This window comes from Nocardioides sp., assembly GCF_004803405.1.
In the GTDB taxonomy this organism is placed as follows: domain Bacteria; phylum Actinomycetota; class Actinomycetes; order Propionibacteriales; family Nocardioidaceae; genus Nocardioides; species Nocardioides vastitatis.
In genome coordinates this window covers 1-53,122 of sequence record NZ_SSXI01000050.1, presented here as the reverse complement: position 1 = coordinate 53,122, position 53,122 = coordinate 1, and the positions used below count along the sequence as shown (strand labels likewise).

Sequence of the window (53,122 nt, the reverse complement as noted above, 5' to 3'; positions counted from 1 at the left end):
CCACAGGCGGGCCAGCCGGGCGACCGCCTGGTTGGCCAGCGGGTCGGACGACCCGGCCGCGGCGAGCACCAGCGCGTCGAGCTCGCGGACCCGTGCGGCGCGCAGCGCCTCCCGCAGCCGGTCGTCGAGCACCTCGAGGAACCGGGCCTCCAGTCCGAGGACATCGGTCGCCCGGATCCGCAGGCCGGGGTGCCGCGTGGTCGCCTCGGCGATCACCTCGGGCACGTCCACGCGGGCGTGGAACGCCTCCACCAGCAACAGCGGCACCACGACGATCTCTTCGTAGCCGGCCTTGACCAGCCGGTCGACGACGGTGTGGAAGTTCGGCTTCGCGAGGTCGAGGAACGCTCGCTCGATGCGCAGGTCGGGGCGCATCGCCTTGGTCTCCTCGACCAGGGCCGTGACAGTCGCGGCGGAGCGAGGGTCACGGCTGCCGTGGGCGAGCGCGATCAGAGCCGGAGCGGCCATCAGGACTTTCTCCTCTCGTCGGTCAGACGGGTCATCAGTGGATCCCGCATTCGGTCTTCCCGGTGCCTGCCCAGCGTCCGCTGCGCGGGTCCTCGCCGGGAGCGACGCGACGGGTGCATGGCGCGCAGCCGATCGACGGGTAGCCGTCGTAGACCAGCGGGTTGACCAGTACGCCGTTCTCGGCGATGTAGCGATCGACCTGCTCGTCACTCCACCGCGCCATGGGGGAGACCTTCACCTTCTGCTTCTTGGCATCCCAGCCGATCACCGGCGCGATGACCCGGTTGTGGGTCTCGGCGCGACGCAGGCCGGTGGCCCAGGCGTCGTACCCGCTGAGCGACTCGGCGAGGGGCTTCACCTTGCGCAGGGCGCAGCACAGGTCGGGGTCCCTCTTGTAGAGGTCCTTGCCGTGCTCGGCGTCCTGCTCGGCCACGCTCTGGATGGGCGTGATCGTGATCAGGTTGACGTCGAGGGTCGCCGCGACGGCGTCGCGGGTCCCGATCGTCTCGACGAAGTGGTAGCCGGTGTCGAGGAAGACGACGTCGATCCCGGGCACCACCTTGGCGGCGAGGTGGGCGAGGACCGCGTCACCCATCGAGGAGGTCACGCAGAAGCGGTCGCCGAACGTCGCGGCGGCCCACTCGATGATGACCTCGGCCGGTGCCAGCTCGAGCTCGGCGCCCCAGTGGGACACGATCTCGCGCAGCTCCTCCGGCGAGCGGCCGTCGGTGTGGGTGCCGCGGAAGCTCCGCGCGGACGCGGTGGCGGGGGCGGTCATGCAGCACCTCCTTGCGGGATCATCCCCAGCAGCTGGACGGTGAACGCGCGCCGGCAGGCGCGGCACTCCCAACCGGTGGGCTCGTGCGGCCACAGGTCGGTCTCGCTGCAGAACGGGCAGTGGTAGGGGACAGCGCGCCCCGAGCCCGGCTCCTCGTCGGACATCAGACGCTCTCCAGCCCCTGCGGCTCGAGCGTCTTCTCGCCGCGAAGCAGCTCCTCGTCGGCCCGGTGGACCCACTCGCCGAACGCCTCGCCGTCGTTGCGGTCGACCAGGTAGTTGCTCACCACGCTGGTGATGTAGTCGTCGAGCCCGGCGCTGGTGACCTTGTGGGCGCGCAGCTTGCGGCCGAAGTTGGCGCGCAGGCCGGTGGCGCCACCGAGGTGCACCTGGAAGCCCTCGACCTGGTTGCCCTCGGCGTCGGTCACCAGCTGGCCCTTGAGGCCGAAGTCGGCGACCTGCGTGCGGGCGCACGCGTTGGGGCAGCCGTTCACGTTGACCGTGATCGGGGTGTCGAGATCGGGGAACCGCCTCTCCAGCTCGGCGATCAGTCTGCGGGCGCGCTCCTTGGTGTCGACGATCGCCAGCTTGCAGAACTCGATGCCGGTGCAGGCCATGGTGTTCTGGCGCCAGTTGGAGGGGCGGGCGGTGAGCCCGATCTCGTCCAGGCCGGCGAGGAGTCCGTCCAGCTTGTCGCCGTCCACGCCGATCAGCACGAGCTTCTGGTACGCCGTGAGGCGGGCGCCGGTGACGTCGTACTCGTCCATCAGGTCGGCCAGCTGGACCAGCAGCGTCCCGGACACGCGACCGACGGTGGGGGCCACGCCGACGTAGTACCGGCCGTCCTTCTGCGGGTGGACGCCGACGTGGTCGCGGTGGGCGATCGGCGTCTCCGGCGAGGGGTTGGAGACGAGCTCCGTGCCGAGGTACTCCTTCTCGAGGACCTCGCGGAACTTCTCGACGCCCCAGTCGGCGACCAGGAACTTCAGCCGGGCCCGCGAGCGCAGCCGGCGGTAGCCGTAGTCACGGAAGATGCCGGCGACGCCGGCCCACACGTCGGGGACCGCGTCGAGCGGGACCCACACGCCGAGCTTCTGTGCGAACATCGGGTTGGTCGACAAGCCGCCGCCGACCCACACGTCGAAGCCGGGGCCGTGCTCGGGGTGCACGGTGCCGACGAACGAGACGTCGTTGGTCTCGGGGGAGACGTCGTGGCTCGGGTGACCGGTGAGCGCGGTCTTGAACTTCCGCGGCAGGTTGGAGAAGTCCTTGTCACCGATGTAGCGGCGCTCGATCTCCTGCAGGGCGGTCGTGCCGTCGATGATCTCGTCCGCGGCGATCCCGGCGACGGGCGAGCCCAGGAACGGGCGGGGCGAGTCGCCGCAGGCCTCGGTCGAGTGGAGGCCGACGGCCTCGAGGCGCTCCCAGATCGCCGGCACGCTCTCGATGTCGATCCAGTGGTATTGGATGTTCTGCCGGTCGGTGACGTCGGCGGTGTCGCGGGCGAAGTCGACGCCGATCGAGCCCAGGGCGCGCACGGCGTCGGCCGACAGCAGCTTGCCGTCGGAGCGGACCCGCATCATGAAGTAGCGGTCGTCCAGCTCCTCCTCCTCCAGGGAGCCGGTCTTGCCGCCGTCGATGCCGGGCTTGCGCTGCGTGTAGAGGCCCATCCAGCGGAACCGGCCACGCAGGTCCGCCGGGTCGATCGAGTCGAAGCCCCGCTTGGAGTAGGTGTAGAGAATGCGGTCCCGCACGTTCAGCGGGTCGTCGTCCTTCTTGGACTGCTCGTTCTTGTTGAGCGGCTCGGTGTAGCCGAATGCCCACTGGCCCTCCGCACGACGAGGCCGGGGAACCTCGGTGAACTGGGGCGGCTGGGGCTTGAAGCGCAGATCGGGCATGCGGGGATGAGGTCCTTCGCTGAAGGGCGCGCGTGGTGCGCAGCTCGAGGGAGACGGTCGGCGTGGATCAGCGGGGCCAACACATCATGCTGCGCGTGCGCCCGAAGTCCACGTGGCGTCGAACCACGAGGTGCGCATGGGTGGCAGCAGTGACCATGTCAATGAGTCTCATCCCTCGGACGTCGGGCGACCAAATCCCGATCTCATGATCTGGACGCAAGTCTCATGATACGGGACAGGGTTGAGCGAGCCAGGCGGTCCGAGGCGTGCCCTGCGACGCACGTCACACGGGGGTCGGCACTAGTCTGGGCCCATGAGCGACAACACCGCGCAGGTTCCCAACAGTGAGCTGGTCAGCAGCGCCTACCGCCAGGCGCTGGAGGTGATCTCGACCGTCGAGCCTCGGATCGCCGAGGCCACCCGACAGGAGCTGGCCGACCAGCGCGCGTCGCTCAAGCTGATCGCCAGCGAGAACTACGCCTCGCCCGCTGTGCTCCTCACCATGGGCACCTGGTTCAGCGACAAGTACGCCGAGGGCACGGTCGGTCACCGCTTCTACGCGGGCTGCCAGAACGTCGACACCGTCGAGGCCCTCGCCGCCGAGCATGCCCGGGAGCTGTTCGGCGCGCCGTACGCCTATGCGCAGCCGCACTCCGGCATCGACGCGAACCTCGTGGCCTTCTGGTCGATCCTGGCCCACCGGGTGGAGACCCCGGCGCTCGAGCAGCTCGGCGCGAAGAACGTCAGCGAGCTCTCGGAGGCGGACTGGGAGAAGCTCCGCGGCGATCTCGGCAACCAGCGCCTGCTCGGCATGAGCCTGGACGCCGGCGGTCACCTGACCCACGGCTTCCGCCCCAACATCAGCGGCAAGATGTTCCACCAGCAGCAGTACGGCACCGACCCGGAGACCGGCCTGCTCGACTACGACGCCCTGCGCGCGAAGGCCAAGGAGTTCAAGCCGCTCATCATCGTGGCCGGCTACTCCGCCTACCCGCGCCGGGTGAACTTCGCGAAGATGCGCGAGATCGCCGACGAGGTCGGCGCCACGTTGATGGTCGACATGGCGCACTTCGCCGGCCTGGTCGCAGGCAAGGTGTTCACCGGCGACGAGAACCCGGTGCCCTTCGCGCACGTGACCACCACGACCACCCACAAGTCGCTGCGCGGCCCGCGTGGCGGCCTGGTGCTCGCCCAGGAGGAGTACGCCTCCTCGGTCGACCGCGGCTGCCCGATGGTCCTCGGCGGTCCGCTCTCGCACGTGATGGCCGCCAAGGCGGTCGCCCTCGCCGAGGCGCGCACTCCCGAGTTCAAGACCTACGCCCACGCCGTCGCCGACAACGCCAAGTCGCTCGCCGAAGGCCTGATGCGCCGTGGCGCCAAGCTGGTCACGGACGGCACGGACAACCACTTGGTGCTGATCGACGTCACGTCGTTCGGCCTCACCGGCCGCCAGGCCGAGTCGGCGCTGCTCGACGCGGGCGTGGTCACCAACCGCAACTCGGTCCCGTCCGACCCGAACGGCGCCTGGTACACCTCCGGCATCCGGATCGGCACGCCGGCGCTCACCACGCGGGGGTTCGGTGCCGACGAGTTCGACGCGGTGGCGGAGCTGATGGTCCACGTCCTGCAGAACACCCAGCCGGGCACGACCAAGGCGGGCGGCCCGTCCAAGGCGACCTACCAGCTCGCCGACGGCGTCGCCGACAAGGTCAAGGACGCCTCGGCGGAGCTGCTCGACAAGCACCCCCTGTACCCGGGTCTGAACCTGGCCTGAGACCCGGCCCGACAGTCACTTCCAGCGGTACTCCACCTCGGGCCGGCCGCTGCCGCCGTAGCGCGGGGTCCGGTCGACCGAGCCGGCGTCCGCGAGGTGCTCCAGGTAACGCCGCGCGGTGACCCGGGAGGAGCCGACCGTCGCGGCGACCTCGGAGGCCGACAGTCCGCGGTCGGTGCTCCGCAGCGCCGCGACGACCTGGTCGAGCGTCTCGCGGGACATCCCCTTGGGCAGGGGTGCGCTGCTTCCCCGGGAGCGGAGCGTGCCGAGCATGCGGTCCACCTCGGTCTGCGCGACGTCCCCGGTCGTCGCGGCGAGCTCGGCGCGGTACGCGGCGTACTGGTCGAGCTTGTCGCGGAACATCGAGAACGTGAACGGCTTCAGCAGGTAGAGCACGACGCCCTGGGCGACGGCCGCCCGGACCACGTCGACGTCGCGGGCGGAGGTGACCGCGATGACGTCGCACAGCACGCCGGCCGAGCGCAGCTTCTGGAGCAGGCCGAGCCCGTGCCCGTCGGGCAGGTGCAGGTCGAGCAGCAGCAGGTCGACCGCCGGGTCCGACTTGAGGTGCCGGGCGGCCTCGCCGGCGGAGCGGACGACCCCCGCCAGCGCGAACCCCGGCACCCGGTCGACGTACTCGGCGTGCGCGCGGGCGGCGTGCTCCTCGTCCTCGACGACGAGAACCCGCACGGTCACGAGCGGCCTCCGATCTCCACGGACAGCTCGGCGCCGCCCAGGTCCGAGGGTGCCACGACGAGCGACCCTCCGTGCCGGCGCGCGATCTGTGCGACCAGTGCGAGTCCCAGCCCGCGTCCGGAGTCGGCCTTGGTCGACCAGCCGCGCTCCAGTACGCGGTCGACCTCCTCGGGCGGGATGCCGGGCCCGCTGTCGCCGACGCTGATCGCCAGGTACCCCGAGCTGCCGGCCACCCGCACCCGGATCCGTCGCTCGGCACGCTCGCTGACCGCGTCCAGCGCGTTGTCGACCAGGTTGCCGACGACCGTGAGCAGCTCCCGCGGCTCCAGCGGCAGGCCGTCGGAGTGCAGTACGCCCTCGATCTCGAGGCTGATCCCGCGCTCGGCCGCCTCGGCGGTCTTCCCCAGCAGCAGCGCGGCCAGCACCGGCTCCTGCACCGAGGTGGTGAGCCGGTCGGTCAGCAGCTGCGCGACCTGCAGCTCCTCGGTGGCGAAGTCCACCGCCTCCTCCGCCCTGCCCATCTCGATGAGGGAGACCACGGCGTGCAGCCGGTTCGCGGCCTCGTGGTTCTGGGCACGCAGCGAGTCGGTCAGGCCGCGGACGAGGTCGAGCTCGCCGGTGACCGACTGCAGCTCGGTGCGGTCGCGCAGCGTGACCACGGCACCCACCGTCTCGCCCTGCCACATGGCCGGGGAGGAGGACACCACGAGGACGTGGTCGCCGGCCACGTAGAGGTCGTCGGCGCCGGCCACCTCGTCGGCCGCCGCGTGGGTGAGGGCCGGCGGCAGGCCGAGCTCGTGCACGGACTTGCCGACCACGTCGTCGGGAAGTCCCAGCAGGCGCCGCGCCTCGTCGTTCGCCAGCTGCACGCGGTCGTCCCGGTCGAGCAGGAGCAGGCCCTCCCGTACGGCATGGAGCACCGCCTCGTAGTACTCGTACATCCGGGTGATCTCTCGCTCCCCGAGGCCGTGGGTCTGCCGCCGCAGGCGGCGGCTGACCAGCCACGCTCCCACCACGCCCACGCCCAGGATCCCCAGCGCCGACAGGGTGATGGGCAGCAGGCTGCCGCGCATGTGGTCCCCGATCCGCTCCAGCGTGATGCCCACCGCGACCAGCGCCACCACCTCTCCGGCGTCGAGGACGGGGACCACCGCCCGGAGCGAGGGGCCGAGGGTGCCGGTGTACTGCTGCGTGAACACCCGGCCCTCGGGCGCGCCGCCCACATCGCCGATGAACTTCTCACCGATCCGGTCGGGGTCGGGGTGGGTGTAGCGGATCCGGTCGAGGCTCATCACCACCACGAAGTCGACGCCGGTGTCGGTGCGCACCCGCTCGGCGAAGGGTTGCAGCGTCGCCGTGGGGTCGGTACGACGAAGCGCGGCCGCGACGGTGGGGGAGTCGGCCACGGAGCGGGCCACGGCGACCGCCTGGTCACGGGCCGCGTCGCGGCTGTCCCGGCGGGCGTCGTACGCGGCGAGGCCGAGGGCGGACCCGACGAGGAGCAGCACGAGCAGCAGCTGCAGCAGGAGGATCTGCCGGGCCACCGGGCTGTCGCGTGCAGTGCGCCGCATGGCGTCATCCTGCCGCACCGAGCGATCCGCGAACTCTGTGAACAGAACAGTGACGCCGGTCACAACGGCCCCGAGCCTTGAGGCAACCGGGAGAGGCCCGGACCGTTCTTGGTGGAGGAATCCATGAGTCACACCCAGCAACCGGCGCGGCGCCGGGACCGCACCCACTACCTCTACATCGGCGTCGTCGTCGCGGTGGGTCTCGGCATCCTCGTCGGGATCGTCGCCCCGGCGCTCGCCGTCGAGCTGAAGCCGCTGGGCCAGGGGTTCGTCGGGCTGATCAAGATGATGATCCAGCCGGTGATCTTCTGCACGATCGTGCTCGGTGTCGGATCCGTGCGGAACGCGGCCCGGGTCGGGAAGGTCGGTGGCCTCGCGCTCGGCTACTTCCTCACGATGTCCACGGTGGCGCTCGCCATCGGCCTGGTGGTCGGCAACCTGCTCAACCCCGGAGGCGGGTTCACCATCGACGCCAGCACGGCCAGCGCCGGCGCCGAGCAGGCCGCGGGTGGCCACGGCAGCACCTCGGAGTTCCTCCTCGGGATCATCCCGACCTCGCTGCTGTCGGCCGTCACCAGCGGTGAGGTCCTGCAGACCCTGCTCGTCGCGCTGCTCGTGGGCTTCGCGCTGCAGGCGATGGGGAGTCAGGGTGAGCCGGTGCTCCGCGGTGTCGGGCACATCCAGCGCCTGGTGTTCCGGGTCCTCGCGATGGTGATGTGGCTGGCGCCGGTCGGCGCCTTCGGCGCCATCGCAGCCGTCGTCGGCGAGACCGGCGTGGACGCGCTGAAGAGCCTGGCCGTCCTGATGATCGGGTTCTACATCACCTGCTTCCTCTTCGTCTTCGTCATCCTCGGGGTCCTGCTCAAGGTGGCCACCGGGATCAACCTGCTGTCCCTGTTCCGCTACCTCGGCCGGGAGTTCCTGCTGATCCTGTCGACCTCGTCCTCGGAGTCCGCGCTGCCGAGGCTGATCGCGAAGATGGAGCACGCCGGTGTGGACAAGCCGACCGTGGGCGTCGTCGTGCCGACCGGCTACTCCTTCAACCTCGACGGCACCGCGATCTACCTGACGATGGCGTCCCTGTTCATCGCCAGCGCGATGGGCAACCCGCTGTCGATCAGCGAGCAGATCTCCCTGCTCCTGTTCATGATGATCGCCTCGAAGGGCGCCGCCGGCGTCACCGGCGCCGGCATGGCGACCCTCGCCGGCGGCCTGAGCTCGCACCGGCCGGACCTGGTCGACGGCGTCGGCCTCATCGTCGGCATCGACCGGTTCATGTCCGAGGCCCGGGCGCTGACGAACTTCGCCGGCAACGCGGTGGCGACGGTCCTGATCGGCCGTTGGACCGGGGGCGTGGACCGGGCGCAGATGCAGCGCGTCCTCGCCGGGGAGGACCCGTTCGACGAGACCACCATGCTCGACGACGACGACCTCGCCGCGGGCGAGGAGGCGACCGGCCAGCAGGACCTGGAGGTGCTCGCCGAGGCGCGGCGCGAGCCCCAGCCGGTCTGACCGGAGCTCCCGGACCGATCACAGGCCCGGACGCAGTCGCAACCCGACTGCGTCCGGGCCTGTGGCATCGCCGAGGCGCCTGTCCGGCCGGGGCCCTGGTCCCCGATAGCGTGGCCCGCATGGCGGACGACCGGGGGAACCAGCCCAGGGCACCGCTCATCCGTCCCCTCGTCGACCGGCTGCCTGCCTGGCTGCGACGGTTCGGGCACCTCGTCTGGCGGCTGATCGTCACCACGGTCAGCTCGTGCCTGAGGTACCGGGTGACCGGGCTGGCGGCCGAGGGGGCGTTCTTCGCGGTCGTCTCGGTGCCTCCGCTGATCTTCGCGATGGCCGGTGGCGTCGGCTACGTCACCGACCACTTCACCGCCGCACAGGTCGCGGAGGTCAGGCAGGCCGTTGTGGAGCTCTTCTCGACCTTCCTCACCGAGACCGCGGTGAACACGGTGATCGTGCCGACGATGGACGACGTCCTCGCGGGCGGCCGCTTCGACGTGATCTCGCTGGGCTTCGTGCTCGCCCTGTGGTCGGGCTCGCGGGCGCTCAACGTCTTCGTCGACACCATCACGATCATGCACGGGCTCGGCGGGCACCGCGGGATCGTGAAGACCCGGGCACTGTCGTTCGTGCTCTACATCCTCGCCGTGGTCACCGGGGCGATCACGCTGCCGCTGCTCGTGCTGGGACCGAGGGTGGTGCGTGCGTGGCTGCCCTCGGAGGCCGAGTTCCTGATGGGGTTCTACTGGCCGCTGGTGATCGTGGTCTGCATCTGCTTCCTCGCCACGCTCTACCACGTCTCGGTGCCGGTGCGGACGAACTGGAGCTTCAACCTGCCCGGAGCCACGTTCTCGCTGATCAGCTGGGTCGGCGGCTCCTACCTGCTCCGCTGGGTGCTGACGGTCACCGCCCAGGACTCGCACTCGATCTACGGCCCGCTGGCCGCGCCGATCGCGATCCTGATCTGGCTCTACATCGCCGCTCTGGCGGTCCTGATCGGCGCCGGCGTCAACGCGGCGTTCGACCAGGTCTTCCCCCAGGAGTCGACCCAGAGGGCGCGCCGGGAGCTCATGGCCCGCCTGCTGCGCCGTACTCCCGACCCCGTCGACTAGATTCGCCGGCGTGGAGGATGTACCGGCGGTTCTGGCGAGCAGCCCCTCGACGGGTCGCGTCGCCCTGCCCGAGCACGTCCGCTCACCGTGGTGGGAGCTGGGGCGGCGGGTGCTGGCTGCGCTCGCGATCCTGGCCGGCACGGTGCTCCTGGTCTACCTCGACCGCGACGGCTACCGGGACTCGGCCGACGCGACCGCGACGAACCCGCTGGGCGCGGTCTCCCTGCGGGATGCCGTCTATTACACGACGGTCACGCTGAGCACGACCGGCTACGGTGACATCTCGCCGGTCAGCGACCAGGCTCGGATGGTCAACGCCTTCGTCATCACGCCGCTGCGCATCGCGTTCCTGGTGCTGCTCATCGGCACCACCCTCGAGGTGCTCGCCCAACGGGGCCGCGAGATGTTCCGGATCGCACGCTGGAGGAAGAACATGGGACACCACGTCGTCGTGATCGGGTACGGCACCAAGGGCCGCAGCGCGGTCGACACGCTCGTCAACAACGGGCTGCAGCGGGACCAGATCGTCGTCGTCGACCCGAGCCCGGTCGCCCTCGCCGACGCCCACGCCGACGACCTCGCCGTGATCACCGGCGACGCCACCCGCAGGGGAGTGCTGCACCGGGCGGGCGTCGCCGAGGCCGACCAGGTCATCATCACCACCGGTCGCGACGACTCCAACGTGCTCGCGGCGCTCACCGTGCGCCAGCTCAACCCTGACGCGTGGATCGTGGCGGCCGTGAGCGAGCACGAGAACCGGCCGCTGATGCTGCAGTCCGGCGCCGACTCGGTGATCACGTCCTCCGACGCGGTCGGTCGGCTGCTGGGTCTCTCCACCGTGTCGCCGACGCTCGGCACGGTGATGGAGGACCTGCTGACCTACGGCGACGGGCTCGAGGTGGCCGAGCGCGAGCTCCTCGTGAACGAGGTCGGGATGCCGCCGCAGTCGCTGCCCGACCAGGTGATCGCGGTGGTCCGGGACGAGAAGGTCTACCGGTACTTCGACCCGGTCGTGACGCTGCTCGCCCGCGGCGACCGGCTGGTCGTCGTACGACCTGCCAAGGAGCTGCCGTGGGCACCCCGTCCGGGCACCCACAACGAGGACTTCGCCGCCGACCAGGAGTAGTCGCGGACCCCGAGTCCCTGGGACCGTCTCCGGGACCTCATGGCCCCCGCTGACCATCCGCCTGCCGCTCGATCGTCCTGATCTCGGCTCTCCGGGTACGACGCACGCCCCACCTACGCGACATCCGGCCGCGGACCCGGCAGTGTGGCCCCATGGCGAAGGACTACGGACCGTGGGTCCGACACGACTGGTGTCCGAGCTGTGCCAAGCAGACCGAGCAGACCCGCTGGCACCGGCGCCCGTTCGGCGTCACCGCTGACGAGACCGAGCACGGCATCCGCTGCAACGAGTGCGCGAACGAGGTGGGTCTGCCCGCCACCTGAGCGGGCTCCGCTGCGGGTTGCATTCCCCGGAACGGGTACCGGACATGGCGTACCTGTTCTCTAGGAGGAGGCCCCCATGCACCACAAGAGCGGAAAGCACGATCTCCAGCGCGAGCTGCACAACCTGGTGGACGTCGTCGCGCCTCGGGTCGAGTCGGCGGTCAACACCGTCGCGGAGAAGACCCCGCCGCTCGTCGACAAGGGCCGCACCGTCGCTGGCACCGTCGCCGACCGCGGACGCATCGTGGCGATCGAGAAGGGCGCCCTGCTCGCCGAGCACCTGCCGGACAACGTCGTCGACCGACTGCCCGACACCGTCGTCGACCGCCTGCCCGTACGGCGACGCAGCCGCGGCAAGAAGCTGCTGCTCATGGGCCTGATCGGTGGTCTGGTCGCCGCGGGCGTCGCGGCAGCGCGTCGCTCGGGGATGCTGGGCGGCAAGTCCACCGCGGGTCCCCGCGAGTCGTACACGCCTCCGCGGACGACGGGCAGCGACACCGGTACGACGAGCACCGGCCCGACGTCCACCGAGACCCCCAGCAAGACGGACCCGTCGGACCCGCTCGCCGAGCCGGGGATCAACGGTCGCATGAACTGACCGACCACCTGGCGCAGACTCGAACACATATTCTAATCTGAGGCCATGGCGGGGGTGCGGCATGTCTGGGTTCGACCGGCGTTCGTGCCGGTCGAGCTGCCCGGCCTGGTGCTGCACTGGCGTCCGACCGACGACGGCTGGCAAGGACTGGTGACCTACATCGACCGCGACGGTCGCACCGTCACCGAGTGGCTGCCGGCCGCGAACCTCCGTCCGATCAAGTCAGCACCGCAGACCGGCTCGGCCTACGGCTGAGCCGGTCTGCGCACATCGCGGGTCCCTCGACGGATCGCTGCTACCGTGGAGGCACAGCCGCTTCCAGCAGCACCTCAGGTGCACGGTCGACCGGCGGCTGGGAAGGGCCGGTCATGGCCCGCGACAACTCTCTTCGTCTCAGCATGGGCGACGCCGTCCCCGGCGACCGACTCGACGGCGGGTGGTGGCCCCGCAGCCGCGATCTCGGTGCCGAGCTCGCCCACCTCATCGACAGGTTCCCGGTGGAGCACGGCCGGGTCGTGCGGGTGGTCTGCTCCCCGCCGGACTGGGACCAGCCGATGCCGCGGCGGGTCGCCGTCGGCACCGGCTTCGTCAAGGTCGGCTCGTTCCCCAGCGACGACACGCACATGATCCTGCTGCGTACCTCGGACCGGCGGCTGCTGCACGTGCTGGTCGTCCCGCCGCACTTCACCGACGCCCAGGGTGCCGAGGCGATGCTGGCCGCCGCCACTCGCCGCAACACCCACACGGCCGTGAGCCTCCTCGACACCGTCACCGGTGAGCTCGACGTCGACCCGTCGTCAGAGTGGACCGACGACGGCGGGTCCTGCTGGGACCCCGATCCAGTCGATGCTCCGGAGCGCCGCACCGCCTGACCCGCATCCGCTCGAGGGGCGACCCCGACCGCCCCACAGAGTGGGAGCCAACTGCCGGCCGGGGCCTTGCCAGCACGGCCTGAGACCGCGCTGACTTCCCCTGCAATACCCATCCGGGCCCACCGGAACCCCACCAGTCACAGGCGTCCGGCGCAGTCACGCCCGGTTGCTGAACGCCTCGACCTTGTCGGCCGGCCCCGACACCACCACCTGGTCGCCCTCACGGATGATCGTGTCGGGCGTCGTGTACTCGAAGGTCCCTCCGTCGTGCTTCACGGCGACGACCGTGATGCCGAACTCCTGGCGGACGCCGTAGCCCTGGAGGGACCGCCCGTGCAGCGCTCGCGGCGCCGGCGCCTTCGCGAACGCGTATCCCTGGTCGAACTCGATGTAGTCGAGGATCTCCTCACCACGCACCAGGTGGGCGACCCGCTTGCCCATGTCGTGCTCGGGGCGTACGACGTGGTGCACGCCGATCTTCTCGAGGATCCGCGCGTGGGAGGCGCTGATCGCCTTGGCCCAGACGTTCTGCACGCCGAGCTCGAGTGCGATCGACGCAGCGAGGATGCTGGCCTCGAGGTCGCCCATCCCGATCACGGCCCGGGAGAACTCGCCCACCGAGAGCTGCCGCATCGCCTCCTCGCTCGTGGAGTCGGCCTCGACCACGTGGGTGAGGCGGCCGGCGAGCGCGGCGACCACCTTGGGGTCGGCGTCGACGCCGAGGACCTCCTCGCCGTGGGCGACGAGCTCGAGCGCGAGGGAGCGCCCGAACCGACCGAGGCCGATCACCACCACGCCGTTGGTCAGGTGCTTACCCAATGAGGGGCCGTCCTTCCGGGAGTCGGTACAGCTTGCCGCGCTCGCGCAGCGCGAGCGCGGAGACGAGAGTGATCGGGCCGAGGCGACCCAGGAACATCAGTCCGATCAGGATCAGCTGACCCGTCCCGGAGAGATCCGCGGTGATGCCGGCGGAGAGGCCGACAGTGGCGAACGCCGAGACCGCCTCGAAGAGGACCAGGTCGAGCGGGTGGTCGGTCAGGTGGACCAGAGCGAGGGTGGCAGCCATGACGGCGCCGACCGACAGCAGCGCCACCGTGAGTGCCTGGCGGATCGCACGGTCGTCGATCCGGCGGCCGTGGGCCTCCACGTCCCGCTCTCCCCGCACCTCGGCCACGATCACCCAGAAGAGCAGCACGAACGTGGTGATCTTGATGCCGCCGGCCGTGCCCGCCGAGCCGCCGCCGATGAACATCAGCACGCAGGTGCCGAGGAGCGTGCCGTCACGCGCTTGGGCGTAGTCGATCGCGTTGAACCCCGCGGTGCGCGGCATGACGGATTGGAAGAAGCCCGCGAGGAGCTTGCCCGGGGTGTCCAGGTCGCCGATGGTGCCCGGATTGGACCACTCGTTGGCGGTCACGAAGATCGTGCCGAGCACCAGCAGTCCGGCGGTGGCGGAGAGCGTCATCGTGGTGTGCAGGCTCCACGACCGCCACCTGGTCCGCCGGCGCGCGAGCTCCAGCCAGACCGGGAACCCCAACCCGCCGGCGATCACCGCGAACGCGATCGGCAGGCAGATCCACGGATCGTCCACGAACCCGATCAGGCTGTCGCTGAAGAGCGCGAAGCCGGCGTTGTTGAAGGCCGAGACCGAGTGGAAGACGCCGAGGTACGTCGCCCGGCCCCAGCCTTCGTCGTACCCAAGGGCGAAGCGGAGGGTGAGCATCGCGGCGACGAGGAGCTCCATCGTGACGGTGATCAGGAAGACGCCCCTGATCACGCCGCGGACCTCCCCGATGCCGGTCGCCTTGGTCTCGGCGGCCGTGGTGAGCCGCGATCGCAGCCCGAGGCGTCGCCACACCAGCAGGGCCAGCAGCGAGGCGAGCGTCATGATCCCGAACCCGCCCACCTGGATCAGGCCGAGGATCACCACCTCGCCGAACGTCGACCAGTAGACGGGCGTGTCCACCGTGACCAGACCGGTGACACAGACGGCGCTGGTCGCGTGGAAGAGGGCGGTGAGCAGGTCGGTGCCGCCGGGTCCGCTGCGGGCGGCCGGCAGCATCAGCAGAACCGTGCCGACGAGGATGGCGGCCGCGAACCCCAGCACCACCAGCTGCGCCGGGTGTCGCAGCCAGGCACGCTGCGCCTTGCCCTCGGCGAGCTCCAGCGACGTCGACACGACCGGGCAGCCTACGGGTACTGGTGAGGGGTGTGCGAAGAGGATCGGCGCGACGGCCGCGGGTGGGGACAAGACCGGCGCCCGCAGCTGAGCGCGTAGGGTCGGTCCGAGATGTCAACGCATCCTGATGACCCTCACGACGGACCGCCCCTGCTGGCCGGCCGGTACCAGCTCGGGACGACGCTGGGCCGGGGCGGGATGGCGGACGTCTACCGTGCCACGGATCGGCTGCTGAGTCGCACCGTCGCGGTCAAGGTGCTGAGGGAGACCGCCGGCGACGAGTCGGACCGGGCTCGGTTCGTCACCGAGGCACGCACGCTGGCTGGCCTGTCCCACAGCGGCCTGGTGATGATCCTCGACGCCGGTTTCGGCCAGGACACCGGGACGTCGACGGCCCCCGCGGGAGCCGCGCAGGGCACGAGCACCGACCACCCGTTCCTCGTGATGGAGCTGGTCGACGGCCGGACCCTCGCCCAGGCCATCGCTGCCGGGCCGCTTTCCCTGGAGGAGGTCGCGTCCATCGGCAGCAAGGTGGCCGACGCGCTGGCCCACGTGCACGCTCACGGCGTCGTCCATCGCGACGTGAAGCCGGGCAACGTGCTGCTGGGACGAGGGGGTCAGGTCAAGCTGGCCGACTTCGGCATCGCCCGGCTGCTCGGCGACAGTGCCCGGCACACCCGAACCGGCCACACCATCGGCACCGCCGCCTACCTGGCGCCGGAGCAGGTCAGCGGCCAGGACGTCAGCGGGTCGGCCGACGTGTACTCCCTGGGGCTGGTCCTGCTCGAGGCCGTCACCGGGAGGATCGAGTACCCCGGCCCGCCGATGGAGGCAGCCGTCGCCCGGCTCAACCGTCCACCGAGGCCACCCGAGGACCTCCCGGCGCCGTGGCGGCAGCTGCTGGCCGACATGACCGCCATGGACCCCGTGCAGCGACCGGACGCCCCGCAGGTCGCCGAGCGGCTCCGGGACCAGCGCACCGAGCCGATTCCCGTACCCGACGCGCCACCACACGCCACCCGGGTCCTCACCGACCTGACCCCACCCGCAGCTGCCGCTCCCGAGCCGGCGCCACGCACGTCCTTGATCGATAGGGCCGGAGACTCCGTCGCCCGACAGCCGGCGGTGCTCGCGGACCGACTCCGTGCGCTGCCGCCCTCGCAGCGCGGCGCGCTCGCCGCGATCGCCGCGCTGGTCCTCGTCCTGCTCCTGGTGGCTCTCGTCGGCGTCAACAGCGGCGACGACACCGCCGACGAGGGTCGCGGCTCGACGGAGATCCCCAAGGACACGCCGAGCGAGCTGCGAGCCCCGCTGGAGGAGCTGCACCGGGCCGTCCACGGGGGAGCGGAATGACCTGGACACCCCGCCGTCGTACGAGGCACGGCGCCGTCGTCGTGGCACTGCTGCTGGGCGGTCTGATCACCGGCTGCGGGCAGGATCCGCCGCCCGGTGAGGCAGTCCCGGCGCTCGCCGAAGGACTGGAACAGGTCGACGCAGCCGTCGTGGCGGAGGACTACGCCAAGGCGGCGGACGAGGTCGAGTCGCTGCTGGCCGAGACCCGGCAGGCCGAGGAGGCGGGGGACATCTCCAACGAGCAGGCCGACCGCATCCGTGCGGCGGCCGCGGAGCTTCTGGCCCGGCTGCCCACCGAGGCGCCCGCCGAGGAGCCTCCCTCCGAGCCCACGCCGACCGAGGACGGGCGCGACGGCGGCGATCAGGACGAGAAGGACGACGGTGGCGACAGCAAGGGCGACAAGGACGACCAGGAGCAGAAGGGCGACAAGGGCAAGGGTGGCAAGGGCAACGACTGAGCTCGCTCGATGAGCCCCTCCAAAGGCCCCTCGCCCCGGACCCCGCGCAGCGCCGGACCCGTCAGCCGGTCCACCGGTAGCCGCGCTCGGGGCGTCCGCTGCCGCCGTACCGCAGTCTGACCTCGGCCGCGCCGACGGACACCAGGTGCTCGAGGTACCGTCGGACGCTGACCCGCGCCAGACCGGTGACCTCGGCGGCCTCCGCCGCGCTGATGGTGGCGTCGCCGCCCAGCGTCGCCTCGCGCAGGGCGTTCGCGACCAGCTGCAGCGTCGGTGCGGTCAGCCCCTTCGGCAGCTGGGGGTCCGCCGCCCGGCCGGCGACCCCGAAGATCGCGTCCACCTCGCGCTGCCCCACCTCGCCGTCCCCGCCGTCGTCGATCTGCCGCAGCGACTGCCGCAGCCGGTCGTACTCGCGAAGCCGGTCGTGGAGCACCTGGGCGGAGAACGGCTTCACGATGTACTGCACGGCCCCGCCGCGCAGCGACTCCTTGACCGTCTCGACGTCGCGGGCCGCGGTGACCATCAGGACGTCGACGGGAACGGCGTTGCTGCGGAGCCGTCGCAGCACCTCGAGCCCGCTGATGTCGGGCAGGTGGATGTCGAGCAGGACCAGGTCGGGCGCCAGCTCCTCCACCTGGCGCAGGGCCTCGTCGCCGGTCCGAGCCTCGGCGACGACGACGAACCCCTCGAGCTGCTCGACGAACCTGCGATGGATCTTGACCACCATGAAGTCGTCGTCGACGACGAGGACCCGCACGGGCCTCTCATTGGCGGTCATCGGTCCTCCTCCTCGGCGGCGAGGTCACCCGGCAGTATGGCGGTGAAGACGGTGTGGCCGTCCCGGCGGTCCACCGACACCCGCCCGCCTCGCCGCTCGCAGACGACCTTGGTCAGCGTCAGGCCCCAGCCCCGAGCGCCGGGCTCGGCGGTGGCCTTGGTGGAGAATCCCTGCTCGAAGACCCGGTCGGCGAGCTCGGCCGGGATGCCGGGCCCGTCGTCGCTGAGCGACACCACCACCGCTCCGTCCTCGACCGCGGCCCGCACGACCACCCGGCCCTCACCTGCGGCGACGGCCTCCATCGAGTTGTCGAGGAGGTTGCCGGTGACGGTCAGCAGGTCGGCCGAGAGTGACTCGCTGACGCGTGGCAGGCGGGACTCGTCGTGCAGGTCGAGGTGCACGCCGAGCTCGCCGGCGCGGCTGTCCTTCGCCACGAGCAGTGCGGCCAGCGCGGGGTCCTTGATCCGGGAGGTCACCTTCTCCACCCAGCCGGCCCGGGCGTCGGACTGCGCCGTGGCGAACTGGGCGGCCTCTTCGTACTCGCCGAGCTCGATCAGTCCGGCCACCGTGTGCATCCGGTTGGCGAACTCGTGGGCCTGCGCGCGGAGGCCGTCCGTGGTGCTTCTCCAGACGTCGAGCTGGCGGTTGAGGTCGACCAGCTCGGTGCGGTCCCGCAGGGTGGTGACCCAGCCGATCAGCTGGTCCCGCACCCGCACCGGCATCTGGTTGAGCACCAGCACCCGGTCGGCGGCAAGGATCACCAGGTCGTCGGCCCGGACCCTGCCGGAGAGCACTTCCGTGACTCGAGCGGGCACCGGGAGGTCGTCGACCCGGGCGCCGACCGGCGGCTCGGGAAGGGCGAGCACCCGGGTCGCCTCGTCGTTCACCAGCGTGATCCGGCCGCTCTGGTCCACCCCCACCACGCCCTCGCGCAGGCCGTGGAGCATGGCCTCGCGGTGCTCGACCAGCCCGGCGATCTCCTGCGGCTCCAGGCCGAGCGTCTGTCGCTTGATCCGTCGCGACAGCAGCAGGGAACCGCCGAAGCCGACCAGCGACGCCAGCAGGACGTAGACGGTGAGCGTCGGTGCGGTCTCACCGAGGCGCTCCCAGGCCGTGGGGTACTCGCGGCCGGCGACCACGTAGCCCACGAGTGTGCCGACCGGTTCGCCCGCCGCGGAGTTGTCGAACACCGGCACCCGCGCCTCGACGGCCCGAGTTCCGTTGTCCTCGCTGATGCCCACCCACTGGCGCCCGGCACCGGGGCGCTCGACGGTGGTGACGCCGCGGTCGCTGGTCAGGGATGAGTACACGACTCCGCCGCCTGCGTCGGTGACGATCACGTAGGAGGCGCCGTACGTCGACACGGCCGCCTCGGCAACCCCGGGCGTGCCTTCGCTGGTTCCTTCGGTCAGTCCGGTCTGGACGACCCGGTTCGCGGCGATCGTCTCGGCGACCTCGAGGACGCGGCGACTCTCCTGCCGGCGGAACGCCACATCGGTCTGCGCCAGCGTCACCACCACGACGCCGGCCACGACGACGAGGACGATGAAGACCTGCAGGACGAGCAGTTGGCCCGCAAGCGAGGGGCGGCGGCGACGCACGACCCCAGTGTCACTCATGTCCGCCACCAGGGACACGCCGCGGGCGGCGGTATCGTCGGTGGGTGCGCAGCCCGCCGTGTCTCAGCCGTCGCGCCGTTCTGGGGCTGGCGGGCCTGGCGGCGCTGTCGGGCTGCTCGCCGGTGACGCCCGACGTCCCCGGGAGCCTGCGGATCATGGTCCCCAACGCACCCGGCGGAGGGTACGACACCACCGCCCGCGTCGTGGCCGAGGTACTCCAGGAGGAGGAGCTCGCCGAGGCGGTCGAGGTCTTCAACCTGGAGGGGGCGAGCGGCGCGGTCGGCCTGGCCCGGACAGCGGGGGAGTCCGGGAACCCGGACCTGCTGATGATGATGGGCCTCGGAGTCGTCGGCGCGCTGTACGCCACCGGCGCAGCCGTGGACTTCGAGCAGGTCACCCCGATCGCGCGGCTCCTCAGCGAGCCGGAGATCATCGCGGTGCCCTCCGACTCCCGGTTCGATACGTTCGGCGACCTGGTGGGTGCCTGGCGGGCTGACCCGAAGGTGGTCAAGGTCGGCGGCGGGTCGCAGATCGGCGGCCCCGACCACCTGGCCGCCCACATGCTCGCCGAGAGCGTCGGCATCGATCCGCGCCGGATCGAGTACGTCCGGTTCGACGGCGGCGGTCCGCTGCTCGCCGGTCTCTTCACCGGGGAGGTGGACTTCGCCGTCTCCGGCCTCGGCGAGTACGCCGACCACATCCGGATGGGCGAGGTCCGCGTGCTCGCAGTGACCGCGGAGGAGCAGCTTGATGACCTGGACGCGCCCACCCTGAGGGAGCTCGGCGTGGACATGGACTTCCGCAACTGGAGGGGGTTCGTCGCGCCGCCCGAGCTGGCCGGCGAGGAGCAGCGGTCCCTGGTCGACCTCATCAGCCGCATGCACGAGACTCCCGCGTGGCAGGCGGCGCAACGCGCCAACGGCTGGACCGACGACTTCCTCGTCGGTGACGAGTTCGGCCGCTTCCTCGACGAGGAGAGCGCCCGGGTCGCGGCCCTGCTCGACGACCTGGGACTCTCCCGCGAGAAGGGCTCCTAGCCGCCCTTGACCGCCAGCACCGCGCACGACGCCTCGAGCAGCACCCGCTGGGCGGTGGAGCCCATCAGCAGCTTGCCGACCGGCGTACGACGACGCAGGCCGATCACCACCAGCTCGGCCGCGGTCCGGTCGGCCGTCTCGAGGATCTCGACGGCCGGTTCCCCCTTGCCGATCTGCTGCACGACCCGGTGCGGCACCCCCGATCCGGCGAGCACCGCCTCCAGGTATGCGAGCTGACGGGTGTCGGCCATGTTGTTGTCGACGTACGCGTCGCCGCGACTCGCATTGACGACGTGCAGGAAGCCGCCGCGCCGCCGCGCCTCCTCGATCGCCGCCGCCAGGGCCGCCTCGCCGAGCGGGGTGGGCGTGTAGCCCACCACGATCGAGACCGTCGCCGGTGTGGCTGTGTTCATCTCCACGGGTGCTTCCCCTTGTCTGTGGGTGATGGTCCGGACGCCGTCGGGCCGCGGTCAGTCCTCGTCGGCGAAGGCGAGCTTCCCCGCCGTCTCCACCGGCTTGCCGCGCAGCCGGGCCACGATCTTCGGCACGTACGGCAGCACCAGCGCGAGGACGGCGATGGCGAGGATCGTGGCGGAGAGCGGCCGGTCGACGAACACGGTCAGGTCGCCGTTGGAGATGTTGAGCGACCGGCGGAACTGGTTCTCCAGCTCCGGCCCGAGGATGGCACCCAGGATCGCCGGGGCGATGGGGAAGTCGAGCTGCCGCATCAGGAATCCCACGACCCCGACGCCGTAGGCGATCAGGATGTCGCTGACCGAGCCGGAGACGGAGTAGATGCCGAGGCCGGCGAAGACCAGGATGCCCGCGTACAGCACGGGCCGCGGGATCTGCAGCACCTTCACCCACAACCGGATCAGCGGCAGGTTGATGGCGAGCAGCGCGAGGTTGCCCACGAACAGCGAGGCGATCAGTGCCCAGACCAGGTCCGGGGACGTCTCGAGCAGCTGAGGCCCGGGCTTGATGTTGAAGATCTGGAACGCCACCAGCATGACCGCCGCGGTGGCCGACGTCGGCAGGCCCAGCGTCAGCAGCGGGACCAGCACGCCCGAGAAGGACGCATTGTTCGCCGCCTCCGGGCCGGCGACTCCCTCGATGGCGCCCTTGCCGAACTCCTCGCGGCCCTTGGAGCGGTGCTTCTCGTAGGAGTAGGACAGGAAGGTCGGAAGCTCGGCGCCACCGGACGGCAGCACGCCGAACGGGAAGCCGACTCCGGCGCCGCGCAGCCAGGGAGCCCACGAGCGGCGCCACTGGTCGCGGTTCATGGACATGAACTGGCCCCGCCCGTGGCCCGGACCCAACGGGGTGACATGGCCGGGGCGAGTACGCCCCCGGACCAGGACGTAGAGGGTCTCGCCGATCGCGAACAGGCCGATGATGAGCAGCACCTCGTCGATGCCGTTGAAGAGCGAGATGCTGCCGAAGGTGAACCGCGACTGACCGGAGACAGCGTCCAGGCCGACGAAGCCGATCATGATGCCCAGCAGGAGCGAGAGCAGGCCGCGGACCAGGGAGTTCCCGACCAGCGCGGTCACGGTCACCAGGGCCAGGACCATCAGGGCGAAGTAGTCCGTGGCCCGGAACGTGACCGCGATGGCGGCCATCGGCTCCGCGACGAAGGCGAGCAGGGTGGTGCTGATGACCGCTGCCACGAACGACCCGATGGCCGCGGTCGCGAGCGCGGCTCGGGCGTGGCCGCGTCTGGCCATCTCATGGCCCTCGAGGGCGGTCGCCACCGATGCGGACTCGCCCGGTGTGTTGAGCAGGATGGCGGTGGTCGAACCGCCGTACATGGCGCCGTAGTAGATGCCGGCGAACATGATGATCGCCGGGATCGGGTCCTCGAAGTTGTAGGTGACCGGCAGCAGCAGCGCGATCGTGACCGCGGGGCCGATGCCGGGCAGGACGCCGACCAGCGTTCCGAGGGTGACGCCGATGAGGGCGAAGAGCAGGTTCTCGGGCGACAGGACCGTCGCGAACCCGCCCAGCAGCGAGTCGAAGGAGTTCACAGCGGCAGCACCCCCGGGGGCAGGTAGACGCCGAGGAGGCGTGTGAAGACGAAGTAGACGCCGACCGACAGGCCGACCGCCACGGTGACGTCGCGCGCGAGCACTCCGGAGCCGAGCACCCGGGCTGCGGACACGAAGAAGACCGCGGTCGAGATGATGTAGCCGACCGGGTCGATCGCGTAGGCGTAGGCGACCAGCAGGACCAGCAGCGCGACGACCCGGCCGGAGTGCGCGAACCGCTGGACCGGGAGGCCGTCGCGGGAACGTGCCATCCGGAGCAGCTGCTGGACGAGGTACACCGTCGACAGACCGAGCCAGACCACGGTGGCGAGCATGGGCATGAACCGCGGGCCCTCGGGCTCGAAGCCCTCACCCTTGATGGCCAGGGTCTGGGTCAGCATCAGGATGCCGAAGCCGATCATCACCACCCCGGCGATCAGGGGCCCGACCGGTGAGCTGCTGGCGTCGTCGACGTCGAGCTCCCCGGGCTCGGCGCCGTGCCCGGCGCGGCCCCCGTCAGGGACCGCGCCGAGCTCGCGTGAGTCGGAGCCAGTCACAGCCCGAGCTCCTCATAGATCTGCTTGGTCTTCTCGGCCTCGTCCTTGATGAACTTCTCGGCCTCGTCGCCGGTCTTGAAGAAGTCCGTCCAGTTGTTGTCCGCCAGGGCCTGCTTCCACGCGTCGGTGCCGTGCAGCTCGTCGATCACCTCGACCACCTGGTCACGCTGCTCGTCGGAGAGCCCGGGCGCGGCCACGATGCCCCGCCAGTTGGCGAAGTCCACGTCGTAGCCCGCGTCCTGGAGCGTCGGCGCCTGCTCGCCGTTGACCTCGACCGGGTCGGCGGTGCTGACGGCCAGCAGCCGCATCTTGCCGCCCTTGATCTGCTCGGTGAACTCGCTGATGCCGGAGACGCCGACCTCGACGTCGCCGGACAGGATGCCGGCGATCGCCTCGCCGCCGCCCGAGTAGCCGATGTACTCCATCTCGCTCGCGTCGCCACCGGCCTCCTGCACCAGCTCGGCGGCCACGAGCTGGTCGGACCCACCGGCGCTACCGCCACCGAAGGTGACCGAGGAGGGGTCCTTGACGTAGGCGTCGATGACATCGTTGATGGTCTTGAACGGCGACTTCGCCGGCACCACGAACGCCTCGGCCTCCGAGGTGAGGACGGCGATCGGGGTCGTGTTGTCGAGCGACACCTCGGAGTCGGCGAGCTCGAGGGCACCGAGCATGACCAGGCCGGTCATCATCAGTGCGTGCGGGTTGCCGCTGTCCTCCTGGAGCTGGGCCAGGCCGGTGGCGCCGCCGCCACCCTCGACGTTGAACACCTCGACCGACTCGTCGACGAGGTCCTCGTTCTGGACCACTTCCTGCATGGTCCGCGCGGTGGAGTCCCAGCCGCCGCCGGCACCCGCCGGGACCATGATCTCGATGGTGTCGGACGGGAAGGCCTGTCCGGCCGCTCCGCCTCCGGTCGTCTGGTTGCAACCGGCTACCGCGGCCGCGAGAACCAGTCCGCCGGCCGCTGCCGTCGTGCGTCGAAGAGCTGAATGGCGCGATGCCCGCATCGACTTCCTCCTTCTGTGAGACGTCCGCCCCGGCGCGGTACGTGCTGTGGTGACCGGCGTCACGCTAGGAGTGATGGGCGTTACAGGGATCGTTGCGATCACGAAGACTCTTTTGGTCTTTGTGGTCACGCTCAGGCAGGCCTCTCGGTGGTACGACGGGACGAGGCCCCCGCCGTCCGGCGGGGGCCTCGGTCGCTGCTGCGCTACGCGGCGCTCAGCCCGTGAACTCCCAGTTCGACGGGCCGCCGGTCTGGGTCAGCCCCTTCTCGGTGGAGCAGGCACCCTGGTCCAGGGTGGTCACCGTGACCACCTGCCGGAGCTGGGCGCCGGCGTACCGGCCGCCGAGGATCGGGCCGTCCGCGATCGACTGCAGCTGGCCGTTGACGTTGGTCGAGAAGTGCATCGTCCACTCCCACTGCGAGGTCTCGCCGGTGTTCCACTTCAGCGTCTGGGTGCCCGTGCCACCCGTGAAGAGCGACGCGCAGGAGGTTGTGAACTTCCCCGAGAACGGAGCGACGAACGAGAGTGACTCCCCGGACACCGTGTCGACGCAGCTGGTCGCGTTGTCCTGGCCGTTGATCTGGACCGTGCGCTCCTGATAGGTCACGCCGGGGTTGTACTTGATGACGTTCGTTCCGGTGCACCGGACGGAGGCCGTCTCGGCGACCGCCGGAGGCGCTGCCCACGTCATGGCGCCGACCAGGGCCAGCGCGGCCCCGAGGGCCGACACGTGCGTTCGTGCGGTGCGATGGCGACCTGACCGCCGGGCTGCGTCCGCGCCGGGCGCGGCGGTGCGGTCATCGACCGGGTTGCGACGGTAGGGGTTGCGGCCACGTGGGTTCATCAGACCTCCGAGTTGGTTTCGAGCCGGGCTGGCGCGGCGACGCTAGTGACGCCTGACGGACGGCGGAAAGCACCCACTGGGATGAAGCGCGGACCAAAACCGCGGCCCGCGACCGGACTCCGGACCAACGCCGGACCAACCCGCGACCATGTGCCGCGATTTGTGGTCCATCCGGCCGGAACGAGTGCCAGGTTGTGCGAAGCCAGGCGCTCGGGAGCCCCGGGCTCTGCCTCGTATCGACCGAGGAGAACCATCGTGACCACATCGCATCACCCAGGATCACAGTTCGCAGGCGGTGTCATGACCGGGGGCGTCATCGGCGCCTCCCCGTTGGCGCTGTTCCGTGCCGAGCTGCTTTCCGACCGCATCCCAGGTCCACCCACGGAGCCGATCGACTGTTCGCGTAACGAGTTCCTGCATCCGCATCCGATCCTCGGTCGGTCCGGGTGGCCGTCGCTCGACCCGGCCAGCATCTGTCGCTACCAGCCGAACCCGCGGCTCGTCGCACAGCTCGCGACACGGTTCGACTGCGATCCCGCGATGCTGCGCGTGCACAACGGCGCCGAGGCGGCCCTGAAGACGATCTTCGCGGCGCTGGCGCGGATCGAGAACGCGACACTGCTGCTGCCTCAGCCGGGCTGGGAGTATCACGACACCCTGGCGGAGCGTTACGGCCTGCGGACGGAGTTCTACCGCTATCTCGACGAGGGCGATGCGCGCGTCCTCGACGTCGCTGACCTCGAACGGCGCATCGACCGCCTCGAGTGCCCCGCGGTGCTGATCGTGTCACCGTCCAACCCGCTGGGGGCCCGGGTCGGCGACGACCAACTGCAGGCACTGGCACGGCAGGTCTCCGGCAAGGGCTACTGCATCGTCGACCAGGCCTACTTCGGGTTCGCGGGTCCGGCGACCAACGACTGGTCCGTCGGCGAGGCGCTGGACGGCCTGCCCGGGACCATCCTCGTCCGCACGCTGTCGAAGTACTACGGCATCCCCGGGGTGCGGGTCGGGTTCACCGCCGCCCATCCGAGCGTCCACGGGCAGTTCGGCATCGATCCGGACTACCTGGGCTTCAACATCTTCGCGGACGAGTTCGCCGTCAGCTGCCTGGAGGCACACGACGAGTTCGAGCGCATCGCAGCGACGGTCGTGGGGCAGCGCGATGCACTCGCCGCCGGCCTCTCGAGGATCCCCGGCTTCCAGCCGTTCCGGTCCGATGCGAACTTCCTGCTGGTGCGCACCCCCGGCCCCGGGTACGCGCCATGGCTGGACCAGCACGGCGTCCGCGTGCGCACCTTCACCTCGGAGCTGGCCGACTGCGTCCGGATCACGGTGCCACCCGAGCCGCATGTGCGCTGGATACTCGAGGCGAGCGAATCGTTCGACCCAGGCCCCTCCGGGCATCCCGTCCCGACCAGGGTGGAGCAGGACCGGCCGTGCATGCACAGCTGACCGTCGAACGCCTGCGCGACCTGGCCGAGCACGGCGAGATCGACACGGTGGTGGTCGCCTTCACCGATGTGCAGGGACGCCTGCAGGGCAAGCGGCTCCACGTCGGCCACTTCCTGGACGTGGTGGCCGACCGCGGTGCCGAAGCCTGTGCGTACCTGCTCGCGACCGACGTCGACATGAGGCCCGTCGATGGCTACGCGATGAACTCCTGGGCCACCGGGTTCGGCGACTTCGTCCTGCGCCCCGACCCGGTCACGCTCCGCTTCGTGCCGTGGCAGCGGGCCACCGCGCTCGTGCTCTGCGACGTCGAGTGGCCGGACGGCAGGCCGGTCGTGGCGTCACCACGTCAGATCCTCCGGCGCCAGGTCGACCGGTTGGCCGAACGCGGCCTGGTCCCGTATGCGGCGACCGAGCTGGAGTTCGTCGCGTTCGACGAGACGTACGAGGAGGCGCGACGCAGGAGGTACCAGGGCCTGAGCGCCACCAGCGACTACAGCACCGACTACTCGCTGCTCGGCACTGCCCGGGTGGAGCCGTACCTGCGGCGGCTCCGCAACGAGATGGCGGGCGCCGGGCTGGTCGTCGAGTCCGCCAAGGGGGAGTGCAACCTCGGGCAGCACGAGGTGGTGTTCCGCTACGACGAGGCGCTGACCACGGCCGACCAGCACGCCATCTACAAGACCGGGGCCAAGGAGATCGCCGTCCAGGAGGGGCTGAGCGTCACCTTCATGGCCAAGGTGAACGAGCGGGAGGGGAACTCCTGTCACGTCCACCTGAGTCTCCGGTCACCCGACGGGACGGCGGTCATGGCCGACTCCGGCGGCGAAGGCACCGGGCTGTCCCCGCTCATGGAGCACTTCCTGGCCGGCCAGCTCGCCTGCGCGAGCGAGCTGACCCTGCTCTATGCGCCCAACGTCAACTCCTACAAGCGTTTCGTCGACGGGAGCTTCGCGCCCACGAGGCTGGCGTGGGGGCGCGACAACCGGACCTGCGCGATGCGCGTCGTCGGTCACGGGACGTCGCTGCGCGTGGAGAACCGGCTCCCCGGAGCCGACGTCAACCCCTACCTGGCGATCGCGGCGATGATCGCGGCCGGACTGCACGGCATCGAGCGCGAGCTGCCGCTCGAGCCGCAGGTCTCCGGCGACGCCTACGGGTCGAACCGGCCACGGGTCCCCTCGACCCTCCGCGCGGCAGCAGAGCTGTTCGACCGGTCCGCGCTCGCGCGGGACGCCTTCGGCGACGACGTCGTCGAGCACTACCTCAACGCCGCGCGCATCGAGCTCGACGGATTCGACGCGGCCGTCACCGACTGGGAGCTGATCCGTGGTTTCGAACGCCTCTGAGCCGATGCAGGTCGACCTGGCAGCACGGCTGGCCGGTCGGGTCGCCGTCGTCACGGGCGGTGGCAGCGGGATCGGGCTGGGCGTCGTACGCAGGCTGGCGGCGGAGGGTGCGCGGGTCGTGGTCGCGGAGGTCGATGCTGCGGCCGGCGAAGCCGCCGCGGCCGTCGTCGACGGCCTCTTCGTCCCCACGGACGTCACCGACGAGGGTCAGGTCGAGGACCTCTTCGCCACCGCGGCGGACACCTTCGGCGCGGTCGACATCGCGATCAACAACGTCGGGATCTCGCCACCGGCCGACGGCTCGATCCTCACCACCAGCCTGGAGACGTGGCGGCGCGTGCAGGACGTGAACCTCACCTCGGTCTACCTCTGCTGCAAGCACGTCATCCCCCAGATGCGGCGGCAGGGCCGGGGATCCATCGTCAACATGGCCTCGCTGGTGGCGGTGATGGGGTCGGCGACGTCGCAGATCACCTACACCGCCTCCAAGGGCGGCGTGGTGGCGATGAGCCGAGAGCTGGCCGTGCAGTTCGCCCGCGACGGCATCCGGGTCAACGCCCTGTGTCCCGGCCCGGTCGACACCCCGCTGCTCCGCGAGCTGTTCGCCGGGGATGCCGCCGCCACCGCCCGTCGGACGGTCCACATCCCGATGGGCCGCTTCGCGCGCGCCGAGGAGATCGCGGCCGCTGCCGCGTTCCTCGCCAGTGACGACGCATCGTTCGTCACCGGGTCGTCCTTCCTCGTGGACGGCGGGATCTCGGCGGCCTACGTGACCCCTGAATGATTGCGACCGGACAACCCTGGTTGCCATGACCGATCCTGGAAGGACCCAGCATGTCGTCTAGCACCTCGAACCTCGCCGCGACGGAGTCCGGGTTCTCCGGCCGACTCGGTGTGCTGTCGAGCCCGCCCGAGCCGTTGTTCACCTACGGGACCCTGATGTTCCCCGAGGTGCTCCAGGCCCTGCTGGGCCGCGTGCCGGTGAGCGTCGAGGCGAGCGTGGAAGGCTGGCGGGCCGTGGCCATCCCCGACGTGAGCTACCCGGCTCTCGTGCCGGGTCCCGGGGTCGCCCGGGGGCGGGTGCTGCTGGACCTCCGGCGCGAGGACTGGCCGATCCTCGACGCCTACGAGAACACCATCTACGACCTCCGCCCGCTCGACGTCACGCCGACGGAGCACCGCGCCGTCGCCTACGTGTGCCCCACGAGCGACGGATTGACCGACGTGGACTGGGACCGGGAGCGCTTCGCGGCGGAGGAGCTCGCCGACTTCGCTCCACGCTGTGCCCGCTGGCGCGAGCTTGCGTTCCCCTAGCCCGGTCCGGTCGACCGGGACCGGCCGGGACCGGTCGGAGGGATAGCGGTCATCGCGGTCGTGCCCAGAAGTCGAGCGGGTCGCGACCGGGGCGGAAGCCGTGAGCCTCGGCCATGGCTGCCGCTTCACGGAGGTTCCGAGCCACCCGGGAGGGGTTGTGGGCGTCGCTGCCGAACGTGACGGTGACCCCGCCTTCTTCGCGCCACCACCGCAGGATGGTGTCGTGCAACGGCACCATCGTGTTGATCTCCAGAGCCTTGCCTGAGTCAGCGGTGGCTCGCAGGGCGTGCCGGAACTCCTCCTCGAACGCCAGGGGGTCGAACGGTCCGTCGGTGCCGGGCCACGCACGCACGGGGTAGTCGATGTGGGCGAGCACCGAGAACGCGTCGCTCTGGCGCACCAGGACAGCGATCTCCTCCAGGTAGCGACGCATCACCTCGTGCTGCTCCACGCGGCCGTACATGCCGGGCGGCTCGTGGAACCTCTCGCCCTCCGGCAGGCAGTGCAGCGAGCCGAGCACCCGGTCGAACTGTCCGGCGGCCAGGACTCGTCGTACGGCGTCGGGATGCCAGTGCGGCTCACCCACCTCCAGGCCGCTGAGGATCTGCAGGCCCGGGAACTGCTCGCGGCAGCGTTCGATCGAGCTCAGATAGCCCGCGACGTCGAATGCGGGAGGGCTCAGTCGTCCGTCGGGGTCGCTCAGGAGAACCATCGGATGGCCCGCATCCAGCTCCTCGCGGTCGACGGTCAAGACCGTGTGGTCCAGGTGCTCGGTGAATGCGATCGCAGGCAACCCGATCTCCACCGCTCGCGCACAGGAGCGCTCCATGGAGCCGTCGGTCGTGTCCCAGGACCACTCACTGTGGGTGTGGCTGTCCATCGGCAGGTCGCCGGCCGATGCATGATTCCCGAGGATGTGCGTGCTCCTGTCCGTGGGGAGGCTGGTCGAACACGATGGTGGCAGGCATCGGGTCCGGACGGTCTGCGCCGCGCCACATCGTCAGCAACCTCTCAGAGCCCGGGGTAGGAGCCGCCCAGCTACGTCGACGAGGTACGGATTGCTACCGCGGGCGGATGTGCTGCGCCGGCCAGCACGGTCGAATGGGCGCGTGACCTTTCGAGTCTTCGAGCAGAGCTCGGTCGTCGGCGCACCCAGCGATCTGGTCTGGCAGCGGATCACCGACTTCACCGGCGTCAACCACGAGCTGATGCCGGTGATGCGGATGCGGGTGCCGCGACGTCACCGTGACGCCACCGTGACGACCGTGCCGGTGGGGGAGCCGCTCGGGCGGGTGTGGATCCTCTACCTCGGGTTCCTGCCCCTCGACTACGACGACCTGATGCTCACCGAGCTGCAGCCCGGCTCCCACTTCCAGGAGGTCTCGACGATGCTGTCGATGCGTCGCTGGGAGCACCGCCGCGAGCTGCGCCCGATCGACGCAGGGCGGACCGAGGTCACCGACACGGTCGGCTTCGAGCCGCGGCTGACGTTCCTGGCCCCGGGCCTCGAGCCGGTGCTGCGCCGGATCTTCGCCCACCGGCACCGCCGGCTGGCTCGCCACTTCGAGGACGCTGTGCCGAACGCGAACCGGCCCTGACCTGCTGAGGTCAGGGCCGGTTCGCGTGTCCGTCACCGGAGCGCACACACGGACGGCGGTGGGCCGGCACCCGGGTCGCGTCGCTCAGTGCAGGGCGTTCCGCAGGGTGTCCTGGGCGAGCTTGATCGCCGCGCCGGCGGCGTGGGTGCCACGGAGCGCGTCCAGCATCACGAAGTCGTGGATGATGCCGCCGAAGCGGACCTCCACGACCGGGACGCCGGCCTCGCGCAGGTTGGCGGCGTACGCCTCGCCCTCGTCGCGCAGCACGTCGGCCTCGGCGGTGATGACCAGTGCGGGCGGGAGGCCGGTGAGCTGCTCGGTGGTCGCCCGCAGCGGGGATGCGGTGATCTCCGCGCGCTCGGCAGGGTCGGTCGTGTACTGGTCCCAGAACCACTGCATCGCGTCGCGGCGCAGGAAGTAGCCGGTTCCGAACTCCTGGTAGGAGCCGTTGTCGAAGCTGGCGTCGGTCACCGGGTAGAAGAGCACCTGCTGCCGGAGGTCGATCCCGCCGCGCTGCTTGGCCATCAGCGTGAGCGCCGCGGCCATGTTGCCGCCGGCGGAGTCGCCGGCGACCGCGATCCGCGAGCCGTCCAGTCCCTTCTCCGAGCCATGCTTGGCGACCCACTGGGCAGCGGTGAAGTTCTGCTCGATCGCGACGGGGTACCGGGCCTCGGGGGAGAGGTCGTACTCGGGGAAGACGACCGCGGCCTGCGCGCCGACCGCGAGCTCGCGCACCAGCCGGTCGTGGGTGTGTGCGTTGCCGAAGACCCAGCCCGCGCCGTGGATGTAGATGATCACCGGAAGCGGGTCCGTGGTGCCGACCGGCTTGACGATCCGGACCGAGACCTCGCCGGTCGGGCCGCCGGGGACGGTCACCCACTCCTCCACGATCTCGGGCTTGGTCACGCCCGCACCCGACTGCACCTCGTCGACGGCCTTGCGGCCCTCGAGGGGGCCGAGGTCGAACAGGTAGGGCGGGTTGGCGGTGGCGGCGGCGAACTCGGCAGCGGCGGGCTCGAGAACGATCGTGGTCATGGCTGTCTCTCCTCTGGTTCGGTGACCCCGTGGTCGGGGCCTGACGAGAACCATAGGGCACAAGTAAGTTGTGCACAAGGTAAATGTGCGAACTTGTCTCGTGCATGCCTGTAAAGTCGGTCGCATGGCTATCGACGAGGTCGTCCCCAGGTTCTCGCTCAAGCTCGACGAGCAGCTCTGCTTCTCGCTCTACTCGGCGTCCCGTCTGATCACGGCCGCCTACCGCCCGCTGCTCAACGAGATCGGGCTGACCTATCCGCAGTACGTCACGATGCTGGTGCTCTGGGAGCGGGCGCCGGTGTCGATGCGTGGGCTGGGGGAGGAGCTCGGGCTGGACTACGGCACGCTGACGCCTCTGGTGAAGCGCCTCGAGTCCGCAGGCCTGGTACGACGCCGGCGCCGCGTCGATGACGAGCGTGCGGTCGACGTGGAGCTCACCGAGGACGGCAGAGCGCTACGGGATCGGGCGATCGGCATTCCCGACCGGATCGCCGAGCTGATGGGTCTGAGCGACCGCCAGTTCGCCACCCTCCAGAAGGGGCTGCAGGCGCTGGCCGACAACGTCGAGGCGTCTCTCTCGCCCTGAGCCTCGGTGCCGCACCCCCGTGCCGCACCGTGCCGCCCCCGCGTCGCTCCGGGCCGCCGGGTCGTCTCAGTCGGCGACTTTGCTGGCCGGTCGCCGGTAGTCCAGGTCGATGTAGTCGGGGTGGCGGTCCATCCACGCCTGGACGAAGGGGCAGATCGGGAGCACCCGGAGGCCGAGAGTCCGGACATGATCGAGAGCGCCCTGGACGAGTGCGCCGCCGACGCCCTGTCCCTCGAGCGCCGGGTCGACCTCGGTGTGGGTGAACACGATCAGCTCATCGGTCTTCTGGTAGGCGGCGAAACCTAGGACCGCGCCATCTCGGATCGCCTCGTACCGCTGGCGCTCCGGCGCGTCGACGACCTGCAGGGTCATCAGCGTCCCTTCTCCTCGACGGCGCTACCCCCCGGGCCCGGATCCGCATCGCCACCGGCCGCGGGAAGCTGGAACCGCTCCCTGTCCTTGTCGGGAACCAAACCCAGGTACTTCTCCGGGGCCTGCGCGATGATCCGGCGAACGTACGGGCAGAACGGCAGCACCGCCAGGCCACGACGGCGCGCGTCCTCGAGCTCCTCTTCGACCAGCTGCCTGGCCAGCCCACGGCCGCTGAACGCGGGGTCGACCTGGGTGTGGGTGAAGGCGATCCGTCCGGGGTTGAGCTTGTACTCGCTGAATCCCGCCAACTGGTCGTCGACATGGATCTCGTAGCGGCTCTGGCTGGGGTCGTCGTGCACGGTGGTGGTCACTGGATTCTCCTCCCGAGCGAGATCGATCGCTGTCGCCGACCATGGCAGCACCACCATGCTGGTGCGTCATGCGTGAGACTTCACGGCGGAGTGCGATTCTCTACCGTGCTGCTGCGGCGTCGGGCGGTGGGTCTCCTACCGAGCAGACGGCGTGTCGGTCCCGGCGCGGCCGCCGTGGCCGCACCGGGACCGCTCAGCCCGCCGACGTTGGCGGGGCTGCGGTGAGCTGCCGCACTCAGCGAATGGCCACCCGCGTCACGGCCCGGGTGGTCGTCGGCGATCCCGGGTAGACGGCGGTGATCGTCCTCCAGGCCGAGGGGGTGCGCAGCACGAGGCGCGCACGTCCGTCGACCAGGCGGACGGTGCCCAGCAGCTTCGATCCGTGGCGAAGCACGACCCGCCCCGCCGGCACCACGCCGAGAGCGCTCGCGCGCACCGTGACGCGGACCCGGTCACGACCGCTCCGGTCGATGGTGGTCGCCTCGGCCGTGAGCCTGGTCTTCGCCTTGCGAACCGGCGCCATGGCTCGTGAGACCGCGGTGCCGGTGGCGCCGTCCGCGTCGGTTGCGGTCACCCGGATCGCGACGCGGCTGCGGAGATCGGCCCCGGTGAGGGTGTACCGAGCGGTCGTGGCACCCCGGATCGCCCGCCCGTCACGCAGCCACTGGTAGGTGAAGGTGAGGCCGTCGCGGTCCCACGACCCGGTGGAGGCGGTCAGGACCCGGCCGACCCGGGGGACGCCGGCGACCCTCGGCGCGCTCGTGCTGACCGGCGCCGACACTTCCTCGACCTGCAGCGACGTGGGCGACGAGGTGTTCCCCGCGACGTCGCTGGCCCGGGCGGCCACCGTGTGGCTGGCGCCGTCGAGGACGAGGGGCGACGTGTACGTCGTCCAGTCGCCCTCGTCCAGCCGGTACTCCACCCCAGCCACCCCGGAGTCGGCATCCGTCCCGGCGATCGTCACCGTGCGTCCCTCGCGGGTGACCTCCACCACCGGCGGTGCGGTGTCGACCTTGACCGAGGTGGTCCGGACCTCGCTCGTCCTCAGCTGTGCGTCACGCGCCCGGACCGAGACGTCGTACGTGCCGTGCGGCAGTGCCACGGGCGCGACGTACTCGGCCCAGTCACCGGCGCCGAGGCGGTACTGCAGGATGTCCTCGGCGTCGCCGCTGACCGTCAGGCGCGACTCGGCGGAGTACCAGCCGGCGGAGCCGCCGGAGATGGTTGCGGTGGCACCGCTCCCTTCGTAGGGCGCGGGGCCGGGGATGGAGAGCGGGTTCTTGCTCCACTGCTGGCTCTGGTTGTCCGGCGTGCAGGTGCGGACCTCGAGCGCCGCGTTGTTCGCGGTCCCTCCGCCCACGACCGTGAGGCACTTGCCGGCCTGGGCCGCGGTGATGGTGCCGTCCTCGTTCAGCTCCCACTGCTGGTTGGTCTGGTTGTTGCACTCCCATGCGATCACCGCGGACCCGTCGACGGTGCCCTGGCGCTCGACGTCGAGGCACTGGCCGCCGAACATGAGCTGTCCGGAGGTCTCGGAGAAGATCTGGGTCGGCCCCTCGTTGCAGTCCCAGATGACTGCCCGGGTGCCGTTGTTGGCGATGCCGCCCTGCGCGTCGATGCATCGTCCCGAGGCGCCGCCCTGGAGCCCGAACTGGGTCGCCGTGGCCTCCTCGGGCCGCACGCGGTACATCACCACGCCGTGCCCCGGGACCGAGGCCCGGATCTCGCCGGTGGTGTTGCGCACGCCCTTCGTCCACACGTCGGTCAGGTGGTAGGCGGAGGCCTCGGGCGCCCCGATCTCGGAGGGCATCGTCGACATGACACGGCCGGCGCTGCCGCGATTGAGCAGGGCCACCGCGACCGAGCCGTCGGAGAGCGGCTTGGCCCACACCTCGGCGTCACCGTCGTCGCGCACACGCTCGGCCTGGATCCCCAGCGGGTCCTGGTTGATCTCGATCACGTCCGCGTTGGTGAGCACGTCGCGCACGACCGACGTCATCGCGGTGACGTTGTTGCCCGCCATCAACGGCGAGGCCATGATCCCCCACATGCTGAAGTGAGCCCGGTTCTCGGTCGGGGAGAACGTGCCGCGAACGCCGACCTCGAGCATGTCGGGGTCGTTCCAGTGGCCGGGCCCGTTCTGGTGCCCGAGTCCCGCCTGCACGTCGAGGATCTCGGTGACGCCGAGGAAGCAGTCGCTGGTCGGCGCGCAGCCGCTGGACCACTTGTCGGTGATGTCCTCGGTGGTGCGCCACAGGTGCGCCACCTGGCCCCAGTCGTACAGCGGACCGGTGTTGGAGTGGGCGCTGTTGGAGTTGATCGAGTACACGATCGGACGACCCGTCGCCTCGAGCGCGTCGCCCATGAGAGCGAACCTCTCCGCCTGCTCCTCGATCGTGCCGCTGGGGTCGCACCAGTCGTACTTCAGGTAGTCCACGCCCCAGGAGGCGAAGCGCTGAGCATCCAGGACCTCATGGCCGAGGGCGCCGGTCTGCCCCAGGGGGCCCATCTCGCCGCGCGGGCTGTCGAAGTACTGCGCGCAGGTCTCGCGCATCGGCGCCTGGTAGATGCCGAACTTCAGGCCTCGGTCGTGGATGTAGTCGCCCAGCGCCTTCATGCCCGACGGGAACCGGACCGGGTCGGCCTCCAGGTCACCGTCCGCGTTGCGCTGCGGGGCCTGCCAGCAGTCGTCCACGACGACGTACTCGTAGCCGGCGTCGCGCATGCCCGAGCTGACGATGGCGTCGACCGCGGCCCGGATCTTCTCCTCGTTGATGTCGCAGAAGTAGGTGTTCCAGCTGTTCCACCCCATCGGGGGTGTCAGCGCGATGCCCGCGGCAGGAGCGGCCGCCGCTGCCCGAGGTGCGCCCGCGACCGGGGAGACGGTGGCGACCACCGCAGACCCGGCGAGCGCAGTGGCTAGCACGATCAACCGCAGGAGCAGGGAACGCAGACGTTGAGACATGGGGCGAACCTCCGATGTGAGAGCAGCTGGCCGGATGTTAGCGCTCACATGTGACGCCAGTCACAGATCGGTCCACATGTCGGACGAATTCCGGCGAACGAGCGACGGAGAGTCAGCGCGGGTTGACAGGAGGGGTGTTAGCGCTAACATGCCGTGACCGTCGTCACACGGTGGTGCTCCGAGAATCTCGGGACACGAGCGCACAGCAAGCGAACGGGGCAATCCATGCGATCCAGCACGAGCTCACGCAATCCCTGGGCCGTGGTCCTGGTCACGTCGCTGGCGGTGACCGCCGGTGTCCTGACCGGCGCCGGCAGCGCGCACGCGGGGGCTACGACCGCGCCGCTCGCGCAGGCCGGCGCCCAGGACACGTCGGTCATCGCCGACTTCTCCTTCGACGACGCGGCAACGGGCTTTGCGGGGGCGGGCGCGAGGGCCGAGGTGCGCGGCACCCTGACCCTCGGTGACGGCCCGGACGGCACGAGGGCCGCGCGGCTGAGCAGCGGCTTCTGGCTGGACGTGACCAAGGACGACGGTTCGCCGCTCCTCGCGGGGCTCGACGAGGTCACCATCTCCTACGACAGCGCTCCGAGCGCGGCGGGCAACACCGGGTGGAGCGTGGTCGCACAGCGCAGCATTGCCACGAACACCTTCCGCAGCGAGCACTACCTCGGAGTGCTGGACCGGGCCAGCAGCATCACCGTCGAGCGCTACGACAACGACGGCACCACCCGCGACACCACCGGCAACCTGGTGGCCACGGGGACGCCGTCGGGATGGAAACACGTCGACATCGTGGTCTCGGGGACCACCGGCAAGCTCTACGTCGACGGCCTGCTGGTGGCCAGCAACACCCAGGGGAAGCTGCTCAGCACCATCCTGGGTGCCTCCGGCGGCGTGCTCCAGCTCGGCAAGGCCAACTGGGGCAGTGCCGGCGAGTACTTCTCGGGGCTGCTCGACAACGTCAGCGTCCACAGTGCCGCCCTCACCGAGTCGCAGATCCAGCAGGCGGCGGCGCAGCGCGCGTACGACCGGCTCCCCGGGTCCCTGACGATCGAGGAATCGCCGCACGTCCTGCCCGGTCCGGCCGGCGTGGTGTCATGGGCCTCGCAGATGGACTCGATCTCGATCGAGGCCGACGGCAGGACCGCTCAGGTGGTCCGTCCGGCGCCGGGAGAGCCGGCAGCGACCGGGATCCTGGTCGCCACGATCACCGTGGGGGAGCACGTCCTCAGCAGGCAGGTCGAGGTCACCGTGGTCCCGCTGCCGTCGGAGGAGGAGAAGACGCAGCAGGCACTCGCTGCCGTCTCCCTGCCCGGGCTTCACGACGTCCGGTCGAACCTGACCCTTCCGACGACCGGGAAGTACGATCTGCCCCTCACCTGGAGGTCCTCCAACCCCGCCGTCATCACCGACGACGAGGTCGACGGCGTCGCACCGGGCGTGGTCACCCGCGGTGCCGACGACCAGACCGTCACGCTCACCGTCTCCATCGGAGAGAGCGTTCGACGCTTCACCGCCCTGGTCCGGGCCAGGGTCCCCGCCCCGGTCACGACGGACTACCTGTTCGCGCACTTCACGGGGACCGAACGCAGCGCGAACGACGAGCAGATCTACTTCGCGACGAGCAGCGACGGCGACACCTGGGCGGACACTCGTCCCAACGGCAGCCCGGTGCTGTCCTCGAGCATCGGCGACAAGGGGGTCAGGGATCCCTTCCTGGTCCGCTCGCCCGAGGGCGACACCTTCTACCTGATCGCGACCGACCTGAGCATCTTCCACCGCGGCGGCTGGGGCAACGCGCAGGCCACCGAGACCGGCAGCCTCGGTCTCGTCGTGTGGAAGTCCCACGACCTGGCGCACTGGAGCACCCCGCAGCTGGCGGACGTCGCGTCCCCCATCCCGGGCGCGGGGATGGCGTGGGCGCCGGAGGCGTTCTGGGACGCCGCCCAGCAGCATTACGTGGTCTATTGGGCGACGAAGTCGACACCGACCAACGGGATCGGCGACCCGGTGAACGTGTACTACGCGACGACCCGCGACTTCGTCACGTTCTCCGACCCGGTCAAGTGGATCGACCGCAACGGCTCGATCATCGACACGAGCATGATCAAGGTCGGCGACTGGTACTACCGCGCCTCGGGGGACGGGCAGATCACGATCGAACGCTCGAAGAACCTGTACGCGACCTCCACGGCAACTCAGGCCGAGGCGTACGTCGATGATCAGCACTGGTCCCTGGTGGGCACGCTGCAGAGCATCTTCAACAACTCCGCCTACTCGGGTGCGGCCCTCGAAGGTCCCGAGTTCTTCGCCTACAACGAGGACGACCTGGACCAGGCGGCCCCGCTCTGGGGCCTCATGGCGGACCAGTACGCCACCGGCCGGGGCTACCTGCCGTTCCGCACCACGAACATCGGCGATCCCACGACCGACAGCTGGTCGGCAGCGAGCGACGTGAGCTTCGGCAGCCTGAAGAAGCGGCACGGGACGATCCTGCCGATCACGGCGGAGGAGCTCGCCGCGGTCCAGGCCGCGGCCGTCGGCAGCACCGGGCTCCTGGTCGACGCGACGGCGCCCACCCTGGCGTCGGTGTCGGTCGCGTCCCCACGGGCGTGGCACACCAGTCCGCCGTCGTTGACGTGGTCGGCCAGCGACGACTCGGGCGCCGAGCCGAGCATCGAGATCCGTGTGGAAGGGGATTGGGCCGCCTACGCCGGCGGTCCCGTCGGTGGACTGGACCAGGGGACCAACACGGTGCAGGCGCGTGCCGTGGACGACGCGGGCAACCGGTCGGCACCGACCGAGGTGACGCTGGAGCTCGACTCCGTTCCGCCGGCGACGACGGCGGCTGTGGACGAGACCCGCACCGTGACCCTGACGGCGAGCGACACGACCTCGGGGGTGGCCGGGGTGGAGTACTCGATGGACGGCTCCGCCTGGTCTCCCTACACCGCTCCGGTCGCCGTGGGCGAGGACGAGGCCACGATGTGGTTCCGGGCGCGCGATGTCGCCGGGAACCTGGAGTCGGCACAGACGGTCGTCGTGCCTGACGCCTCACCGAAGAGCGCACTCACCTCCACCCCGGTGCCCGTCGTCACGGGTGCCGCTCGGGTCGGGACGACACTGGCGGTGGCAACGGGGAGCTGGGAGCCCGCTCCCGTGACCCTGCGCTACCGGTGGTCGCGCTCGGGGGTGCCCATCGGCGGCGCCACAGGAGCGACGTACCTGCTCAGGGCGGTGGACCGCGGGCACCGGATCTCGGTGACGGTGACCGGCTCGAAGCCCGGCTACCTGACCGTCTCGTCGGTCTCGAGGCCCACGACGCCGGTGGCTGCTGGCAGGCTCGCCGCAACGCGGCCCCGGATCAAGGGGCGCCCCGAGGTCGGCCGGACACTGCGCGTCATCACCGGCTCGTGGGGTCCCGCGCCGGTGCGGCTGTCGTACCAGTGGTTCCGGGCCGGCAAGAGGCTGACGGGCGCCACGAGGACGAGGTACGTGGTGCGTCGCGCCGACCGGGGGAAGAGGATCACGGTCAAGGTCACCGGCCGCAAGCCTGGCTACACCACCACCGTGCTGACCTCGAAGCCGACCGAGAAGGTCAGCTGAGCGTCCTGGTCGGGTGACCGCTGCCGCTCCAGGCNCCCCCGCCGCCCGGTCAGCTGCTCGGGTCGGAGCCGGACATCGCGGCCGCCAGCGGGCGTTGCTCCGGGGGAGCGGCTGACGCCACCGCGATGCGGGAGGGCTCGTACGGCGCCTCGGTCGTCGGCAGGCCGCCCGACCGCACGGCCTTCACGCAGACCCGTGCCGCGTCGACCAGGATGACCAGCACCAGCACCGCGAAGAAGGCCGCGAGCACGCCGTCGACCGTCGAGTTGGTGATCACCGCCTGCATGTCGTCGAGGTTCTTCGCAGGCGCCAGGACCTCGCCGTCCTGCAGCGCGGTGGCGTACCGGTCGCGCTGGGCGAAGAACCCGAGCCGGGGGTCGCTGCTGAACACCTTCTGCCAGCTGGCGGTCAGCGTCACGGCGACGTCCCACGCCAGCGGGATACCGGTCACCCAGGCCCACTTCAGCCGGCCGCTCTTGATCAGCAGCGTGGTGGCCACGGTCAGTGCGATCGCGGCGAGGAGCTGGTTGGCGATACCGAAGAGCGGGAAGAGCTGGTTGATCCCGCCCAGCGGGTTGGTCACGCCGGTGTAGAGGAAGTAGCCCCAAGCCAGCACGACGAGAGCCGAGGTCCCCCACAGGCCGGGCTTCCAGGAGACGCGGCCCAGCGGCTTCCAGACGTTCCCGAGCGTGTCCTGCAGCATGAACCGCCCCACCCGGGTGCCGGCGTCGACCGTGGTCAGGATGAACAGGGCCTCGAACATCAGCGCGAAGTGGTACCAGAACGCCTTGAGCGCGTCGCCGCCGACCACGTCGGAGAAGATCTCCGACATGCCGACCGCGAGGGTGGGTGCGCCGCCGGTGCGGGCCACCAGGGTGGGCTCCTCGACGGCCACCGCGGCCGCCTGCAGCTGCTCGGGAGTGATGGTGAAGCCCAAGGACGCCACCGCCTGCGAGGCCGACTGGGCGGTGTCGCCGAGGAAGCCCGCAGGCGAGTTCATCGCGAAGTACAGGCCGGGGTCCAGGGCGCTGGCGGCGATGAGCGCCATGATCGCCACGAACGACTCGCTCAGCATGGCGCCGTAGCCGATCAGCCGGATCTGCGACTCCTTCTGAATCATCTTCGGTGTCGTGCCGGAGGCGATGAGCGCGTGAAACCCGGACAGGGCACCACAGGCGATCGTGATGAACACGAACGGGAACAGCGAGCCCGCGAACACCGGACCGTCCCCGTTGAGCGCGAACTTCGTGACCGCCTGGTTCTGCAGGGTCGGCGCGGTGAGCAGGACTCCGATCGTCAGCATCGCGATGGTGCCGATCTTCATGAAGGTCGACAGGTAGTCGCGCGGGGCCAGCAGCATCCACACCGGCAGTACGGAGGCCAGGAAGCCGTAGATCACCAGCGCGATGACGAGTGTCTCGGGCTCCAGCGTGAACGTGTCGGCCCAGCTGGACGCGGCCACCCACCCACCGGCCACGATCGCCAGCAGCAGCAGGGCGACGCCCAGGACAGACGTCTCGACGACCCGACCCGGGCGCAGGACGCGCAGGTAGAAGCCCATGAACAGGGCGATCGGGATGGTCATGGCGATCGAGAAGGTGCCCCAGGGCGAGTGCGCCAGCGCATTGACCACGACGAGCGCGAGTACGGCGAGGAGGATGATCATGATCGAGAACACCGCCACCAGTGCGGCGACCCCGCCCACCGGCCCGATCTCGTCCCGGGCCATCTGGCCGAGGCTCTTGCCGTCACGCCGCATCGAGAAGAAGAGCGTGACCATGTCCTGCACGGCGCCGGCGAAGATGACGCCGGCCACGATCCAGATCGTGCCGGGCAGGTAGCCCATCTGCGCTGCGAGCACCGGGCCCACGAGTGGCCCGGCGCCTGCGATCGCCGCGAAGTGGTGTCCGAAGAGCACCCGCCGGTCGGTCGGCTGGAAGTCCACGCCGTTGTCCAGGCGCTCGGCCGGTGTCGCGCGGGTGTCGTCGACCTTGAGCACCCGGTTGGCGATGAACCGCGCGTAGAAGCGGTAGGCGATGGCGTACGAGCCGAGGGCGGCGGCGACCAGCCAGATGGCCGAGACATCCTCCCCTCGGGACAGGGCAAGGACGGCCCAGGCGGTCGCACCCACGACCGAGACGGCCGTCCAGGTGAAAACCGAGCGCGGTCTCACGTTCTTCATAGCTCCTCCGGGATGTGTTGATGGCAGGGTGAAGCGACGTGCGCCAGGGCACGACGACAGAGGGGGTCGAGGACCCCGGTCACGGTGATGTGTGGCAGCGCGGCCGGATCAGAGGCCGTCGGCGGCGCTGTTGTCGGGTGTGTGGTCGGTGTGTGGTCGGGTGTGTGGTCAGGCGGGGACGCGGGTCACGGGCTTCGGCTCGGCTGCGTCCGGTCCGTGGCCACGGGGTCCGGAAGCCGGCCGAGGCAGGCGCGCAGTCCGGCATCGGGCGGCAGGTCGGTGGAGAAGCGACGCCACCGGCCGATGAGGCGGCAGTCGATCAGGACGTCGCGGCCGAGGAGCTGGCTGAGCGCAAGCGGGTGGGCGAAGACGCGCCCCGAGGCTCGGGTGGCCGAGCGGGCGCTGCGTGGCAGCCGGCCCGCTCGGATGGCGCGCACCGAGATCTCGCCCGCGTCGCTGCAGCACAGCCCGGCCCGGTGCCAGTCGACCAGCACCACTTCGTCCTCGCGCAGTGCGGAGTGAGCGCGGTCGGTCAGCCGGATCACGAGATCCCCCTGCGCGCGGGACCGGCCGAGGCACGTCGTACGACGAGGGCGAGCGTGAGGCAGAGGCCGGTGAGGGCCAGGCACGCGAACTGGTACCAGTAGAAGAACGGGATGCCCGCGATCCGCGGTTCGACCCGGGCGTAGAGCGGGACCGCGAGCGTGGCCGCCACGGGGAACAGGCCGATGGCCACCAGGAGCGCGGTCGTGCGAGGTCGGCCTCGCGCGGCGCTACCTGGCCCCGATCCGTTGCTGCCCTCATCTGTGGACATCGCCCAGCCTCCTCGACGGTGTGACCCCGGTCACGCGTTTAGTTGCACGGGCTCGGCACTTGGTTTACCTGCTGCCGGATGTTTTTTCCGGCACTCCGCACCCGTGCCCACGCGCCGGCCTTTCGTGTAGCGTGCGGTCCGCTTCTGGCAGCGACGCCTCCGGAGGGCATGTGAGCAACCTCGACACCACGGCGGCGCTGGCCTTCGTGGCCGTGCTGGCGACCGCGTCGCTCCTCGCCCTCACGGCTCGCTCGGTCTGGAGATCCGAGACGGTGTCCACCCCGGCGGAGTGGGCCCTGGCCGGCCGCCGGTTCGGCACGGTGACGACGTGGTTCCTGCTGGGCGGGACGATCTACACCGCCTACACCTTCGCCGCCGTGCCCGCGCTCGTCTCGTCGGCGGGCGCGCTCGGCTTCTTCGCGTTGCCCTACACGATCATCGTGTACCCGCTCGCCTTCTGGCTGCTCCCGCGGCTGTGGCGGGAGGCCCGGGACATGGGGGCGGTCACCGTCGCCGACGTGGTCAGGATCCGGTACGACTCCGCGGGGCTCGCGCTCGCGGTCGCCCTGACCGGGATCCTCGCGACGATGCCGTACGTCGCCCTGCAGGTCGTCGGCGTCCGCTCCGTCCTCGCTGCGCTGGGCGCCTACCCGGAGGGCATCACCGGCGACGCCATCCTCGCCGCGGTGTTCGCGGTGCTCGCCGTGGCGACGTACCGCAGCGGGCTCCGCGCCCCCGCGTTGATCAGCTTCGTCAAGGGCGCGCTGCTGTTCGTCGGCGTCGCGGTGGTCACCGTCCTCGTGCTCCGCCGCCTGGACGGGCCGGCCGCGATGTTCGACCGAATCGAGCACCGGGCGGCGGGCGACCAGGCACACGTCGACTTCCTCGCCCTGGACCCGTCCCTGGCGATGGCGTACCTGACGCTGGCGGTGGGGTCGGCGCTCGCCCTGCTCATGTACCCCCACCTGCTGACGGCCGCCTTCGCTGCGAAGAGCGAAGGCGTCCTCCGCGTCAACGCCGTGGCTCTTCTGGCGTGGACGGCGCTGCTGGGTGCCTTCGCGGTGCTGGGTCTCGCGGCGTACGCATGGGGAGCGGGGGGCGGGGGAGAGGCCACCGTGCTGGAGATGGTCGAGCAGACCACTCCCTCGTGGTTCACCGGGATCTTCTTCGGGTCGCTCGCTGTGGGTGCCCTGGTGCCGGCCGCGGTGATGAGCGTGGCGGCCGCGATGCTGTTCACCCGCAACGTGTACGCCGAGTACGTCAACCGTCGCTGCACACCCGAGCAGCAGACCGGCGTGGCCCGGTTCGTCTCCCTGCTGGTCAAGGTCGGCGCGCTGGGCTTCGTGATCCTCCTCGCCGAGCAGGACGCCATCAACCTCCAGCTCCTGGGTGGGGTCTGGATGCTCCAGGTGTTCCCCGCGGTCGCTCTGGGTCTGCTCACCCGCTGGCTGCAGGCGCCCGCGCTCTTCGCCGGCTGGGCGGCCGGCATGCTGACCGGGACCTACCTGGTCACCCGCGGCGGATTCGCCGCGGTGGTCGAGGTCGCCGGCGTCCAGGTGTACGCCGCGCTCGCCGCGCTCGTGGTCAACATCGCGGTGGCGGTCCTGGTGAACGCCGCGGCTCTGCGACTGGCCCCGACGCGAGGCCTGCTTCGTCACCGGCGGGTCCGGTGACCGATCGGCCGACGTCCGGTCCGGACGCAGGCGCGGCGGGTGCACCGCAGGTCGAGCAGGACACGGTGGCGGCCCTTGCCGCCCGGGAGCAGGAGCGCGACGACGCGGTCGAGCAGCTGTTCCACTCCCATCGCGCCGGGTTGGTCCGGCTGGCGAGCCTGCTCGGGGCGGAGTCCGACGCGGAGGACGTCGTGGCCGAGGCCTACTGGCAGCTGTACCGCAGCTGGAACAAGCTGCGCTCCCCGGACGCGGCGCTGTCGTACCTGCGCGGCGTCATCGTCAACCTGGTGCGGATGCGGACCCGACGGCTGATCGTGAGCCGACGCCACGTCGAGTGGGCGCCTCCCGAGGTCGACTCGGCGGAGAACGAGGCGATGCTGAGGGACGACCAGCGGGCGGTGGTCGCGGCACTGCGGAAGCTGCCGGCACGGCAGCGGGAGGCGTTAGTGTTGCGGTACTGGGGGAGCCTGAAGGAGGCGGAGATCGCCGAGGCGATGGGGATCAGCGCAGGCGCCGTGAAGTCCCACGTCTCGCGCGGGATGGCAGCGCTCACGACGGAACTGGGGGCGAGCGAGTGAAAGCCGAGGAGCGTCTCTCCGACACCCTGCACTCGCTCGCCCGCGGAGTCGACCCGACCCCGGATCCCTACGACCGTCTGCACGCCACGTGGCGGCGCCGGGAGCGCCGCCGGCGCGCGGTGGCCGCACTGCTGGCCGTCGCCGTCATCGGCGGAGCGGACGCGGCAGCGCTGTGGGCACTGAGCAGCGGGGACCCGAAGGCGCACCTGCTGGAGGACCCTCCTCCCCAGCGGGTCGAGATCGAGCGCTGACCCGCCCCGCGCCGAGAACGCGGGGCGGGCTGCGATCCCCGGACTGGCTCAGCGTGCGGTCCGCGATCAGTGATGCGGCCCGAACGGCACCGGGGGACCGCCCGGGTAGACCAGCCCGCTGCAGGTGCCGTGGAACGGTCCACGCGCTGCGTCAGGGTCGTTGGGGTTGCCGAAGCTGGAGGAGTTCGCCCCTCGGTGCAGTCCGTGGCCGGCCGGGATGAACAACACGCTCGCGATGTCAACGCAGTCCCCGTTGCCGGTGTGCACGTGGTGACTGTGTTGGAACTCGGAGCCAGGCTCATGCCGCACGGGCGACTGGCCGTCGGCCATGGCGACACCGCCGTACGGCAGGAGCGCGAGTGTCGCTCCAGCGATGATGACTAGTGCTTTCTTCATTTTTTCCGCCTCTACCTAGTGGGAACTCAGGGGCGGCGTCCGTGTCGCACGCTATGCCCGCCGGTCGAGGCCTACAACCCCCACAATTCAATGATCCCCAGATTTGACTAACGGCGGTGACCCGAGTGCCGGCACAACAGGGGAGTGTGCAGCAGGTCGCGGTGGCGTGCCGGGTCCTCGAGATCGCCCGGCTGTCTGGTCACCGGCGGCGGCAATGGCTACGCCGCGACACCCGGCATGGCTTGGGGACCGCAAGCGCATTCGTCCCCGCAGCCGAGGTAGACGTGGAGGCCGTGTCCGCAGCGCCCGCACGACATGTCGTGGGACAGCGGAGTCCGAGCGGCGGCGGCAGCGATGCCTTCGCGGGTCTGCCACACGACGGTCCGGAATGCGGTGGTGGTGGTCATGTCAGTCTCCCGAGCTCGAGCCTTGCTGATGACGGCAAAGGGTGAAGGGGCCGCCGCGGAGTGCTCCGCGGCCACGGGGCCGGGAGAAGAGTCGTCGTGTTCGTCACGATCGATCCTCCTCGTCGGTCCTGGTCCGGCGCCTCCCCGCCCCACACGGGGAGGCATCCACGGCTTGGTTCCGAGCCACCTGTGTGACCTGTCCTGCCGATGTTCCAAGGCTCTCAGTCCGCGTCCTACGCGCTCTCGACGCGACGTCCCCGCGACCTCCACAGTTCGGCACGGACCCTCCACGTCTTCTCCACATGGCGTCACGGGCACGCGAGGCCGACGATGGCCCCGTCGCCCCGGGTGACTCGAGGAGATGGCGGCTCGGGACGGCGGGTCGGCCTGACCGGCCGAGATGCACCCCACGCTCGCCGCCCCTGACGGCAGGACGCCCTCGACGCGCTCGCCTGCCTCGACCATGCTGCGGCGCGGCCGCGCGGGTGGGGCTCAGAGCTCCAGTGACCTGGCCGGCACGTGGGTCTTGGCCTCGATGTCGGTGGCGGCGGCGGCCAGCAGCTCATGGGCCAGGTCGGACAGCGCCCGAGCTGCGGCGAGCTCGTCGCCGATGCGTGGGTCCGACTCGTCACGCGGGTTGCGCCTGCTCGCCCCGTGGCCGCGGAGCTGCATCTTGTTCTCCACGGTGAGTGCCGCGTCGGCCACTGTGTCGTCGCCGTCCTCGTTGAGCAGCACCTGCACCGTCCAGGTCTTGGTGGTCATGACTCCTCACGTCCTCACGTCGTGCCCGCTGCCACGATCGGCACTGGACAGCGGAGCTGGACCTTCCAGTCTCCTCGGTCCCGTCCCGGAACGGAACCCTGACGCCGGCGCTCACCGAAGACTCGCGGCGCCCAGGACGGGATCCACCGGTCGGGCCATCCGAATGGGCATCGATGGGAAAACTTCCAGTAGATACTGGCCGACCTCAGCGTGACCTGCTCCTGCTTCTCGCGTTGGCCAGGAGAAGGGACGAAGCGAAATCTCGTCCATCATCTCTCGGGAAGGACACCGCTGCCATGCGGAGATCTCGTTGCGCCGCCGTTGTGAGCGCATGCACCGCCCTCGCCGTCACGTTCTCCGTGGCGCCATCGACACAGGCGAACCCGGTGCCGGCGGCCGTCACCATCGGCGGCGACCAGGAGCACCAGTACACCGATGTCAGGGACTCGCTGTCGGTACGCCCGACCCGGGCCCAGCTCGACGCCGTCTCCGACATCGTCCGCGCCGCCGCTGATGGGGCGCGCGTCACCTATGACGACCGGTTCGGCACCCCGCGCACGATCTACCCGAACGCCGGCACGCTGAGCGAGGCACGCAGCGGCGAGGCGGTGGATGTGGCGCGCGGATGGCTCGCTGAGAACCGCGCTGCCCTGGGGCTGACCAGTGACGACATCGCGTCGCTGGTGAGCACCCGCGACCACGTGCTCGGCACCGGCACGCACGTCATCGGCTTCCGGCAGACCTTCGGCGGCGTCGAGGCGGTGCATGGCGGATCCATGACCGTCGTGGTCCGCGAGGACGGCGCGGTCGAGTCCTACGCCGGGCAGACGGTCCGCAGCACCGAGCTGACCGGAGACTGGTCGCTTTCCGCGGCCCGGGCGCTGGAGGGGGTTGCCAGCGACCTCGCCGGCGCCACCGGCTTCACCGCCACGGCAGAAGGGTCCACCGGCGGCTACACCACGTTCGCAAAGGGTCCGTTCGCGGCCGGCTCCTACGTCAAGAAGACCGTGTTCGTGACGGCGGACGCCGCGCGCCCGGCGTACCAGGTGCTGTTCGTCGAGAAGCTCGACGAGGCGTACGACGTCCTCGTCGACGCACGCAGCGGCGAGGTGCTGCGCAGCGCGTCACTGGTGGCCCACTCCGACTCCGAGGGGACCGTCTACGAGAACTTCCCCGGTGACGAGGGTGCCGGCGGCAGCCCCGTGGTGAAGAGCTTTGGACCGAACGAGCAGTCGCCCTCGGGGTACGTCGACCCGACCGGCCTCGCGGGCGCGCCGGGGCCGACGACGTTCGGCAACAACGCCAGCACCTACGCCAACTGGTCGAACTTCCTGGTGCCCGCCGACCAGGCACCGCGCCCGGTGAGCCCGGTGTCGCACTTCAACTACGCGTTCGGCAACGCCTGGGAGAAGCAGCAGTGCGCTGCGGTGCCCCCGTCGTACGCGGAGGACGTCAACCCGGCGGCGACCAACCTCTTCTACCACCACAACCGGATCCACGACGAGTTCTACCGCCTGGGCTTCACCGAGTCCGGTGACAACTTCCAGGTGAACAACGGTGCTGGCGTGGACGGCGGCGGCGACCCGATCCTCGGGCTCGTGCAGGCCGGCGCGGCCACCGGCGGCGCGCCGCTCTACACCGGGCGCGACAACGCCTACATGCTAACGCTCCCCGACGGCATCCCGCCGTGGAGCGGCATGTTCCTCTGGGAGCCGATCAACGATGCCTTCGAGGGACCGTGTCGGGACGGCGACTTCGACGCCGGTGTCATCGAGCACGAGTACGCGCACGGCCTCAGCAACCGTTACGTGTCCGAGGAGGACAACGCCCTCAATGTCCATCAGTCGGGCTCGATGGGGGAGGGCTGGGGCGACTGGTACGCCCTGAACTATCTCCACCGCGAGGGTCTCGACACCGGCTCCGTCGTCGGCGAGTACGTCACCGGCAACAGCCAGCGCGGCATCCGCAACTGGGCCTACGACGCCAACCCCACCACGTTCGGCGACGTCGGCTACGACCTGACGGGTCCCGAGGTGCACGCCGACGGTGAGATCTGGACGACGATCCTGTGGGACTACCGCAAGGCCCTGGTCGCCGCCTTCGGCGAGGCGAAGGGCAGCAGCATCGCCGAGCACACGGTGACCGACGCCATGCCGCGCTCGCCGTCGGACCCGTCGTTCATCGACATGCGCAACGCCATCGAGCTCGCGATCGACGATCGGTACCACGACTCGGCGGACTACGAGCGGATCGTCGACATCTTCTGGACCGAGTTCGCACAGCGCGGTCTCGGGGCGCAGGCGCAGACCAAGGGCGGCAGTGACGTCGACCCGGTGCCGGCGTTCGACCACAAGGGGGAGTCCCGCAACGGCACGTTCACCGGCAGGGTCGTCAACGCCTCCACGGGTGCTCCGGTCAAGGGCGCCAAGGTGATCCTCGGCCGCTTCGAGGGTCGGGTGACGGGCCTGCGGACCACCTCCGCCACGGGCGCCTTCTCGGCTCCGGTTGTGGGGGGCACCTATCCGGTGACGATCCAGGCCCGCGGCTTCGGCGCACAGACGTTCCCCAACGTCACCGTGGCGCCTGGTCGGACGACCTCGCTGCAGTTCAGCCTCGCCCCCAACCTGGTGTCGGAGGCCAATGGCGCGAAGGTCGTGAAAAGCACTGCCGGCGACCCGCGCGCGCTGCTCGACGACACCGAGGCGAGCTCATGGAAGACCGGCAGGCGCGGCAACGTCGTGATCGACATGGGCCGCACCGCGAAGGTCGACGCCATCCAGGTCTCGGCCTACACGACCTCGAGGTTCGAGGGTCTGAAGGACTTCACGATGCAGGTGTCCACCGACGGCAAGCTGTGGAGCAACGCGGTCGTGAAGAAGGGTGCGTTCACGTACCTGACGCCGCGTCCGGTCGCCCCGGACCTGCACTACAAGACCTTCGAGCTGGCGAACCGGGTGTCGGCGCGCTACGTCCGCTTCTGGGCTGACGCACCCCAGGGCGAGACCAAGGAGAACGTCCAGGTCGCCGAGCTCCAGGTCTTCTCCGGTAGTGTCAAGAACGTCGTCCCGCTGCCGCCCCCGCCGCCGGACGCCCCGGTCACCGACACCGGCACCATCACCGCCGGCACCCCGGGCGGGGACAAGACCGGCGGTGGCGTCACCGCCGTGGACTTCGCGACCAACTGCGTGATGCCGCCCGCCACCCAGGGCAGCGACGGCTGGGTGACCGAGCTCCCGAGCTCGTTCGGCGACGGAGTCCACACCGTCAAGGTCACCGGTGCCTCCGCTGCTCCCTGGGATCTCGACGTGTACTTCTACGCGGAGGACTGCACATTGACCGGATCGGCCGCCTCGTCGGCGGCCGACGAGTCCGGCACCATCCCGAGCGGCACCAAGTACGTCCTCAGCCACCTGTGGTCGGGCGCGGACGTCGATGTGACGGTGCTCGCCGAGGACACGCAGTGACCGACTAGGACGAGAACCACGGCCGCGGCCGGTCCGGCATTGGCGGGCCGGCCGCGGTGCTCTACCTCCCGGCCATGGCCCGCTCGTCGGACCTCACCCTCGTCGTGTCGGCCGGTGGCGGGTGGGCCGCCGGACATCAGCGGCGGAGCTGGTCGAGGATCGTCGGGTCCTGGATCTTCTCGTCGCGGGACAGGAGCACCACCTTGGAGATCACCTCGGCGGTGCGCGGGTCGTCGTCGAGGAACGGGAGGAACACCCGCCCGCGCTGCTGGGCGTGGACCGGCACGATGCAGATCGCGTTGCCCGGCTGACGATGGACGACGCCGGAGCCGAGGTTCACCGAGTAGGTGCCGAGCGTGCCCTTCACCAGCGCGTGGTGGTCGGTGAGCTCGACGTTGGTGAGTGCCAGGAGGTCGCAGGTCTCGGCGACCAGGCGTCCGCGCACCTCCACCGTGGAGGCGGAGGTCTCCGGGTCGACGCCTCCGCTGTGGGCGACGGAGACCACCAGATCGAGGTCGCGCATCACCTCGCTGAAGAGGCGCGGCGGCACATCCTCGAGCGCGAGCAGCTGGCTGGAGCCGGCGCGCTGGAAGGCGATCAGGTCCAACTGTCCGTCCTCGACCTCGGTCGGCGACCCCCAGCCGTTCAGCAGCGTGGCGACCGCGGAGATCTTCTCGGCGTGGAAGGTCTTCGCGAAGCCTGCCTCGAAGTCCGCGACCCAGCCCCGGCTGCGGAACAGGCCGGCCGCCTGCCGCGCCTGGACCTGGTGGCCGGCGTACCGACGAGACAGGCCGTGGTCGGTCCGCTCCGCCTCGGTCAGCACGTAGAGCTCGCGGAACGCCTGCCGGAACGGCTGGCGGCGGCGGGCCGCGAAGAGGACGTGCTGGAGCTCGGGCCACTCGCCGGAGGCGAGCAGGTCGTGAGGATGCGCGATCCGGACAGGGCCGGAGACGGCGAACGCATCACCTGCCGCGTCGACGAGCGTGCCCGGCGCCTCGCCGAAGAACCCGCAGCGGCCCTCGCCGTCGACGCCGATCAGGTCCTGCAGCATGGGCCGCAGCAACGGGTGGCCGTGGAGCTCGGCGACCTCCTCGGTGGTGAAGGGCTCCCCGGCGACGCACGCCCCCTCCAGCGACTTCCGCATCCGCGACGCCTGCTGCCGGAGACGGGTCGCGCGCTCGCGCAGGGCGGCGAAGGCGGGGTCCTTGGCGTGGCTGCGCGGCACCGACTTCAGCGCCTTGCCCGCTCGCTGGACCTCGATGACGGGCGCGCCGTCGACGACGGCGAGGCTCGCCTCGAGGGCGCCGTCGGCGACCACGACGGGGCCTGACGCGAGGTCGGCGACCGCGGCCGCCTCCATCGCCCACACCAGGCGCTGCGGGTCGCGGTAGCCGGCCGCGCGGGCGAGGTTCTCCATGCCGATCTCCACCGCGGTGCTCTCCGACGCGCGCCGCTGGGAGCCGCTGGACCTGTCGCTCGCGACGAAGCCCGCGAGCAGCTCGTAGCGGCGGAGCAGGTCCGCCTGGTCGGCCAGCGGCACCAGGCCGAGCGCGCGGACCGAGTCCTGGTGGCGCTTCGCGGCCATCCGGTCGGCGAGCTCGGTGACCGTGACCCGCCCGGCCAGAGCCTCGGCGAACAGCTCGGCGCGCTTGTGGCCACCGGAGGAGGACGCGTACTTGGCAGCCTTGAGGAGGGCGTCGAACCGCTCCGTCCCGAGCGTCTCGACGACGGTGCGGTACCAGGTGACGTCGGCGGCTCCGCGCACGAGGTCGACGGAGTCCAGCGGCGTGCGGCGTGCGACCTCCGACTCCCACTCCTCCCGCAGGTCCTGCTCCACCGTCCAGTCGTCGCCCTTGGTGTGGGCGTGCAGCCACCACACGGCGTCGGCGTACCCCGGCCAGCCGATGGTCTGCTCGACGTACGACGCCCAGTGGGGCGCGTAGACCCCGAGTTCGATGAGCCGCCGCTCGGTGATCCCGGCGGTGGCGGCCCCTGCGCGGAACGTCTCCACGGTGTCGTCGTCGGCCGGGACGACCATCCGGATGACGCGGCATAGCGCTGGGGCTCTGCCGCCGGACCAGGAGTAGCCGCGGACGAACCGATCCCGTCCGAGCGCGGCCAGGTAGCCGAAGAGGACGTCGCAGCCGCGGGCGCTGCGCATGGCGCGTACGACGTGGGTAGCCGTCGTGTCGAGGTCGCCGCGCTGCCGCTCGATGTCGAGGGCCGCGGCGCAGATCTCGTCGACGAGGGCGGCGCCGGCCTCGTCGGCGGCGAGCCACGGTGGGCGGTGGCGGGGCGTCAGCGTGGACACCAGGCTCTGGCCGAAGAGCCCGCCGCCGCGCGAGTCGGGCTGGATGAGGGCGTCCACGACGTCGTCGCGGGTTGCCAGTCCGCGCCGGTGCGCGGCCAGGAGGAGCTGCGCATGCGGCACCGACCGGTTCGGCTGCACGGGGACCTGGGCGAGCGGGGAGTCCGGCGGCACGCCGTACGCCTGGGCCAAGGCCGGCGCCGCCACCATGCGGTCGACCGCCGGGTCATGACGGCCGAGCGGCTCGTCGATGAAGCGCCGTTGCAGCCAGAACCGCTGCTCCTGGTCGCCCGTCAGCAGCCCGTCGGCGAACCAGGTGGACAGCCGCTCGAGCAGCCGGTGCGGGCGCTCGCTGCGTGGGTCGCGGGACTCGGTCGTCCAGTCGTTCTTGGGGACTGGCTCGCCCATCGCCCGCAACACCGGCTCCGACGCGGCGTAGCCCCTCTTCGGCAGCCCCGCGAGCACGGTGTCGAGGACGTCGAGCATCGACTCGGCCATGTCCGGCGTGGCGACCTCCGTGGCCAGGCGCGCGATGACGTCCGTGGCGAGACCGGACTCGCGCCCGTCGAGGTAACGCGCCGGGACGTTTCCGAGGATCGACGGGACGTGGTCCGGGACGACGTACCCCTGGTGGGGGACCCAGCGGCGGCGGTCGGAGACCAGGGCGGCGAGGAGGACGACCTCGAGGCCGCCGGCGGGCAGCAGCGGCCTCGCGCGCTCCCACCACGGCCCGATGATTTCCTGCAGCGGCATCGACCCGTCCGGGGCGTTCTGGCCGAGCCCGCGCACGTCGGCGAGCAGCATCACCTCGGCGGTACCTGCCCAGTCGTGGACGGTGACCTCCACGTCCTTGTGCTCGTCGAGCCATGCGAGCAGCGAGGTGACCAGGACCTGGATCGGCCGGTGGAGCCGCCGGAAGTCGCCGCGCGGAGCCGGACGCACCGACGGCGTCCGGCGACTGTGGTCCAGGCCGAGCACCTCGGCGAGGACCGGCAGCGGGGGAGCAGCCTCCTCGGCGACGAGGCCCGCCGCCCGGGCGAGCGCTTCGCCGGCCTG

At 70.7% G+C, this 53,122-nt stretch carries 49 protein-coding genes; 22 read left to right on the top strand and 27 right to left on the bottom strand.

Going from position 1 to position 53,122, the window contains the following annotated elements; genetic code table 11:
* From E7Z54_RS03610 to E7Z54_RS03600, 4 genes are all read right to left on the bottom strand, one after another.
* Positions 1-468: sirohydrochlorin chelatase (locus E7Z54_RS03610; protein ID WP_276606199.1), on the bottom strand; the 468-nt coding region annotated here is incomplete at its 3' end.
* 34 nt (positions 469-502) lie between these two features.
* Positions 503-1,246 (bottom strand): phosphoadenylyl-sulfate reductase, encoded by a 744-nt coding sequence (locus E7Z54_RS03605; RefSeq protein ID WP_136431638.1) that lies wholly within the window; start codon positions 1,244-1,246, stop codon positions 503-505.
* The gene (locus E7Z54_RS22895) at positions 1,243-1,410 is read right to left on the bottom strand and encodes a hypothetical protein (protein WP_168798145.1); all 168 of its coding nucleotides are present in this window, start codon (positions 1,408-1,410) and stop codon (positions 1,243-1,245) included. The genes E7Z54_RS03605 and E7Z54_RS22895 overlap by 4 nt, the downstream gene beginning before the upstream one ends.
* Positions 1,410-3,143, bottom strand: a complete 1,734-nt coding sequence (locus tag E7Z54_RS03600) for a nitrite/sulfite reductase (RefSeq protein WP_136431637.1) — start codon at positions 3,141-3,143, stop codon at positions 1,410-1,412. The genes E7Z54_RS22895 and E7Z54_RS03600 overlap by 1 nt, the downstream gene beginning before the upstream one ends.
* A gap of 313 nt (positions 3,144-3,456) precedes the next feature.
* Here E7Z54_RS03600 and E7Z54_RS03595 point away from each other — a divergent pair, with 313 nt between their 5' ends.
* Complete coding sequence (locus tag E7Z54_RS03595) at positions 3,457-4,917, top strand: glycine hydroxymethyltransferase (RefSeq protein ID WP_136431636.1); 1,461 nt, start codon at positions 3,457-3,459, stop codon at positions 4,915-4,917.
* 15 nt (positions 4,918-4,932) lie between these two features.
* Here the strand turns inward: E7Z54_RS03595 and E7Z54_RS03590 are convergent, their stop codons facing one another.
* Together E7Z54_RS03590 and E7Z54_RS03585 are read right to left on the bottom strand one after the other, a co-directional pair.
* On the bottom strand, positions 4,933-5,613 hold the full coding sequence (locus E7Z54_RS03590; protein ID WP_136431635.1) for a response regulator: 681 nt from the start codon (positions 5,611-5,613) through the stop codon (positions 4,933-4,935).
* Complete coding sequence (locus E7Z54_RS03585; protein WP_136431634.1) at positions 5,610-7,184, bottom strand: ATP-binding protein; 1,575 nt, start codon at positions 7,182-7,184, stop codon at positions 5,610-5,612. The genes E7Z54_RS03590 and E7Z54_RS03585 overlap by 4 nt, the downstream gene beginning before the upstream one ends.
* Positions 7,185-7,307: 123 nt before the next feature.
* Here E7Z54_RS03585 and E7Z54_RS03580 point away from each other — a divergent pair, with 123 nt between their 5' ends.
* The 7 genes from E7Z54_RS03580 (at position 7,308) to E7Z54_RS03555 (ending at position 12,721) form a co-directional block, all read left to right on the top strand.
* Positions 7,308-8,696 carry a cation:dicarboxylate symporter family transporter gene (locus E7Z54_RS03580; protein WP_136431633.1) on the top strand — a complete coding sequence of 463 codons (1,389 nt, stop codon included), beginning with the start codon at positions 7,308-7,310 and terminating at the stop codon, positions 8,694-8,696.
* Between the two features lie 119 nt (positions 8,697-8,815).
* Entirely contained in the window at positions 8,816-9,802 is a 987-nt protein-coding gene (locus tag E7Z54_RS03575) for a YihY/virulence factor BrkB family protein (RefSeq protein WP_136431632.1), read from the top strand.
* A 10-nt stretch (positions 9,803-9,812) separates the two neighbouring features.
* Positions 9,813-10,928 (top strand): potassium channel family protein, encoded by a 1,116-nt coding sequence (locus E7Z54_RS03570; RefSeq protein WP_136431631.1) that lies wholly within the window; start codon positions 9,813-9,815, stop codon positions 10,926-10,928.
* A gap of 152 nt (positions 10,929-11,080) precedes the next feature.
* The gene (locus E7Z54_RS22890) at positions 11,081-11,251 is read left to right on the top strand and encodes a hypothetical protein (RefSeq protein WP_168798144.1); all 171 of its coding nucleotides are present in this window, start codon (positions 11,081-11,083) and stop codon (positions 11,249-11,251) included.
* Between the two features lie 76 nt (positions 11,252-11,327).
* Positions 11,328-11,849 (top strand): hypothetical protein, encoded by a 522-nt coding sequence (locus E7Z54_RS03565; RefSeq protein ID WP_136431630.1) that lies wholly within the window; start codon positions 11,328-11,330, stop codon positions 11,847-11,849.
* A 45-nt stretch (positions 11,850-11,894) separates the two neighbouring features.
* Positions 11,895-12,104 (top strand): hypothetical protein, encoded by a 210-nt coding sequence (locus E7Z54_RS03560; RefSeq protein ID WP_136431629.1) that lies wholly within the window; start codon positions 11,895-11,897, stop codon positions 12,102-12,104.
* Between the two features lie 113 nt (positions 12,105-12,217).
* Positions 12,218-12,721 carry a DUF5994 family protein gene (locus tag E7Z54_RS03555; protein WP_136431628.1) on the top strand — a complete coding sequence of 168 codons (504 nt, stop codon included), beginning with the start codon at positions 12,218-12,220 and terminating at the stop codon, positions 12,719-12,721.
* Positions 12,722-12,877: 156 nt separating this feature from the next.
* On the opposite strand, the gene E7Z54_RS03550 is transcribed toward E7Z54_RS03555, so the two are convergent.
* Together E7Z54_RS03550 and E7Z54_RS03545 are read right to left on the bottom strand one after the other, a co-directional pair.
* Positions 12,878-13,540: a potassium channel family protein gene (locus tag E7Z54_RS03550; protein WP_240769499.1), complete on the bottom strand. Its 663-nt coding sequence runs from the start codon at positions 13,538-13,540 to the stop codon at positions 12,878-12,880.
* Positions 13,533-14,900 (bottom strand): TrkH family potassium uptake protein, encoded by a 1,368-nt coding sequence (locus E7Z54_RS03545; protein WP_240769498.1) that lies wholly within the window; start codon positions 14,898-14,900, stop codon positions 13,533-13,535. Before E7Z54_RS03545 ends, E7Z54_RS03550 begins: the two co-directional genes overlap by 8 nt.
* Positions 14,901-15,011: 111 nt before the next feature.
* Here E7Z54_RS03545 and E7Z54_RS03540 point away from each other — a divergent pair, with 111 nt between their 5' ends.
* Positions 15,012-16,253, top strand: a complete 1,242-nt coding sequence (locus E7Z54_RS03540; RefSeq protein WP_136431627.1) for a serine/threonine-protein kinase — start codon at positions 15,012-15,014, stop codon at positions 16,251-16,253.
* Positions 16,250-16,711, top strand: coding sequence for a hypothetical protein (locus E7Z54_RS03535; protein ID WP_136431626.1), 462 nt, complete (start codon positions 16,250-16,252; stop codon positions 16,709-16,711). The genes E7Z54_RS03540 and E7Z54_RS03535 overlap by 4 nt, the downstream gene beginning before the upstream one ends.
* A gap of 61 nt (positions 16,712-16,772) precedes the next feature.
* Here E7Z54_RS03535 and E7Z54_RS03530 read toward each other — a convergent pair whose 3' ends face one another.
* Together E7Z54_RS03530 and E7Z54_RS03525 are read right to left on the bottom strand one after the other, a co-directional pair.
* On the bottom strand, positions 16,773-17,489 hold the full coding sequence (locus E7Z54_RS03530) for a response regulator (RefSeq protein ID WP_136431625.1): 717 nt from the start codon (positions 17,487-17,489) through the stop codon (positions 16,773-16,775).
* Positions 17,486-19,108 carry a sensor histidine kinase gene (locus E7Z54_RS03525; RefSeq protein ID WP_136431624.1) on the bottom strand — a complete coding sequence of 541 codons (1,623 nt, stop codon included), beginning with the start codon at positions 19,106-19,108 and terminating at the stop codon, positions 17,486-17,488. The genes E7Z54_RS03530 and E7Z54_RS03525 overlap by 4 nt, the downstream gene beginning before the upstream one ends.
* Before the next feature lie 44 nt (positions 19,109-19,152).
* On the opposite strand from E7Z54_RS03525, the gene E7Z54_RS03520 reads away from it, so the two are divergent.
* Positions 19,153-20,145: a Bug family tripartite tricarboxylate transporter substrate binding protein gene (locus E7Z54_RS03520; protein ID WP_136431623.1), complete on the top strand. Its 993-nt coding sequence runs from the start codon at positions 19,153-19,155 to the stop codon at positions 20,143-20,145.
* Here E7Z54_RS03520 and E7Z54_RS03515 read toward each other — a convergent pair.
* From E7Z54_RS03515 to E7Z54_RS03495, 5 genes are all read right to left on the bottom strand, one after another.
* Positions 20,142-20,558, bottom strand: coding sequence for a universal stress protein (locus E7Z54_RS03515; protein ID WP_136431641.1), 417 nt, complete (start codon positions 20,556-20,558; stop codon positions 20,142-20,144). The genes E7Z54_RS03520 and E7Z54_RS03515 overlap by 4 nt on opposite strands.
* Positions 20,559-20,615: 57 nt before the next feature.
* Positions 20,616-22,172, bottom strand: coding sequence for a tripartite tricarboxylate transporter permease (locus E7Z54_RS03510; protein WP_136431622.1), 1,557 nt, complete (start codon positions 22,170-22,172; stop codon positions 20,616-20,618).
* Positions 22,169-22,729, bottom strand: a complete 561-nt coding sequence (locus E7Z54_RS03505; RefSeq protein ID WP_136431621.1) for a tripartite tricarboxylate transporter TctB family protein — start codon at positions 22,727-22,729, stop codon at positions 22,169-22,171. Before E7Z54_RS03505 ends, E7Z54_RS03510 begins: the two co-directional genes overlap by 4 nt.
* On the bottom strand, positions 22,726-23,739 hold the full coding sequence (locus tag E7Z54_RS03500; RefSeq protein ID WP_136431620.1) for a Bug family tripartite tricarboxylate transporter substrate binding protein: 1,014 nt from the start codon (positions 23,737-23,739) through the stop codon (positions 22,726-22,728). Before E7Z54_RS03500 ends, E7Z54_RS03505 begins: the two co-directional genes overlap by 4 nt.
* 214 nt (positions 23,740-23,953) lie before the next feature.
* Positions 23,954-24,583, bottom strand: a complete 630-nt coding sequence (locus E7Z54_RS03495; protein WP_136431619.1) for a hypothetical protein — start codon at positions 24,581-24,583, stop codon at positions 23,954-23,956.
* A gap of 300 nt (positions 24,584-24,883) precedes the next feature.
* Here E7Z54_RS03495 and E7Z54_RS23960 point away from each other — a divergent pair, with 300 nt between their 5' ends.
* From E7Z54_RS23960 to E7Z54_RS03475, 4 genes are read left to right on the top strand one after another with little or no spacing between them, the layout of a single operon-like run.
* A complete protein-coding gene (locus tag E7Z54_RS23960; RefSeq protein ID WP_240769497.1) occupies positions 24,884-26,035 on the top strand; it encodes an aminotransferase class I/II-fold pyridoxal phosphate-dependent enzyme in 1,152 nt (383 codons plus the stop codon).
* Complete coding sequence (locus E7Z54_RS03485) at positions 26,020-27,381, top strand: glutamine synthetase family protein (RefSeq protein ID WP_240769496.1); 1,362 nt, start codon at positions 26,020-26,022, stop codon at positions 27,379-27,381. Before E7Z54_RS23960 ends, E7Z54_RS03485 begins: the two co-directional genes overlap by 16 nt.
* Positions 27,362-28,165, top strand: coding sequence for a 3-oxoacyl-ACP reductase (locus E7Z54_RS03480; protein WP_240769495.1), 804 nt, complete (start codon positions 27,362-27,364; stop codon positions 28,163-28,165). Before E7Z54_RS03485 ends, E7Z54_RS03480 begins: the two co-directional genes overlap by 20 nt.
* A gap of 50 nt (positions 28,166-28,215) precedes the next feature.
* Positions 28,216-28,695, top strand: a complete 480-nt coding sequence (locus E7Z54_RS03475; protein ID WP_136431616.1) for a gamma-glutamylcyclotransferase family protein — start codon at positions 28,216-28,218, stop codon at positions 28,693-28,695.
* Positions 28,696-28,744: 49 nt separating this feature from the next.
* Here E7Z54_RS03475 and E7Z54_RS03470 read toward each other — a convergent pair whose 3' ends face one another.
* On the bottom strand, positions 28,745-29,575 hold the full coding sequence (locus tag E7Z54_RS03470) for a PHP domain-containing protein (protein ID WP_136431615.1): 831 nt from the start codon (positions 29,573-29,575) through the stop codon (positions 28,745-28,747).
* 229 nt (positions 29,576-29,804) lie between these two features.
* On the opposite strand from E7Z54_RS03470, the gene E7Z54_RS03465 reads away from it, so the two are divergent.
* The gene (locus tag E7Z54_RS03465) at positions 29,805-30,293 is read left to right on the top strand and encodes a hypothetical protein (protein WP_206055982.1); all 489 of its coding nucleotides are present in this window, start codon (positions 29,805-29,807) and stop codon (positions 30,291-30,293) included.
* An 84-nt stretch (positions 30,294-30,377) separates the two neighbouring features.
* Here E7Z54_RS03465 and E7Z54_RS03460 read toward each other — a convergent pair whose 3' ends face one another.
* Positions 30,378-31,328 carry an alpha/beta hydrolase gene (locus E7Z54_RS03460; protein ID WP_136431614.1) on the bottom strand — a complete coding sequence of 317 codons (951 nt, stop codon included), beginning with the start codon at positions 31,326-31,328 and terminating at the stop codon, positions 30,378-30,380.
* Between the two features lie 124 nt (positions 31,329-31,452).
* On the opposite strand from E7Z54_RS03460, the gene E7Z54_RS03455 reads away from it, so the two are divergent.
* The gene (locus E7Z54_RS03455; protein ID WP_136431613.1) at positions 31,453-31,914 is read left to right on the top strand and encodes a MarR family winged helix-turn-helix transcriptional regulator; all 462 of its coding nucleotides are present in this window, start codon (positions 31,453-31,455) and stop codon (positions 31,912-31,914) included.
* Between the two features lie 66 nt (positions 31,915-31,980).
* Here the strand turns inward: E7Z54_RS03455 and E7Z54_RS03450 are convergent, their stop codons facing one another.
* The 3 genes from E7Z54_RS03450 to E7Z54_RS03440 all read right to left on the bottom strand — a co-directional run bounded on the left by E7Z54_RS03450 (position 31,981) and on the right by E7Z54_RS03440 (position 35,622).
* Positions 31,981-32,286 carry a GNAT family N-acetyltransferase gene (locus tag E7Z54_RS03450; RefSeq protein WP_136431612.1) on the bottom strand — a complete coding sequence of 102 codons (306 nt, stop codon included), beginning with the start codon at positions 32,284-32,286 and terminating at the stop codon, positions 31,981-31,983.
* On the bottom strand, positions 32,286-32,657 hold the full coding sequence (locus E7Z54_RS03445) for a GNAT family N-acetyltransferase (RefSeq protein WP_136431611.1): 372 nt from the start codon (positions 32,655-32,657) through the stop codon (positions 32,286-32,288). The genes E7Z54_RS03450 and E7Z54_RS03445 overlap by 1 nt, the downstream gene beginning before the upstream one ends.
* Positions 32,658-32,892: 235 nt before the next feature.
* Entirely contained in the window at positions 32,893-35,622 is a 2,730-nt protein-coding gene (locus E7Z54_RS03440; protein WP_136431610.1) for a glycoside hydrolase family 27 protein, read from the bottom strand.
* 225 nt (positions 35,623-35,847) lie between these two features.
* On the opposite strand from E7Z54_RS03440, the gene E7Z54_RS03435 reads away from it, so the two are divergent.
* Positions 35,848-39,231, top strand: coding sequence for an OmpL47-type beta-barrel domain-containing protein (locus tag E7Z54_RS03435; protein ID WP_136431609.1), 3,384 nt, complete (start codon positions 35,848-35,850; stop codon positions 39,229-39,231).
* 49 nt (positions 39,232-39,280) lie between these two features.
* Here the strand turns inward: E7Z54_RS03435 and E7Z54_RS03430 are convergent, their stop codons facing one another.
* The 3 genes from E7Z54_RS03430 to E7Z54_RS03420 form a co-directional block, all read right to left on the bottom strand.
* Entirely contained in the window at positions 39,281-41,413 is a 2,133-nt protein-coding gene (locus tag E7Z54_RS03430; protein WP_136431608.1) for a carbon starvation CstA family protein, read from the bottom strand.
* A gap of 185 nt (positions 41,414-41,598) precedes the next feature.
* The gene (locus E7Z54_RS03425; RefSeq protein WP_136431607.1) at positions 41,599-41,958 is read right to left on the bottom strand and encodes a hypothetical protein; all 360 of its coding nucleotides are present in this window, start codon (positions 41,956-41,958) and stop codon (positions 41,599-41,601) included.
* Positions 41,955-42,227 carry a DUF3311 domain-containing protein gene (locus E7Z54_RS03420; RefSeq protein WP_136431606.1) on the bottom strand — a complete coding sequence of 91 codons (273 nt, stop codon included), beginning with the start codon at positions 42,225-42,227 and terminating at the stop codon, positions 41,955-41,957. The genes E7Z54_RS03425 and E7Z54_RS03420 overlap by 4 nt, the downstream gene beginning before the upstream one ends.
* Before the next feature lie 170 nt (positions 42,228-42,397).
* Between E7Z54_RS03420 and E7Z54_RS03415 the strand changes: the two genes are divergently transcribed.
* The 3 genes from E7Z54_RS03415 to E7Z54_RS03405 are packed head-to-tail and all read left to right on the top strand — an operon-like array spanning position 42,398 to position 44,729.
* A complete protein-coding gene (locus E7Z54_RS03415) occupies positions 42,398-43,900 on the top strand; it encodes a sodium:solute symporter family protein (protein WP_136431605.1) in 1,503 nt (500 codons plus the stop codon).
* On the top strand, positions 43,897-44,478 hold the full coding sequence (locus E7Z54_RS03410) for an RNA polymerase sigma factor (protein ID WP_136431604.1): 582 nt from the start codon (positions 43,897-43,899) through the stop codon (positions 44,476-44,478). Before E7Z54_RS03415 ends, E7Z54_RS03410 begins: the two co-directional genes overlap by 4 nt.
* The gene (locus tag E7Z54_RS03405) at positions 44,475-44,729 is read left to right on the top strand and encodes a hypothetical protein (RefSeq protein ID WP_136431603.1); all 255 of its coding nucleotides are present in this window, start codon (positions 44,475-44,477) and stop codon (positions 44,727-44,729) included. The genes E7Z54_RS03410 and E7Z54_RS03405 overlap by 4 nt, the downstream gene beginning before the upstream one ends.
* Positions 44,730-44,795: 66 nt before the next feature.
* Here E7Z54_RS03405 and E7Z54_RS03400 read toward each other — a convergent pair whose 3' ends face one another.
* From E7Z54_RS03400 to E7Z54_RS03390, 3 genes are all read right to left on the bottom strand, one after another.
* Positions 44,796-45,125 carry a hypothetical protein gene (locus E7Z54_RS03400; protein WP_136431602.1) on the bottom strand — a complete coding sequence of 110 codons (330 nt, stop codon included), beginning with the start codon at positions 45,123-45,125 and terminating at the stop codon, positions 44,796-44,798.
* Positions 45,126-45,343: 218 nt separating this feature from the next.
* On the bottom strand, positions 45,344-45,532 hold the full coding sequence (locus E7Z54_RS03395; RefSeq protein ID WP_136431601.1) for a hypothetical protein: 189 nt from the start codon (positions 45,530-45,532) through the stop codon (positions 45,344-45,346).
* A 492-nt stretch (positions 45,533-46,024) separates the two neighbouring features.
* The gene (locus tag E7Z54_RS03390; protein ID WP_136431600.1) at positions 46,025-46,294 is read right to left on the bottom strand and encodes a dsRBD fold-containing protein; all 270 of its coding nucleotides are present in this window, start codon (positions 46,292-46,294) and stop codon (positions 46,025-46,027) included.
* Between the two features lie 386 nt (positions 46,295-46,680).
* Here E7Z54_RS03390 and E7Z54_RS03385 point away from each other — a divergent pair, with 386 nt between their 5' ends.
* Entirely contained in the window at positions 46,681-49,758 is a 3,078-nt protein-coding gene (locus E7Z54_RS03385) for a M36 family metallopeptidase (protein WP_206055981.1), read from the top strand.
* A gap of 136 nt (positions 49,759-49,894) precedes the next feature.
* Here E7Z54_RS03385 and E7Z54_RS03380 read toward each other — a convergent pair.
* Positions 49,895-53,122, bottom strand: a 3,228-nt coding sequence (locus E7Z54_RS03380) for a DUF4132 domain-containing protein (RefSeq protein WP_136431598.1), incomplete at its 5' end; no start/stop codon positions are given.

Excerpts from the sequence above, each read along its gene's own strand:
- E7Z54_RS03605 (WP_136431638.1), bottom strand. The coding sequence starts at position 1,246 with ATGACCGCCCCCGCCACCGCGTCCGCGCGGAGCTTCCGCGGCACCCAC.
- E7Z54_RS22895 (WP_168798145.1), bottom strand. The coding sequence starts at position 1,410 with ATGTCCGACGAGGAGCCGGGCTCGGGGCGCGCTGTCCCCTACCACTGC.
- E7Z54_RS03600 (WP_136431637.1), bottom strand. The coding sequence starts at position 3,143 with ATGCCCGATCTGCGCTTCAAGCCCCAGCCGCCCCAGTTCACCGAGGTT.
- E7Z54_RS03595 (WP_136431636.1), top strand. The coding sequence starts at position 3,457 with ATGAGCGACAACACCGCGCAGGTTCCCAACAGTGAGCTGGTCAGCAGC.
- E7Z54_RS03585 (WP_136431634.1), bottom strand. The coding sequence starts at position 7,184 with ATGCGGCGCACTGCACGCGACAGCCCGGTGGCCCGGCAGATCCTCCTG.
- E7Z54_RS03580 (WP_136431633.1), top strand. The coding sequence starts at position 7,308 with ATGAGTCACACCCAGCAACCGGCGCGGCGCCGGGACCGCACCCACTAC.
- E7Z54_RS03575 (WP_136431632.1), top strand. The coding sequence starts at position 8,816 with ATGGCGGACGACCGGGGGAACCAGCCCAGGGCACCGCTCATCCGTCCC.
- E7Z54_RS22890 (WP_168798144.1), top strand. The coding sequence starts at position 11,081 with ATGGCGAAGGACTACGGACCGTGGGTCCGACACGACTGGTGTCCGAGC.
- E7Z54_RS03565 (WP_136431630.1), top strand. The coding sequence starts at position 11,328 with ATGCACCACAAGAGCGGAAAGCACGATCTCCAGCGCGAGCTGCACAAC.
- E7Z54_RS03560 (WP_136431629.1), top strand. The coding sequence starts at position 11,895 with ATGGCGGGGGTGCGGCATGTCTGGGTTCGACCGGCGTTCGTGCCGGTC.
- E7Z54_RS03555 (WP_136431628.1), top strand. The coding sequence starts at position 12,218 with ATGGCCCGCGACAACTCTCTTCGTCTCAGCATGGGCGACGCCGTCCCC.
- E7Z54_RS03540 (WP_136431627.1), top strand. The coding sequence starts at position 15,012 with ATGTCAACGCATCCTGATGACCCTCACGACGGACCGCCCCTGCTGGCC.
- E7Z54_RS03535 (WP_136431626.1), top strand. The coding sequence starts at position 16,250 with ATGACCTGGACACCCCGCCGTCGTACGAGGCACGGCGCCGTCGTCGTG.
- E7Z54_RS03530 (WP_136431625.1), bottom strand. The coding sequence starts at position 17,489 with ATGACCGCCAATGAGAGGCCCGTGCGGGTCCTCGTCGTCGACGACGAC.
- E7Z54_RS03525 (WP_136431624.1), bottom strand. The coding sequence starts at position 19,108 with ATGAGTGACACTGGGGTCGTGCGTCGCCGCCGCCCCTCGCTTGCGGGC.
- E7Z54_RS03515 (WP_136431641.1), bottom strand. The coding sequence starts at position 20,558 with ATGAACACAGCCACACCGGCGACGGTCTCGATCGTGGTGGGCTACACG.
- E7Z54_RS03500 (WP_136431620.1), bottom strand. The coding sequence starts at position 23,739 with ATGCGGGCATCGCGCCATTCAGCTCTTCGACGCACGACGGCAGCGGCC.
- E7Z54_RS03495 (WP_136431619.1), bottom strand. The coding sequence starts at position 24,583 with ATGAACCCACGTGGCCGCAACCCCTACCGTCGCAACCCGGTCGATGAC.
- E7Z54_RS23960 (WP_240769497.1), top strand. The coding sequence starts at position 24,884 with ATGACCGGGGGCGTCATCGGCGCCTCCCCGTTGGCGCTGTTCCGTGCC.
- E7Z54_RS03475 (WP_136431616.1), top strand. The coding sequence starts at position 28,216 with ATGTCGTCTAGCACCTCGAACCTCGCCGCGACGGAGTCCGGGTTCTCC.
- E7Z54_RS03470 (WP_136431615.1), bottom strand. The coding sequence starts at position 29,575 with ATGGACAGCCACACCCACAGTGAGTGGTCCTGGGACACGACCGACGGC.
- E7Z54_RS03460 (WP_136431614.1), bottom strand. The coding sequence starts at position 31,328 with ATGACCACGATCGTTCTCGAGCCCGCCGCTGCCGAGTTCGCCGCCGCC.
- E7Z54_RS03455 (WP_136431613.1), top strand. The coding sequence starts at position 31,453 with ATGGCTATCGACGAGGTCGTCCCCAGGTTCTCGCTCAAGCTCGACGAG.
- E7Z54_RS03450 (WP_136431612.1), bottom strand. The coding sequence starts at position 32,286 with ATGACCCTGCAGGTCGTCGACGCGCCGGAGCGCCAGCGGTACGAGGCG.
- E7Z54_RS03440 (WP_136431610.1), bottom strand. The coding sequence starts at position 35,622 with ATGTCTCAACGTCTGCGTTCCCTGCTCCTGCGGTTGATCGTGCTAGCC.
- E7Z54_RS03435 (WP_136431609.1), top strand. The coding sequence starts at position 35,848 with ATGCGATCCAGCACGAGCTCACGCAATCCCTGGGCCGTGGTCCTGGTC.
- E7Z54_RS03430 (WP_136431608.1), bottom strand. The coding sequence starts at position 41,413 with ATGAAGAACGTGAGACCGCGCTCGGTTTTCACCTGGACGGCCGTCTCG.
- E7Z54_RS03420 (WP_136431606.1), bottom strand. The coding sequence starts at position 42,227 with ATGTCCACAGATGAGGGCAGCAACGGATCGGGGCCAGGTAGCGCCGCG.
- E7Z54_RS03400 (WP_136431602.1), bottom strand. The coding sequence starts at position 45,125 with ATGAAGAAAGCACTAGTCATCATCGCTGGAGCGACACTCGCGCTCCTG.
- E7Z54_RS03395 (WP_136431601.1), bottom strand. The coding sequence starts at position 45,532 with ATGACCACCACCACCGCATTCCGGACCGTCGTGTGGCAGACCCGCGAA.
- E7Z54_RS03390 (WP_136431600.1), bottom strand. The coding sequence starts at position 46,294 with ATGACCACCAAGACCTGGACGGTGCAGGTGCTGCTCAACGAGGACGGC.